Consider the following 54861-nt stretch of genomic DNA (forward strand, 5'->3'; position numbering starts at 1 on the left):
TGGTCAGAACCATCGTGCCAACCGGCAGCCCTGCCACCGCCTGGTCAGAGATTCTTTCCTCGATGCTGATCATGGTTTCAAAGGTCATGAATCGCCCCATCCCTCACCGCATTCGGGTCGTTGTTCCGCAGCTTTGTGGCAGGATTATGCCGCTCGGGGGTGAAATTGCAGGCAGAGCCCGGGGCGTGGCGGCTTTGCAGCACAGTTGCGCTCCGGGCGAAGCGCTTTTCCTCTCGCATCCCTTCTGGCTCTTTGTTAGAAGGGCGCGGATTTTCCGGGGATTTGCGGAAGGCCGGTCTGTAAACGCACAGATCAGGCCCCCGTTTTGCTTCCTGTCGGAACATGAGATGTGCGGGTGTGGCGGAATTGGTAGACGCACTGGATTTAGGTTCCAGCGCCGCAAGGCGTGGGGGTTCAAGTCCCTCCACCCGCACCATTTGAGGATTGGGAAGGACTAGAGATGCAGGTCACCGAGACCCTGAAAGACGGCCTGAAGCGCGGCTATACCATCACGGTGACCGCTGCCGAGCTGGACGCTCAAGTGCATGAAAAGCTGCTCGAAGCGCAGCCGGAAGTGGAAATCAAAGGCTTCCGCAAAGGCAAAGTGCCGCTGGCGATCCTGAAAAAGCAGTTCGGCGAGCGCATCCTGGGCGAAGCCATGCAGAGCGCCGTGGATGAGGCGATGAAATCGCATCTGGAAAGCTCGGGCGATCGTCCGGCTCTGCAGCCGGAAGTGAAGATGCAGGGCGGCGAAAGCTGGACCCCGGGTCAGGATGTTGTGGTTGAGGTTTCCTACGAAGCCCTGCCGGAAATCGCCGAGCTTGACGCGTCGAAAATCGTGCTGGACCGTCTGACCGTCAAGGCAGCCGAGGCTGATGTCGAAGAGGCTCTGAAGAACCTGGCAGAGAATGCCAAGAACTTCGAAGACCGCAAAAAAGGCACCAAAGCCAAAGACGGCGATCAGGTTGTGATCGATTTCGAAGGTTTCGTTGATGGCGAAGCTTTCGAGGGCGGCAAAGGCGAGGGCTACCCGCTGGTGCTCGGCTCGAACAGCTTCATCCCGGGCTTCGAGGCCCAGCTCGTCGGCGCGAAAGCCGGTGACGAGGTTGAGGTGAACGTGAGCTTCCCGGAAGCCTATGGCGCGGCACATCTGGCTGGCAAAGCGGCTGTGTTCAAATGCACCGTGCATGAAGTCAAAGCGCCGGTGGCGGCTGAGATCAATGACGAGCTGGCCAAGAAATTCGGCGCCGAGGATCTGGCTGGCCTGAAGTCGCAGATCGCTGAGCGTCTGGAAGCTGAATATAAAGGCGCTTCGCGCGCTGTGCTGAAGCGCTCGCTGCTCGACCAGCTCGATGGCCTCGTGTCCTTCGAACTGCCCTCGAAACTGGTTGAGGCGGAAGCCAGCCAGATCGCGCATCAGCTGTGGCACGAAGAAAACCCGGATGTGCATGATCACAACCATGGTTCGATCGAAGCCACCGAAGAGCATAACAAACTGGCAGAGCGCCGTGTGCGCCTCGGCCTGCTGCTCGCCGAAGTTGGCCGCAAAGCTGAAGTCACCGTGACCGATGCCGAGATGACCCAGGCTGTGATCCAGACCGCCCGTCAGTACCCGGGCCAGGAACGCGCTTACTTTGAATTCGTTCAGAAGAACCCGCAGATCCAGCAGCAGCTGCGCGCGCCGATCTTCGAAGACAAAGTGGTCGATCACATCGTCGGCCTCGGCAAAGTGACCGAGAAAGAAGTGTCGAAAGAAGAGCTGCAGAAAGCCGTGGAAGCGCTCGACGAGCTCTGATCGTCAGATCAGCTGATAAAAGGGCCGCGCGGGGGAAACCCGGCGCGGCTTTTTCTTTTGCCACAGCAGGGGAGAGCGCCGGATGCGCAGACAATATCATTTCCGCCGGATCGGCGGCGATCTCTGTGCCTGGGATATGCACCGGCTGATCCGGCTCTCGCGCGGAATCGCTCCGGAGGAGCTGGCGCTTGAGGCTTTTGCCGAGCTGGATCAGAACTGGTGGTATGGCGAGACGGCTGAGCCGCCGACACCCCGGGCGCTGGCGGGCCATATGGCGCTGGTGCAGCAGGCTGATCTGCGCTTTCCGGTGCTGATCGCGGCGGATGGCGGGCTGATTGACGGTATGCATCGCCTGGTCCGGGCGCTGCTGGAGGGCAGAGCCGGGTGCAGGCCATCCGTCTGCCCGCTTTGCCCGAGCCCGATTATATCAATATTCCGCCCGAGGCGCTGCCCTATCCGGATGAGGAGATCTGATCGGGGCGAGAGGGCCTCGGGCCGCGAGCGGGCGGGGCAGTGCAGCGGGCGCGGTGCGGGGGACCGTGCTGCAGGGGGGCGCATAAAAAAAACCGCGCCCCGGAGGGCGCGGTTTCCAGACATTCCCTTTGGGGGAAGATCACTCGTCCGAAGCAGCAGCGCCGACTTCGTCGAAGAGTTCAGCGATCTCGAACTCAGCCTGGGCTTCTGCCTCGGCTGCGAGTTCCTGGATCGACTTACCGGCAGCCTGCAGCTCGGCTTCTTCAGCCGAACGGGCCACGTTCACCGAAACCACGGTGATCACTTCCGGGTGCAGCACGACGTTGACCGGGTGGATACCCAGATCTTTGATCGGCTTGTCCTGGGTGATCTGGTCGCGGCCAACGGTGAAGCCGGCAGCGGTTGCTGCTTCGGCGACGTCGCGGCCGGTGACCGAACCGTAGAGCGCGCCCGATTCGGAAGCCGAACGGATCACGACGAAGACCTGACCGTTCAGCTTTTCAGCAACGGCTTCAGCCTCTTTTTTGGTTTCAAGGTTCACGGCTTCAAGCTGAGCTTTACGCGCCTCGAACGACTTGATGTTGGCTTCCGAAGCGCGGAGCGCTTTGCCCTGGGGCAGCAGGAAGTTGCGGGCATAGCCCGGCTTGACGTTGACGACTTCGCCCATCTGGCCGAGCTTCGCCACGCGCTGGAGCAGGATCACTTGCATGTTAAGTAACTCCTCACTTCACAGCGTAGGGGAGCAGAGCGAGGAAGCGGGCGCGCTTGATCGCACGGGCCAGTTCACGCTGCTTCTTCGCCGAGACGGCAGTGATGCGCGACGGAACGATCTTGCCGCGCTCAGAGATATAGCGCTGCAGCAGACGGGTGTCTTTATAGTCGATCGCCGGTGCATTGTCGCCCGAGAAGGGGCAAACCTTGCGGCGGCGGAAAAATGGTTTATTCGCCATGGTTTATGGACCTTTCTTCAGGCGTTGATCAACGACGCTCGCGACGCTCATAGCCACCACGGTCGCCGCCTTCGCGGTCCCCACGGCCTTCGCGCTCGTCACGCTTCTGCATCTGAACCGACGGACCCTCAGCGTGCTTCTCAACCTTGATGGTGAGAACGCGCATCACGTCGTCATGAAGACGCATCAGGCGTTCCATTTCCTGCACTGCAGCCGCCGGAGCATCCGACTTCAGCAGAGCGAAATGGCCCTTGCGGTTTTTGTTGATCTTATAGGCCATCGTTTTGACGCCCCAGTACTCGTGCTCAACGACTTTACCGCCGTTGTCCGCGAGGACGGTGGAGAAATGCTCGATAAGACCTTCGGCCTGCGCGTTGGAAAGATCCTGGCGCGAGATGAAGACATGCTCGTAAAGCGGCATGAGACTTCCTTGCTGTCAGAGGCGGCTTCAAAGAACGGGCCTGATCCTTTTCCGGGCCCGTCCACGAGAGGCGATGCCGGTTCATGGTAATCGGAAAGGATGCGGCCTTATACAGGGAAACGGCGGTGATGCAAGGCAAGGCCGGGGCCGCAGCGCGCTTAATTTACTGCCGCAAAAGCGCCATTCCGGCGCGGCGCACCGGGTGGATCCCGGGGGTCAAAGGCTTCGGGACAAAGACGGCGGAGCAAAGACGGCGGGGCGAGGCCGGGAACCGGCGGAACTATGCCATTTCCGGAACCATAACGACAAGATGAGTGTTCATTCCTGCAGGGTATGTGTTCGGTCATGTCGGGTTGTGCCCGGCTGTGTTCCCAGGCAGCATTGCCCCATCTTAGTACAGGAGACTGGTATGAACCGTCCGCTTTCGCTTGTTACCGCAGCTTTCGCGCTGCTGGCTGCTCCGGCTTTTGCCGAGCCCGTGACCTATAAATTTGACGCTGGCCACAGCGAGGCTCAGTTCAGCTATAACCACCTTGGCTTCTCGACCAACCACGGCATTTTCTCGGAAATGGACGGCACCATCGTGTTCGACGCCGAAAATCCGGCGGCCTCCTCGGTTGAGGTGAGCTTCCCGGTATCGTCGCTGCTGACCGGCGCCAAGGGCCGCACCGAGCATTTCCTGACCGCCGATTTCTTCAATGCCGCGACCAATCCGACCGTCACCTTCAAATCGACCGCGATTGAGGTGACCGGCGAGAAGACCGCGAAAATCACCGGCGATCTGACGCTGAACGGCGTGACCAAATCGGTTGTGCTCGACACCACGCTGAACCAGGCGGGTGAGCATCCGATGGAAAAGAAAGAATGGCTGGGCCTGAGCGCCACCACCACCCTGGTGCGCACCGAGTTCAACCTCGGCCAGTTCGCGCCCTTCGTCTCGGATGAGGTTGCGGTGGTGCTCAATGTTGAGGCTGGCAAAGCCGACTGATCGCTGAGAGGTCAGTTTTACCCATTCTGAAGGCCGCCGGAGCGATCCGGCGGCCTTTTTGCTGTCCGCTGCGCGGGGGGCTTTGGGGGGCTGCATAGGGTCAGATCCAGGCTGGCCCGGCAGGGCCTGCGACGGCGCTATTGCCCGGTTCCTCAGCACGCCGGATCCTCAGCAGGGCTGGGGCTGGCTGCAGGGCGCGCAGCTGCGGTGCAGGGGCGGGGCCCTGTCATGGCCGGTCAGCCCTGCCTTGGCAGAAGTTTACAGGCCTGTTCCGGCGCAGAGGGTGGAGCAGGACCCTCTCTCACTGAACAGGCTCAGCTTAGCCCCGGGGCGAAAGCTGAAGCCGGGGCAAAAAGAAACGCGCGCCCCCGGGGGGAGAGGCGCGCGCGTGGCTCTGCGGGCAGAGCAGAAACAGGGCCGGGGCCGGGCGGCTTAGTCTTTGCGCTTCGCCGTCAGCCCGGTGGTGACGATGACGCTGAAGCCGACGCTGGCCTCATCCTGATAGCTTTCCCCCATGCCGAAATCGCGGCGGTCGAGCACAGCCTCGCCCTTCATCACCGCGGTATCGCCGCTGATTTCTAGGGTGAAGGGCAGCGAGACCGGCTTTTCCGTGCCGCGCAGCTGCAGCACACCTTCGGCAATATAGCCCTCGTCCGCAGCTTTGATCGGGGCGGTGAAAATGGCCACGGGGAAGCTGGCGGTATTGAAGAAATCCGCGCCTTTGGCCTGATCACTGACCGAGCCGAGCACCAGGGTTGCGGTATTGATCTCTACCGTCACCCGCCCATATTCGCCCGAAGCATCGGCGGTTTCATTGAACAGGATCTCGGCACTCCAGTCCGGGAAGCTGCCCTGAACCGCGGCGCCCATCTGCTGGACGGTAAAGCCGAGCGTGCCGCTCTCTACCTGCCAGTTCGCCGCGCTCTCGCTTGCGGCGCTGCCGGTCGTGGCGGCGGGGGGCGCAGGCTGAGCCTCAGCGCCAGCCTCAGATCCGGCCTCAGCCAGGGCGGAAGGGGCGGCTTCGGGCTGCTGCGCCAACTGCCAGGCATAGCCGATCACCAGCAGATAGACGGCAAGGGCTGCCAGCTTCGCAAGCTGGCTGCTGTGGCCGGGGGCAGGGGTGCCGGCTTTCACGCCCGAGACCATCCGCGCCAGCGTCGCATCGCGGTCGATGAGCGCATGTTTCAGCGCCCCCGCGATATGCAGAAACAGCGCGGCTGCCAGCACCCAGATCGCGGTGACATGCACCCCGGCAGCGACAGCCTCAACCAGCGGCGATTTCGGCACCAGCGGCAGGTCATCGCCAAAGGGCCACAGGATCGGGGCAAAGCCCGAAGTGGCGGCATGGCCGATCCAGCCCGACAGCGGCACGATGATCAGCGCCAGGTAGAGCGCATAATGCACGGCTTCGGCGGCAAAGGTCTCAAGCCGGCGCTCAGGGTGCAGCGGCGCGGGATGTTTCTGGCTCAGCGCCCAGAGAATACGGGCGAGGGCGACAAAGAACGTGGCAATGCCGAGGGTCTTATGGATCGAGAACATCTGCGCCTTGAAGGCCAGTTCCTCAGAATTCGCATAGGGCAGATTTTCGGCATAGAGGCCGAGCGGAAAGACGGTCAGAATCAGCAGCGCCGTCAGCCAGTGAAAGGCGCGGGCAAGGCTGCCATAGCTGGCTTCAGTGTTTACAGCTTGCATGAAATACTCCGGAACTGGTTGTGACAGACACGATAGCAGGCTTACCGCGCCGCGTAATCAGCGCGCGAGAGCACAGTCTCTGTGCAGGTAACATTGCGGTAAAGCCCGCCGCAGGCTATGGCGGAACCCGGATAAAGGAGAAAAACCATGGCACGCGCATTCGTATTTCCTGGCCAGGGCGCACAGGCGATCGGCATGGGCCGCGACCTGGCAGAGGCCTGGCCGGTTGCCAGAGCGGTCTTCGATGAGGTCGATGAGGCGCTTGGGGAAAAGCTGTCCTCGCTGATCTGGGAAGGCGATATTGCCGAGCTGACGCTGACGCAGAATGCCCAGCCGGCCCTGATGGCGACCTCGATCGCTGCGGCACGGGTGCTGGAGGCCGAGGGCTTCCCGCTGCTGGGCACCGCTGATTTCGTTGCCGGGCACAGCCTTGGCGAATATTCGGCGCTCTGCGCGGCGGGCAGCCTCAGCCTGTCAGATACCGCGCGGCTGCTGCGTCTGCGTGGCCAGGCCATGCAGGAAGCGGTGCCGGTTGGCGTCGGCGCCATGGCGGCGCTGCTGGGGCTTGATTTCGAGACTGCCACCGCTGTGGCGGCCGAGGCAGCCCAGGGCGAGGTCTGTCAGGCCGCAAATGACAATGATCCGGGCCAGGTGGTGGTTTCGGGCCATAAAGCCGCGGTCGAGCGCGCGGTTGAGATCGCCAAGGCAAAGGGCGCGAAACGCGCGCTGATGCTGCCGGTCAGCGCGCCCTTCCATTGCGTGCTGATGCAGCCTGCTGCGGCACGGATGGCCGAGGCGCTGGCGGCGGTGGTGATCTCGGATCCGGTGGTGCCGGTGGTGGTCAATGTCCGTGCCGAAGCGGTGACCGAATCCCGGCTGATCGCCGATCTGCTGGTGGCCCAGGTCACCGGCTCGGTGCGCTGGCGGGAATCGGTGCAGTGGATGGAGCGGGCCGGGGTCAGCGAATACTGGGAGATCGGCTCGGGTAAGGCTTTGTCGGGCATGATCCGGCGGATCCAGAAAGAGGCTTTGTGCAAAGCCGTCGGTACGCCGGCGGATGTGGCGGCGCTGAAGGGCTGAATCGCTGAAGGGCTGAAGGGCTGAGATGCCGGGGCGGCAGCCGCAGCTGCGCCCAGGGGCGCGCGCTCAGCCCGCCACGCGGCCCGGCGCAATCTTAAGAAGGGGAAGGCAGCTTCCGCTTCCGAATATGGAGTATTGATATGTTTGACCTGACGGGAAAGACGGCACTGGTCACCGGCGCCTCGGGCGGGCTGGGGGCAGAAATTGCCCGGGCTTTGCATAAAGCGGGCGCAGTGGTCGGGCTTTCGGGCACCCGCACCGCGCCGCTGGAAGAGCTGGCGGCTGAGCTGGGCGAGCGGGCCCATGTGCTGCCCTGCAACCTTTCCGAGCCGGAAGAGGTGGAGGGGCTGATCAAACGCGCGACCGAGGCCATGGGCTCGGTTTCGATCCTGGTGAATAATGCCGGTATCACCCGTGACGGCCTTGTCATGCGGATGTCGGATGAGGACTGGGCCAGCGTCATTGACGTTAACCTGACCGCCTCGTTCCGCCTCTGCCGCGCCGCGGTGCGGGGCATGATGAAGGCCCGCGCGGGCCGGATTATCAATATTGCTTCAGTGGTTGGCCATACCGGCAATCCGGGCCAGGTGAATTATGCTGCCTCGAAGGCCGGGCTGGTCGGCCTGTCGAAATCGCTGGCCGCGGAAGTGGCAAGCCGGGGAATCACCGTCAACTGCGTCTCGCCGGGCTTTATTGAGACCGCGATGACCGACAAGCTGAACGAGGCCCAGAAAGAGGGCCTGCTGAAAGTGGTGCCGATGGGGCGGATGGGGCTGCCGGGCGATATCGCGGCTGCGGTGCTCTATCTGGCGTCAGATGAGGCCGGTTACGTGACCGGAGCCACCTTGCATGTGAACGGTGGAATGGCCATGCTCTGAGCGCTGCGGCACCTGGCCGCGCCCGGATCCGGGCCAGCCCAGGCGCAACAGCCCGCCTGCGAGGGCGGAAAGCATTTGCCACAGGGCGCGGCTGTGTTATAGCCCCCGCCAGAATCCCGGGGGCATGCCCCGGTGCTGCCGCTGCGGGGATCAACCCCGCAGAGGATAACCAGGCCGGGGGCATAAGACCCCGCGAACGGAGTAGAGGACGTAACATGAGCGACATCGCAGATCGCGTGAAGAAGATCGTTGTCGAACATCTCGGCGTTGAAGAGGACAAGGTCACTGAGACCGCCTCGTTCATCGACGATCTCGGCGCTGACTCGCTCGACACGGTCGAGCTGGTGATGGCTTTCGAGGAAGAGTTCGGCATTGAGATCCCGGATGACGCCGCTGAAACCATCCAGACCTTCGGCGACGCGGTTGCTTTCATCTCGAAAGCCGCCTGAGCTTCGTCCTTACGACGATAGCAGATAAAGGCTCTCCCGCTTGCGGGAGAGCCTTTTTCTTTGCCCGCAGCCGGGCGGGGCGCAGGGCGCGGGCCTGGGCCGGGGCGCCCCCGGCGGCCTGAAAAGCACCGCTTTGCCGGGCGATCTGGTGCCCGTCGCGCGGTGGCTCAGTTGCGGCGATTGCGGGGCGCGTGTATCAGGCCTTAAGAAGAAGAGCCTTTCTTGCAAGGAGTGCAGCATGCGCCGTGTCGTCGTAACGGGTCTGGGGATGGTCACGCCGCTGGCCTGCGGAGTTGAGGAGACCTGGAGCCGGCTGCTGGCCGGGGAATCCGGAGCCGGCCCGATCACGCGCTTTGACGCCAAAGATGTGGTGACCAAATATGCCTGCGAAATCCCTTACGGGGATGGCAGCAACGGCACCTTCAACCCCGATGACTGGATGGAGCCGAAAGAGCGCCGCAAGGTCGATGATTTCATCCTTTATGGCATGGCTGCCTCGGTGCAGGCCGTGCGCGATTCTGGCTGGATGCCGGAGAGCGAAGAAGACCGTCTGCGCACCGGCGTGATGCTGGGCTCGGGCATCGGCGGGCTGACCTCGATTGCCGAGACTGCGGTGCTGATCAAAGAAAAAGGCCCCAAACGTGTTTCGCCTTTCTTCATCCCCGGCGCGCTGATCAATCTGATCTCGGGTCAGGTCTCGATCCGTTTCGGCTTTAAGGGCCCGAACCATGCGGTGGTGACCGCCTGCTCGACCGGCGCGCATGCGATTGGCGATGCGGCGCGGCTGATCGCCTTTGGCGATGCCGATGTCATGGTTGCCGGTGGCGCCGAAAGCCCGATCTCGGAAATCGGCATCGCGGGCTTTAACGCCTGCAAGGCTTTGTCGACCAAACGCGCTGACGAGCCGCAGAAGGCCTCGCGCCCCTACGATTCGGATCGTGACGGTTTCGTCATGGGCGAGGGGGCCGGCGTGGTGGTGCTGGAAGAATATGAACATGCCAAAGCCCGCGGCGCGAAAATCTATGCCGAAGTGCTGGGCTATGGCCTTTCGGGCGATGCCTATCACATCACCGCCCCTTCCGAGGATGGCGATGGCGGTTTCCGCTCAATGTCGGCGGCGCTGCAGCGCGCCGGTGTCACCCCCGGTCAGGTCGATTACATCAATGCTCATGGCACCTCGACCATGGCCGACACGATTGAGCTGGGCGCGGTTGAGCGGCTGATGGGCGATGCGGCGGCAAAAGCCACTATGTCCTCGACCAAGAGCTCGATCGGTCACCTGCTCGGCGCAGCCGGTGCGGTTGAGGCGATTTTCTGCGTGCTGGCGATCCGCGACCAGATTGCCCCGCCGACGATCAATCTCGACAATCCGGTGATCCAGCCAAAGCTGGATCTGGCGCCGAATAAAGCGGTGAAGCGTAAGATTGATATCGCTTTGTCGAACAGCTTTGGCTTTGGCGGCACCAATGCCAGCCTCGTGCTCGGTAAGGTTTCCTGATCCATGTGGAAATCGGTCGCCTCTAATGCTCTGACCCTGTTCATTGTCCTTCTGGCTGCTGCGGCAGGTCTGGTGGCCTGGGGGCGGTCAGAATTCAATGGTCCGGGTCCGCTGACTGAGGCGGTCTGCATTCAGGTTGAGCGGGGCGCCTCGGTCGCCTCGGTCAGCCGCAATCTTGAGGCAAGGGGCGCGGTCTCGGATGCGCGGATCTTCCGCATCGGCGCTGATTACGCCGGTAAGGCGCGCGATCTGAAATTTGGCTCTTATATGATCCCGGCCGGCGCCTCGATGGATGAGGTGCTGACCGCGCTGACCCAGGGCGGGGCCTCGACCTGTGGCCAGGAGATCCAGCTGCTGATCGGTGTCGCCGCCGCCCAGGCGATTGTGCGCGAGATGGATCCGGCCAGCAACCGCTTCATCGAAGTGGCGAAATTCGCCCCGGGTGAGGCTGCGCCTGCCGAATATACCGAGGCGATGGCCAATCCCGATATGCGCTACCGGGTGACCCTGGTGGAGGGCGCGACCTCCTGGGCGGTGGCCGATGCTTTGCGCAAGGCTGATTTCCTCTCGGGCGAGCTGCGCGAGGTGGCGCCTGAGGGCTCGCTCGCGCCGCAGAGCTATGATGTCGAGAAGGGTTCGGACCGGGCGGCGCTGATCGGGCGTATGGCATCGGTTCAGGAGCAGATTATGGCCGAGCTCTGGCCGGGCCGGGCGGCGGATCTGCCCTATGACACGCCGGAACAGGCGATGATCATGGCCTCGATCATCGAGAAAGAGACCAGCGTGCCGGAAGAGCGCGGCCTTGTGGCCTCGGTCTTTGTCAACCGGCTGCGTCAGGGCATGCGGCTGCAGACCGACCCGACGGTGATCTATGGCATCACCAAAGGTGAGGGCGTACTGGGCCGGGGCCTGCGCGCCAGTGAGCTGCGCCGCTCGACCCCCTATAATACCTATGTGATCGACGGCCTGCCGCCGGGGCCGATTGCCAATCCGGGCCGGGCCTCGATTGCGGCAGCGCTGAATCCTGATACCGCAGATTATGTGTTCTTCGTCGCCGACGGCACCGGCGGCCATGCTTTTGCGCGCACCCTCGCCGAGCATAATGAGAATGTCGCACGCTGGCGGGCGATTGAGAAAGAGCAGGGCGCGAGCGGCAGCACCGGCACCCAGACCGGGCAGTAATCCCCCGGGGGGCGCTGGCCTGAAGGCGCTGAAAACATTGAAAAGAAACCCTCCCCCGCCGTGATGGCGCGGGAGGGTTTTTTCATTTCCGGCCCGGTTCAGCCCCTGGCCCATGCGCAGAATGTTTAATAAAGCGTTAAAGCGGCGTTTTTGTAACTATCTGATATTATTGAATTTTTATTGACGACCGCCCTGAAATCCGACAATCTTGGCCGGTGCTGAAAGGAAAGTGACAGCGCGCTGAGGCCAGGGGCCGGGTCTGTCGCTTTCTCAGCCAGAGCTTGCAGAACGCGACAGCGGGAGGGCGGGCAGGCGCATGACAGTGAGCTTCAGAGCCCCCGATGCCGAAGCCGCCCGCGAGGCGGGCGAGGCGCTGGAACTGACCGGGGAATTATACCGCATCGCAGTGGAAGAGCTGAACGAGGCTTTCGCGGAAATCCGCGCCGGCCGGTTTGCCGGGGCGAAAGAGGCAAAGCGCGCGGTGCGCGATCTGGCCGATCTGTCCAAAGCGCTTCTGGAGGAGCGACGCAATGTCGAGAGATTACGCAGGCAGATTGCCGGAGAGCTTACCACAGGCCTCAGCGGGGGCGGGGCCCTTGATCTCGGAGCTGCGCGCGATGAAATCGGGCGCCGCCTGGCTCGCCTGCGCGCCGCAGCCGGAGATTGAGGCTTTCCTCGCCGGGCTGAGTGAGAATGCCCTGCTGGCTTTGCCCTGGATCTTTGACTTCTGGGCCCTGCCGCATCAGCTGCCGCCCGAGGGGGCCTGGAAGACCTGGGTGGTGATGGGCGGGCGCGGTGCCGGCAAGACCCGCGCCGGGGCTGAATGGGTGCGCCATATGGTCGAGGGCGGTACGCCGGAGGCCCCGGGCCAGGCACGCCGCCTCGCGCTGGTGGCCGAAACCCTGGAACAGGCGCGCGAGGTGATGGTGCTGGGCGAAAGCGGCATCCTCGCCTGCTCGCCCCCCGACCGCCGCCCGAAATGGAATGCAACGCGCAATTGCCTCGAATGGCAGAACGGCGCGGTGGCGCAGCTGTTTTCGGCCCATGATCCCGAAAGGCTGCGCGGGCCGCAGTTTGACGCGGCCTGGGCCGATGAGCTGGCGAAATGGCCCAAAGCCGCCCAGACTTGGGAGCAGCTGCAGTTTGGCCTGCGCCTTGGCAGCCATCCGCAGCAGATGGTGACGACGACACCGCGCAATCTGGCGGTGCTGAAGGCGATCCTCGCCAATCCCTCTACCGTGATCACCCATGCCCCGACCGAGGCCAACCGGGCCTGGCTGGCGGCAAGTTTCCTCGAAGAGATCGGGGCGCGCTATGGCGGCACCACCACCGGGCGCCAGGAGATGGAGGGCCTGCTGATCGAGGAGGAAGAGGGCGCGCTCTGGAGCCGGGCGATGATCGAGGCGGCAGGGGCGCTGGCAGATATCCGGCCCGGGCGGGTGGTGGTGGCGGTGGATCCGCCGGTCACGGCGCATAAGCGCTCGGATGAATGCGGCATTGTGGTGGTGGGGCTCGACCGGCGCGGCGGGGCGAAAGACTGGCGCGCGCTGGTTCTGGCCGACCGCTCGCTGCGCGGTGCCTCGCCCGATGGCTGGGCCAGGGCGGCCCTCGCCGCGATGAGCGAATTTGGCGCCGACCGGCTGGTGGTCGAGGTCAATCAGGGCGGCGATCTGGTCGCCTCGGTGGTGCGCCAGATCGATCCGGTGGTGCCGATCCGCGAGGTCCGGGCGATGCGCGGCAAGATGCTGCGCGCCGAACCGGTGGCCGCGCTTTATGAACAGGGAAGGGTCGGCCATGTCCGCGGCCTCGCCGCGCTTGAGGCGCAGATGCTGCAGATGACCCGGGCCGGCTGGCAGGGCCAGGGCAGCCCCGACCGGCTCGATGCTCTGGTCTGGGCGATGACAGAGCTGATGGCCGGCCCGGGCGGGCAGCCGGGGCTGCGCAGCCTCTGAGCGCCGGAAGTTTCGCAAAGAGTTCAATCTGGGGGACGGGCAGTGTTTGGCTTTCGCAAGGCAAAAGACAAGGTCGTGCCCGATCTGGCGCGCAAGGCCAGCGCCACCGGCCGGGTGATTGCTCTGGCCAGCGGCGGGCGGGGCGCGGTGGCGCCGGGCGCGCGCGATCTCTCCGCGCTGAGCCGGGCGGGCTTTCAGGGCAATCCGGTCGGTTTTCGCGCCGTGCGGCTGGTGGCCGAGGCGGCGGCGGCTTTGCCGGTGCTCTGCCAGGATTGCGATCACCGCTATGAGGCGCATCCGGTGCTGGCGCTGTTGCAGCGCCCCAATGCCGCCCAGGGCCAGGCCGAATTCCTTGAGGCGATCTATGGCCATCTTTTGCTCAGCGGCAATGCCTGGATTGAGGCGGTGGCGGGCGAGGGTACGGGGGCGCAGACCGGCGCGCTGCCGGGCGATCTGTCGGCTGCGCTGCCGGGCGAGCTGCATGTTTTGCGCCCCGACCGCATGACGCTGATCCCCGGACCGGATGGCTGGCCTCTGGCCTGGGATTACGCGGTGGGGGGCCGGGTGCACCGCTTTGACATGACGGCTGCGCCGCAGCCGCTCTGCCATCTGCGCAGCTTTCACCCCCAGGATGACCATTACGGCCTTGCGCCTTTGCAGGCGGCCGCCGTGGCGGTTGAGGTGCATAATGCCGCCTCCTCCTGGTCGCGGGCCCTGCTCGACAATGCGGCGCGGCCTTCGGGGGCGATCATCTATAGCGGCGGCGAGGCGGGCGGCGTGCTCAGCCCCGATCAGTATGAGCGGCTGGTCGCCGAGATGGAGGCGCATCATCAGGGCGCGCGCAATGCCGGGCGGCCGATGCTGCTCGAAGGCGGGCTCGACTGGAAACCGATGGGTTTCAGCCCCAGCGATATGGAATTTCATGAGACCAAACTGGCCGCGGCGCGCGAGATTGCCCTGGCCTTTGGCGTGCCGCCGATGCTGATCGGCATTCCGGGCGATGCCACCTATGCCAATTATCAGGAGGCGAACCGGGCCTTTTACCGCCTGACCGTGCTGCCGCTGGCGGCGCGGGTGCTGGCGGGCCTTGCGCATTGGCTGGGCGAGCATAGCGGCCGGCCCGTCAGCCTGCGCCCCGATCCCGATCAGGTGCCCGCCCTCGCGGCCGAGCGCGATCAGCACTGGGCGAGGATCGGCGCGGCGGGCTTTCTCAGCGATGCCGAGAAGCGCCTGCTCCTCGGCCTGCCGCCGCTTGCCGGGGCATCATGAGCGCGCGGCGCGAGGGGGCGGGATCGCGCTTTCTCTATGACAGTTTCGACGCCGCCCAGGCCCGGATCGAGGCCAATGAGCGGGTGATGCAGGAGCGCTGGGCGGCGCTGGAATTCCGCCTCGGCCAGATTGATGCGGTGCTCGAACGGCTCGAGCGGCGGATCTGGCTCGGGGTCTGTGGCCTCACCGCCTTTCTGCTGGCCCAGGGGGCCGAGGCGCTGATTGGCGCGGCTTTGCGGTAACGGGGGAAAAGATGCTGGAGCATAAATTCTGCCAGACAGAGGCCGGACCAGGGCTGGTCCTGCGCGAGGGCTGCCGGCTTGAGGGCTATGCCTCGCTGTTCGGGCTTTGCGATCAGGGCGGCGATGTGGTCGGGCCGGGGGCCTATAGCGCCTCGCTGGGCCGGATCGCAAAGCGGGGCGGCAAGGTGCGGATGCTCTGGCAGCATGATCCGACCCGGCCGATCGGCCTCTGGGAAGAGGTGCGCGAGGACGGGCGCGGCCTCTGGGTCAGCGGGCGGCTGCTGACCGGAGTGGCCCAGGCCCACGAGGCGGCGGTGCTGCTCGAGGCGGGGGCGATTGACGGCTTGTCGATCGGCTATCGCACCATCGCGGCCGAGCGCGATGCAAAGGGGCGGCGGGTGCTGCGCGAGATCGACCTCTGGGAGGTGTCGCTGGTGACCTTCCCGATGCTGAGCGAGGCCCGCGCCGTGACCAAGGCCGAGGCGGAAGTGGCCGAGCTGGCTGCGCTGGCGGGATTTTTTGAGGCGGCGCGCCAGGCCCTGAGCACGGTCTGAGCAGGGGGGCAGCAGGGCGTGATCGGAGCTGAGACACGGGCTCGGCCGTGACGCCCGCATCAGGGCTGCCAGGCCCGCCAGGAGAGGCGCGCTGAAGGAGGGATCAGGATGGATGAGCTTGTTATGCAAAGGCCGGAGCCAGGCTCTGGCGCGGCGGCTGGCCTCGGCGATGTCCGGGGTGCAGTGGCTGGTTTTCTTAAAGAATTCAGCAGTTTTCACAGTGAAGTTAAACAATCGCTGCAACAGCAGGAAAAGCGAGTGACCATGCTTCAGAGAAAAATCAGCCATGCTGGCCGCCCGGTTCTGTCGCCCGCCAGCGAAGAGGCAGCGCCCCTGCAGAAGGCCTTTGATGCCTATCTGCGCAGCGGCGATGATGAGGGCTACCGCGGCCTTGTCCCCGAGGGCAAGGCCATGTCCACGGCGGTGGCGGCGGATGGCGGCTATCTGGTTTCGCCCCGGACCGCCGATCAGATCCGCTCGATGCTGGTCTCGACCTCCAGCCTGCGCGCGGTGGCCAATGTGGTCCAGGTCGAGGCCAGCTCCTTCGATGTGCTGATCGACCGCTCGGATATCGGTTCGGGCTGGGCCAGCGAAAGCACGGCCACGGGCGAGACCGCCACCCCGGCGATTGAGCGCATCCAGATCCGGCTGCATGAGCTTTCGGCCATGCCCAAGGCCAGCCAGCGCCTGCTCGATGACAGTGCCTTTGATGTCGAGAGCTGGCTCGCGGCCAGGATCGCGGCGCGCTTCATCCGGGCCGAGGCGGCGGCCTTTATCTCGGGCGATGGCCTGGATAAGCCGAAGGGCATTTTGCTGCCCGCCAAGGTCGCCAATGCCTCCTGGAGCTGGGGTAATCTCGGCTATGTGGCGACCGGCGCCTCGGCTGATTTCGCCATCAGCAATCCGGCCGATTGCATCATTAACCTCGTCTATGCGCTCGGGGCGGATTACCGCGCCAATGCCGGTTTCGTGATGAATTCGAAAACCGCAGGCGCGGTGCGCAAGATGAAGGATGCCGATGGGCGGTTTCTCTGGTCGGACGGGCTGGCGGCAGGGGAACCGGCGCGGCTGATGGGCTATAACGTGCTGATCTGCGAGGATATGCCGGATGTGGCTGCCAATGCCTATCCGCTGGCCTTTGGCGATTTCAGCGCCGGCTATACCATCGCCGAGCGCCCCGATCTGCGCATTCTGCGCGATCCTTTTTCGGCCAAGCCGCATGTGCTGTTCTATGCCAGCAAGCGCGTCGGCGGCGATATCACCGATTATGCGGCGATCAAATTGCTGAAAATCGCCACCAGCTGAGGTTTTCGGCTGAGGTTTTCGGCACTGGCCCGCCGGATCTGGCGGGCCAGTGCAGCGTGATCAGCAGCGGAGGGCCGGGGATGCGACTGACCGAAGAGACCACATTGCCCGCCGGGGCACTGCCGCTGGCGGGGCTGAAACAGCATCTGCAGCTGGGCAGCAGTTTTGCGCTGGCCCCGGATCAGGATGCTTTGCTGGACAGCCATCTGCGCGCCGCGCTGGCGGTGATCGAGGGCCGCATTGCCAAGGCCTTGCTCACGCGCAATTTTCTTCTGGTGCTGGAGGGCTGGCGCGATGCCGATGCCCAGGCCCTGCCTTTGGCCCCGGTCAGCGCGGTGCTCTCGGTGCAGCTGATCGATGCCGGGGGCGCGGTGACGCTGCTTGATCCGGCGCGCTACCGGCTGATCCGCGATCAGCACCGGCCGCGCCTCGCCGGGACCGGGGCGGCTCTGCCCGAACCCGGGACCGGCGGGCGGGTTGAACTGCGCTTTCAGGCCGGATTTGGCGAAAGCTGGGCGGATGTTCCGGCCGATCTGGCCCAGGCGGTGCTGCTGCTCGCGGCCGAATTTTACGAATATCGCCATGATGGCGGCGTGCAGATGGCGGCTTTGCCCGCAAGGGTGCTGGCGCTGATCGAGGGCTGGCGGCAGCTGCGTGTGCTTGGCGGCGGGCGGCGCGGATGAGGGCGCCGCATCTGAACCGGGCGCTGCTGCTCGAACAGGAAAGCCTCGAGGCCGACGGGGCCGGGGGTTTTCACCGCAGCTGGCTGGCTCTGGGCCAGCTCTGGGCCGCGGTCCGGGCCGGGGCCGGGCGCGAAAGCCCGGGCGAAGAGCTCAGCCTTGCCACCATTCCCTGGGCGATCACCCTGCGCGGCGCGCCCCCCGGCTCGGCGCTGCGGCCCCGGCCCGGACAAAGGTTTCGCGAGGGCCTGCGGATTTTCACCATTCTGACCGTGGCCGAGCGCGATGCCGGGGGGCGCTGGCTGATCTGTTCCTGCCGTGAGGAGGGCGCGCGATGAGCTATGCTGCCTCGGCCGCGGTCCAGGCGGCGCTTTATGCGCGGCTGATCTCGGCCCCGGGCCTCGGGGATGTGGCGATTTACGACGCTTTGCCCGAGGCCCCGCCCGGCACTTTCGTGCTGATCGGGCCCGAGGAAGTCCGCGACGCCTCGGACCAGAGCGGCGCCGGGGCCGAGCACCGGCTGATCTTCAGCGTGATTTCGGATGCCAGCGGCTTTCTGGCCTCAAAGCAGATCGCGGTGGCGATTGCCGATGCCCTGGCCGATCCGCCTTACCCCAGCCTGAACCGGGGCCGTATCGTCAGCCTCAGCTTTGAGCGGGCGCGGGCGCGGCGGCTGGATCAGGGGGCGGTGCGGCGCATTGATCTGACCTTCCGGCTGCGGGTGGAGCTGTGATCCGCCGCGCCGCAATTTTCAGCTAAGGAGAGGGTGATGGCGGTTCAGGCCGGAAAAGACCTGCTGATCAGAATTGACCAGACCGGGGACGGACAGTTTGAGACCATTGCCGGGCTGCGCGCGACCCGGGCCAGTTTCAATGCCGAAACGGTCGAGGTGACCAGCCTTGAGAGCGCGGGGGGCTGGCGCGAGCTGCTGGCGGGCGCAGGGGTGAAATCAGCGATGATCTCGGGCTCGGGTGTGTTTCGCGATGCAGCGACAGATGAGCGGGCACGCCAGATCTTTTTTGACGGGGAAATCCCTGCCTTTCAGGTGGTTATCCCGGATTTCGGTGTGATCCAGGGGCCGTTTCAGATCACCGCGCTCGACTATTCCGGCAGCTATAATGGCGAGGCCAGCTATGAGCTGACGCTGGCCTCGGCCGGGGCGCTGAGCTTTACGGCTTTGTGATGGTTAATCCGCTGGCGGGAGAGGTCGAGATCCGCCTCGACGGGGTGGCGCATTGCGCCAGGCTGACGCTCGGCGCGCTGGCCGAGATGGAGGCGCTGCCCGGATCGCCCGGCCTGATCGCGCTGATCTCCCGCCTTGAGGCGGGTGAGTTTTCGGGGCGCGATCTGCTGGCTTTGCTGGTCGCAGGCCTGCGCGGTGGTGGCTGGCAGGGCGGCAGCCCCGATCTGCTGACGGTCCGCATCGGCTATGGCGGCGATGAGGGGCCGCTGGCGGCGGCGCGGGCGGCGGCGGATTTGCTGACGCGCGCCTTCGCGCTGCCGGAACCATGAACAGCCGGTTCGACTGGCCCGGGCTGATGCGCGCCGGGATCGGCGGGCTGAAGCTTGAACCGGGCCGGTTCTGGGCGCTGACCCCGGTTGAGCTGCGGCTGATGCTGGGGCTGGAGCCGGGACCGCCGCCGCTGAGCCGGGCGCGGCTGGCCGAGCTGGATGCCGCTTTGGCAAAGGCAAAGGAGCAAAAAGATGAGCGCGACTGCAGAGACAGAGCTTGCCGGGATCGGGGAGCAGATCACCAGCCTGGCGCCGCTGCTGGCCAGCTTTGACGCTGAACTGGCCCGGCTGCGCGAAAACACCAGCTTCACCAGCCGCGAGATGACCGGCCTTGCCAGCGGCTTTTCCGCCGCTTTGCGGCGCAGTTTCGACGGGCTGCTCTTTGACGGGCTGAAGCTGGATCAGGCGCTGAAAGGCCTGACCGCCCGGGTGATCGACAATCTCTATGCCATGGCGATGCGCCCGGTCCATAAAGCTGCCGGAGGCGCGCTTGCCGCAGGCATCGGCGGGCTGATGTCGGGGCTGATGCCCTTTGCCGCTGGCGCGCCGTTCTCGCAGGGGCGGGTGATGCCCTTTGCCAGGGGCGGCATCGTCACCGCCCCGACCCGCTTTGCCATGCGCGGCGCGGATGGCCGGCTTGGCGTGGCCACGACCGGCCAGGCACGGCCGGTCAGCCTGGTGATGAATATCACCACGCCGGATGCCGAAAGCTTCCGGCGTTCCGAAAGCCAGATTGCGGCGCAGATCGGCCGGGCGCTGATGCGCGGCCAGCGAAACCGGTGAGGCAGAACCATGTTCCATGAGGTGAGATTTCCCGCCAGCCTCAGCTTTGGCTCGGTCGGTGGGCCCGAGCGGCGCACTGAAATTGTCAGCCTGGCCAATGGCTTTGAAGAGCGCAACAGCCCCTGGGCCCATGCGCGTCGCCATTATGATGCGGGCGTCGGGCTGCGCTCGCTTGATGATCTCGAAGCGCTGATCGCGTTTTTTGAGGCCCGGCGCGGCCAGCTGCATGGCTTTCGCTGGAAAGACTGGAGCGATTACCGCTCCTGCCGCGCCTCGGGCAGCCCAGGCGCCTTTGATCAGGAGCTGGGGATCGGCGACGGCCAGCGCCGGAGCTTTGATCTGTGCAAACTCTACCGCTCGGGCGAGGAAAGCTACAGCCGCCCGGTGGTCAAGCCGGTGGCGGGCACGGTGCTGGTGGGGCTGGGCGGGGATCCGCAGACCGAAACCGTCGATTACAGCCTGGAGCTGAGCCGCGGCAGGCTGCATTTTGACACCGCGCCGCCTCGCGGCGCGCGGGTCACGGCGGGGTTTGAATTTGACGTTCCGGTCAGGTTCGACACCGACCGCATCGCGCTCTCGGTCGCCAGTTTTCAGGCCGGCGAAATGCCCGGCGTGCCGGTGGTGGAGATCCGGCTGTGAGCGGGCCGGACAGCACCAGCTTTTGCCGGATCTGGCAGATCACCCGGCGCGACGGGCTGCGGCTTGGCTTTACCGATCATGATTGCGATCTGGAGTTTAACGCTCTGATCTGCCGCGCCGGCAGCGGGCTGACCGCCTCGGCTCTGGTTCAGGTAGCCGGTCTGGCAGTCGATAATGCCGAGGCTCTGGGGGCTTTGTCGGATACGGCGATCCGCGCCGGTGATCTGACGGCGGGCCGGTTTGACGGGGCAGAGATCATGCTCTGGCTGGCGGACTGGCAGGATCTGAGCCGCAACAGGCTGCTGTTTCATGGCACTCTGGGTGAGATCAGCCAGCATGGCCTTGCCTTTCGCGCCGAGCTGCGCGGGCTGAGCGAGGCTTTGTCGCAGCCCCAGGGCCATGCCTATAGCCGCGGCTGTTCGGCGGTCCTCGGGGATGCGCGCTGCCGTTTCGATCTGCGCCAGCCGGGCTATCTGCAGGAGCTGCCGGTGCTGGCGGTCAGCGGCGCCGGGCGGCTGTTGCATCTCGCTCCGGCGGAAAGCTTTGAGCCAGGCTGGTTCGCCGAGGGCCGGCTCGAGGTGCTCTCAGGCGCGGCAGCGGGGCTGGATGCGATGATCCGCAGCGACCGGCTGCTGGCTGAGGGGCGCGAGATCGGGCTCTGGCAGTCGCTGCGGGCCGGGCTTCTCCCCGGCGACCAGGTGCGGCTTGGCCCCGGCTGTGACCGGCGCGCGGTGACCTGTCGCCAGAAGTTCAGCAATCTGAAGAACTTTCGCGGCTTTCCTCATCTGCCATCGGAAGACTGGCTGACCTCCTGGCCACGTCAGGGCCAGGAGAATACCGGCGGCAGCCTGTTTTTGACCCCTGGCGCCGGAGCGGGGCTGTGAGTGCGGCTGTGAGCGGAGCCGCGGCGGCGGCGGCGCTGGCCGAGGCGCGGCTCTGGCTCGGCACGCCTTATCGCCATCAGGCGCGCTGTCGCGGCGCGGGCTGTGACTGCCTTGGGCTGATCCTCGGGATCTGGCGCGCGCTTTATGGCAGCCTTCCGACCGAGCCGCCGCCCTATAGCCCCGACTGGGCCGAGGCGGGTCAGGGCGAGGCGCTGCTGCAGGCGGCGCAGCTCTGGCTGGTGCCAAAGCCCCTGGCGGCGCTGGTGCCGGGCGATGTGCTGCTGTTTCGCATCCGCGATTCTGGCCCGGCGCGCCATCTCGGGCTTTGTTCGGCTGTGCAGCCCGCGCCCGGCTTTATCCATGCCTATAGCGGCCATGCGGTCACCGAGAGCCCGCTGTCCCTGCCCTGGCGGCGGCGGATTGCCGGTTGTTTTGCCTTTCCCCCGATCCGAGCAGGGAGTGAGTGATCCATGGCGACGCTGGTTCTTTCGGCGGCCGGTGCGGCCATTGGTGCGGGCTTTGGCGGCACGGTGCTGGGCCTTTCGGGCGCGGTGATCGGCCGGGCCATCGGTGCCACTCTGGGGCGGGCGATTGACCAGCGCGTGCTTGGCGGCGGCTCGGAGGCGGTGGAGGTTGGCCGGATCGACCGGCTGCGCCTGAGCGGCAGCGGCGAGGGGGCGGCGATTGCCCGGCTCTGGGGCCGGATGCGGATCGGCGGCCATGTGATCTGGGCCTCGCAGTTTGAGGAGCACAGCTCCAGCCATCGCGGCGGCAAGGGGGGCGGCCCGAAGGTCACCGAATTCTCCTACACCGTCAGCCTCGCCATTGGCCTGTGCGAGGGCGAGATCCAGGGGCTTGGCCGGATCTGGGCCGATGGCATGGAGATCGCGCCGCAGGATCTGAGCCTGCGGCTTTATCCCGGCAGCGAGGATCAGCTGCCCGATCCGAAGATCGAGGCGGTCGAGGGCGCGGGATCGGTGCCCGGCTTTCGCGGCCTTGCCTATGTGGTGATCGAGGATCTCGATGTCAGCGCCTGGGGCAACCGGGTGCCGCAGTTCAGCTTTGAGGTGATCCGCAAGGTCCAGGGGCCGGGCGTGGCACCAGGCAGCGCTTTGCAGGATCTGGTGCAGGCGGTGGCGCTGATCCCGGGCACCGGCGAATATGCCCTGGCGCTCAGCCCGGTGCATTTCAGCCAGGGCGAGGGGCAGAACCGGGCGGTGAACAGCCATTCCCCCTCGGGCGGGACAGATTTTCGCACCAGTCTTGACCAGCTGCAGCGTGAGCTTCCGGCCTGTGCCTCGGTCTCGCTGGTGGTGGCCTGGTTCGGCAGTGATCTGCGCTGCGGCAGTTGCGAGATCCGGCCCCGGGTCGAACAGAAAGAGCAAGACGGGGTCGGTATGCCCTGGCGCGCGGGCGGGATTGACCGCGCGGCGGCCGGGCTGCTGGCCCGGCGCGAGGGTCGGGTGATCTATGGCGGCACCCCGGCCGATGCTGCGGTGATCGAGGCGATCCGCGCCCTGCGCGCCGGCGGCCAGGAGGTGATGTTCTATCCTTTCATCCTGATGGAACAGCTGGCAGGCAATGGCCGGCCCGATCCCTGGAGCGGGGCCGCGGATCAGCCGGTCCTGCCCTGGCGCGGCCGCATCACTTCGGCGCTCGCGCCAGGGGGGAGAGAGCGCAATGATGCGGTTGCAGATGAAATTGCCGCATTTTTCGGCGAGGCTCAGCCCAGAGACTTCAGCCTGCAGGGCGAGGAGATCCATTACACCGGCCCCGCAGAATGGCGCTATCGCCGCTTCATCCTGCATTACGCATGGCTGTGCCGGGCGGCGGGGGGTGTGGATGCCTTTTGCCTCGGCTCGGAAATGCCGGGGCTGACGCGGCTGCGCGATGCCAGCGGCGCATTCCCGGCGGTCATGGCGCTGATCCGGCTGGCGGGCGAGCTGCGCGCCATCCTCGGGCCGGAGGTGAAACTCTCCTATGCTGCCGACTGGACCGAATATGGCGCGCAGCAGCTTGGCCAGGATCTGTGCTTCCCGCTCGACCCGCTCTGGGCCGATCCTGAGATCGGCTTTATCGGCATCGACAATTACATGCCGCTTTCCGACTGGCGCGAGGGCGAGGATCACCTCGATGCCGCCTGGGGCGATATCAGCAACCTCGCCTATCTGCAGGCCAATGTGGCGGGGGGCGAATATTACGACTGGTATTACGACAGCCCCGAGGGCGAGGCGGCGCAGATCCGGCGGCCGATCCGCGATGAGGCCCATGGCGAGCCCTGGGTCTACCGGGTGAAAGATCTGCGCGGCTGGTGGGAAAATGCGCATCACCCGCGCGAAGCGGGCATACGCGAGGAAGGGGCGACGGCCTGGCTGCCCGGCTCAAAGGCGATCCGTTTCACCGAATATGGCTGCGCCGCGATTGATAAAGGCGCTAATCAGCCCAATCGCTTTCTGGACCTGTGGTCCTCGGAATCGGGGCTGCCGCGCGCCTCAACCGGGGCGCGTGATGATCTGATGCAGATGCAATATCTGCGCGCCATGGCGGGCTACTGGGGCGATCCGGCGCATAATCCGCTCTCAGCGCATTATCCGGGGCGGATGATTGATATGGCGCGCGCCCATGTCTGGGCCTGGGATGCCCGGCCCTTTCCGGTGTTTCCGGCCCGCCAGGATCTGTGGAGCGATGGCGGCGCCTATGCGCGCGGCCACTGGCTGAACGGCCGGGCCAGTAATCAGCCGCTGTCGGCGCTGCTGGCGGCGATCTGCGGCGAAAACGGGCTGACAGAGATTGACACCGCCGGGGCCGAAGCGGTGGTGCGCGGCTATATGCTGGCCGATGTCGAAAGCGGGCGTGCCTCGCTGCAGCCGCTGCTCCAGGCCTTCGGCGTCGATCTGGCCGAGCGCGGCGGCAGGCTTGTCTGTCGCCGCCGCCGTCCCGGCATTGATCACCGGCTGGAGCCCGGGGATTACGCGGTTGATGATCTGGCGGGGCTGGCCGGGATCCGCCGCGCCCCTGAGCCGGAAAGCGGCACGGTGATCCGCCTCTCTTATATCGAGGCCGATGGCAGCTATGAGGTGCGGATGAGCGAGGCGCGCCAGCCCGATGAAAGCCGGCGTATGGTCGAGGCCACCGGCTTTTCGCTGGTGCTGACCGGGGGCGAGGCGAGGGGCATTGCCGCGCGCTGGCTGGCCGAGAGCCGGATCGGCCGCGACAGCCTGCGCCTCAGCCTGGCCCCCTCGCGGCCAGATCCGTCGCGGCCGGAGCCGGGGCCGGGCGACCGCATCGCCACCCCCGATGGTGCGCAATGGCGGATCGAGCGGGTCGAGCAGGGCGATAGCCGCCGGATTGAGGCGGTGCGGATCGAGGGCGGGGTCTATGCCGCCGCCGCTGGTCCCGAGGAGCTGCCGGTGCCACCCGCGCCCTATCTGGCGCCGGTGCCGGTCTGGCCGCTGTTTCTCGATCTGCCGATGCTCAGCGGCAGCGAGCTGCCGCATCAGCCGCTGATCGCGGTCGCGGCCCGGCCCTGGCCGGGGCCGGTTGGCCTGTGGTCGGGCAGCCCCGGGGCGGGGTTTGAGCTGAACCGGCTGATCACGCGCCCGGCGGTGATCGGGGTGACTGAGACCGCGCTGGCGGCGGCGCGGCCGGGGATCTGGGACCGCGGCCCGGCGCTGCGCATCCGCCTCAGCCGTGGCGCTCTGCAGGCGCGAGATCCGCTCGATGTGCTCAATGGCGCCAATGTCATGGCGATCGGCGATGGCTCAGCGGCGCATTGGGAGGTGTTTCAGTTCGCCCGGGCCGGGCTGGTCGGGCCGGATCGCTGGGAGCTGAGCCTGCGGCTGCGCGGTCAGGCCGGCAGTGATGGCATCATGCCGCCCAACTGGCCGTCGGGCAGCCGGGTGGTGCTGCTCGACGGCGCGCCGGTGCCGGTGGATCTGCCGCTTTCGGCCCGGGGCCTCGCACGCGATTACCGCATCGGCCAGCTGGCGCGGGGCTATGCGGCGCCCTCGGCGGTGGCGATCAGCAGCGCTTTTGACGCTATCGGCCTGCGGCCCTATCCGGTGGCCCATCTGCGCGCCCGGGGCCGGGCTGGCGGAGAGATCCGCTTCAGCTGGATCCGGCGTGGCCGGATTGATGCCGACAGCTGGCAGCAAAGCGAGATCGCGCTGGGCGAGGAAAGTGAGGCCTATCTGCTGCGCATCGAAAGCGGCGCTATGGTGCTGCAAAGCTATACCACCCAGTTGCCCGAGTTCCTGTACAGCCCGGGGCAACAGGCGGCGGATGGCGCGGCTGCGGGCTGTTTTCTGGCGGTGGCGCAGCTGTCCTTGCGGTTTGGGCCAGGGCCTTTTCGCCGGATTGCCCTGCCGGGCTGAGGCCAGAACGCGCGAAAAAGCCGGGCCGGGCGGCCTGGAGAAACGGATGCGGATTGCTGTTTGGCTTTTCCTGGAGGATAATTACCCCGAACTGCACCACTATTGCGCCACTTTGTTCCGGATCGGGGCCGGGCGGTTCGCCCGGCAAACCGACCCCGCCTCCGCGGCCGCCGCACCAGGAAGGAGCCTCTCATGGCTGAGACCATGCATCGCATTACCCCGCTCGATCCGGTCTGGACGCGGATCTGCAGCGAGGCGGTTGAGGCGGTGCGCGCCGAGCCTTTGCTGGGCGCGCTGATCCATTCCGGCCTGCTCCACCATGCCACGTTTGAGCGCGCGCTGGCCTTCCGCTTTTCGCTGAAACTGGCCAGTGGCGAGATGAGCGAACAGATCCTGCGCGAGATCGCCGATGAGGCCTATTCGACCTCGCCCGAGCTGGGGGCGGCGGCCCGCGCCGATCTGATGGCGGTCTATGAGCGTGACCCGGCCTGCCACCGTTATCTGCAGCCGATCCTGTTCTTTAAGGGCTATCAGGCGGTGCAGGCCTACCGCATCGGTCACTGGCTCTGGCAGAAGGGCCGGGTCGATCTGGCCTATTTCGTGCAGATGCGGGTCTCCGAGGCTTTTGGCGTGGATATTCACCCCGCCGCCCGGATCGGGCGCGGCATTATGATCGACCATGCCCATTCGATCGTGATCGGCGAGACGGCGGTGGTCGGCGATAATGTGTCGATGCTGCATTCCGTCACCCTCGGCGGCACCGGCAAAGAGGATGGCGACCGCCATCCGAAAATCGGCAATGGCGTGCTGATCGGGGCCGGGGCCAAGGTGCTGGGCAATATCAGGGTCGGGAATTGCTCCCGTATCGCGGCGGGCTCGGTTGTGCTTGAAGAGGTGCCAGCCGAGACCACTGTGGCCGGGGTTCCGGCCCGGGTGGTGGGCAAGGCAGGCTGCCCGCAGCCGGCCCTGAGCATGGATCAGCATATTAAAGCCGAGTGAACCGGGCGTGACGCAGAAAACAGGGTTGCAGCTGAAAGCGCTGGCACGGGCTGCGGGGGCAGGCCTCGCCGGCCGCGCGATCAGCCTTTTCGCCAGGATTGTCACCGCGCCCCGCGCGATCTGGGCCGGAATAGAGCCGGTGCCGCGGCAGCGGGTCTATTTTGCCAATCACACTTCGAATGCCGATTTCGTGCTGCTCTGGACCGTGTTGCCGGGCAATCTGCGCCGCCAGACCCGGCCGGTGGCAGCGCTGGATTACTGGCTGAAATCGCCTTTGCGCCGCTTTCTGATCCAGGATGTGTTCAATGCCGTGCTGATCGACCGCCGGCCCGAGCACCGGGTCGAGGATCCGGTTGATCTGATGGAGGCGGCTTTGCGCACGGGCTCATCGCTGATCCTTTTCCCCGAAGGGGTGCGCAATATGGGCGATGAGGTTCTGCTGCCGTTCAGATCCGGCCTCTACCATCTGGCAAAGCGCCAGCCCGGGGTGGATCTGGTGCCGGTCTGGATCTCGAATCTGAACCGGGTGATGCCCAAGGGCGAGGTGGTGCCGCTGCCGCTGATCTGCAGCTTAAGTTTCGGCCCGGCGCTGCATCTGGGGGCGGATGAGCCGAAAGCGGCTTTCCTTGAGCGCGCCCGTGCGGCGCTGCTGGCACAGCGCGAGGCGGCGCAGTCATGAGTGAATCCCCGCATCTGATCTGGCTGCTGAGCGGCGTCGCGCTGATCCTGCTGATCGCCACCCTGACCGGGGCTTTGCTGCGCGCGCGGATCGCGCCAGATGGCAGCAATCCGGTGATCGAGAATCTGAATGCGCGGATCGCGGCCTGGTGGGGCATGGTGATCCTGCTGTCGCTGGCCTTTCTCGCCGGGCGGGTGGGGGTGGTGATCCTGTTCGCGGTCCTGTCCTTCTCGGCTCTGCGCGAATTTCTGACCCTGACCGCCAAGGCCCGGGCCGATCACTGGTCTCTGGCGGCGGCGTTTTTCCTGGTGCTGCCGGTGCAATACTGGCTGGTTGGCATCGACTGGTACGGGCTCTATGCGATTTTCATCCCGGTCTATGCCTTCCTGCTGATGCCGGTGGTCTCGGCTTTGCGCGGTGAGACGAAGGGCTTTCTGACCCGGGTGGCCGAGACGCAATGGGCGCTGATGATCTCGGTCTATTGCGTCAGCCATGTGCCGGCGCTGCTGTCTTTGCAGATCCCCGGCTATGAGGGGCGCTCGGTCATTCTGATTGCCTGGCTGATCTTTACCGTGCAGCTCTCGGATGTGATGCAATATGTCTGGGGCAAGCTGCTGGGGCGGCATAAAGTGGCGCCGCAGCTCTCGCCCTCCAAGACCTGGGAGGGGCTGATCGGCGGCGTGCTGACCGCAACCCTGGCCGGAACAGCGCTGTGGTGGATGACGCCGTTTTCCATGGCCGGGGCCTTTGGCATGGCGCTTCTGGTGACATTGATGGGGTTTTTCGGTGGCCTCGTGATGTCGGCGATCAAGCGCGATAAGGGCGTCAAGGACTGGGGCCATCTGATCGCCGGACATGGCGGCTTTCTCGACCGGCTGGATTCGGTGGTCTTCGCCGCCCCGGTCTTCTTCCATATGACCCGCTGGTACTGGACCTGAGATGAGTGATCTGATCCCCGACCCAAATGGACCGCGCCCTGAACCGGCTGGCTCTGAGCCTGAAAGCCGCAACCGCCGCCCGATCCGGCTGCGCGACAATGCGCTGATCCGCCGCCTCGCGCGCCGTCTCGCAGCCGGAGAGGTGACGCCGAATGAGATCTCGATGGCCTCAATGGGCTGTGCCGCGATTGCGCTGCTGGTGTTCTGGGCTGCCGGGCTTTCCGGGCCGCTGGTTCAGACGGCGGGGCTGGTGCTGGCGGCTTTGCTGATCCAGGCCCGGCTGCTGTGCAATCTGCTCGACGGCATGGTGGCGGTTGAGGGCGGCAAGGGCTCGGCCTCGGGGGCGTTCTGGAATGAGGCGCCGGACCGGATCGCCGATCTTCTGTTCTTCTGGGGGGCAGGGCTTTTCGCCGGTCTGCCCGCGCTTGGGCTGGGGATTGGCGCGCTGGCGATCTGCAGCGCCTGGCTGCGCGAACTGGGCCGGGCCGAGGGCTTCCCCCCCGATTTCTCGGGGCCGATGGCCAAGCCGCAGCGGATGGCGGCGCTGACCCTTGCCGCTTTGGCGGCGGCTGTGCTGCCGCTGGCCTATAGCGGGGCGCAGATCATGGGCTTTGCGCTCTGGCTGATCCTTGCCGGGCTGATCGCTACGCTGATCCGCCGCTCGATGAAACTCCTCGCCCGGCTTGAGGCGCGCGGCCCTTAATTTCATCTGTCTGGAACTATCCCAGGGGGTCCGGGGGCCTGAAAGCCCCCGGCTTTTTCATGAGGGCCAGCCTTACGCCAGCATGGTCACCGGATTTTCCAGCGCCTCGACAATCGCCTTCATCAGCTGCGCGCCAAGCGCGCCATCGATCACCCGGTGATCGACCGAGAGGGTCATCGACATCACGGTCGCCACGCCAAGGCTGCCATCCTCCTGCACGACCGGCTTTTTCAGCCCGGCACCAACGGCGAGGATCGCGCCATGCGGCGGGTTGATCACCGCATCGAAATTCTCAATCCCGAACATGCCGAGATTGGAGATTGCGAAGCTGCCGCCCTGATATTCATGGGGGGCGAGCTTTTTCGATTTCGCCCGATGCGCCAGATCTTTCATCTCGGCCGACAAAGCCGAGAGCGATTTCTTATCGGCATCGCGCAAAACCGGGGTGAAAAGCCCGCCCTCAACCGCGACGGCCACCGCCACATCCGAGGGTTTGAGCTTCAGGATCCGGTCACCAGCCCAGACCGCATTGGCATCGGCCACCTGCTGGAGCGCAATGGCGCAGGCCTTGATGACAAAGTCATTGACCGAAAGCTTGACGCCGCGCCCGGTCAGGGCGTGGTTCAGATCGGCGCGGAAGGCCATCAGCGCGTCGAGTTTCACCTCGCGGCGCAGATAGAAATGCGGGATGGTCTGTTTGGCCTCGCTCAGCCGCGCGGCGATGGTGCGGCGCATACCGTCGAGCGCGACCTCCTCGAAAGCGCGGTCCTGGTACATTTTCAGCACCGTCTCGGGCGAGAGGCCAGCCGGGGCTGCGGCTTTGGCCGGAGCCGCCGCCGCTGCGGGCATCGAACCCGCCGCGGCAGCTGCTGCCGCGGGCGCCGGGGCCGGGGCCGCGCCAGGCTGTGCCGCCTCAACATCGGCCTTGACGATGCGGCCATGCGGGCCAGAGCCCTGGACCAGGGTCAGGTCCAGCCCCTTATCCTTTGCGATGCGCCGCGCCAGTGGCGAGGCGAAGACACGCGCGCCCTGAGCCGCAGGCGCGGCAGCCGGGGCGGCGGCTTGGGCTTTGACGGGGTCCGCCTTCGGGGCTTCCGCCTTGGCGGCCTCTGGCTCTGCGGCTGCCGGAGCGGCCTCGGCGGCCGAAGCATCCTCGCCCTCTTCCAGCAGCACGGCGATCGGGGCGTTCACTTTGACGCCCGCCGTGCCCTCAGCGATCAGGATTTTTCCGATCACGCCCTCATCCACCGCCTCAAATTCCATCGTCGCCTTATCGGTTTCGATTTCAGCGATGATCTGGCCGGATTTGACGTTGTCACCCTCTTTCACCAGCCATTTCGCCAGGCTGCCCTCTTCCATGGTCGGGGACAAAGCGGGCATCAGGATCTGAATTGCCATATCTCTTTTCCCTCCCTCAGCGGTAGCAGACGGTTTTCACCGCCTCGACGATTTCAGCCGGGGTGATCAGCGCCAGCTTCTCAAGGTTTGCCGCATAGGGCATCGGCACATCCTTACCGGTGCAGGTGATCACCGGCGCGTCGAGATGATCGAAGGCGCGCTGCATGATGGTCGAGGCGAGGTGATCGCCGATCGAGCCTACCGGGAAGCCCTCTTCCACGGTGACGCAGCGGTTGGTTTTTGCGACCGAGGCCAGGATGGTGTCGTAATCAATCGGGCGCAGGGTGCGCAGATTGATTACCTCGGCCTCGATGCCCTGTTTCGCCAGCTCTTCCGCTGCCGCGAGCGCATGGGAAACGCCGATGCCGAAGGAGACCATGGTCACATCCGAACCGGCGCGCACCACCGAGGCCTTGCCGAAGGGAATAGTGAAATCATCCCCGACCGGCACTTCAAACGAGCGGCCATACATGATCTCATTTTCGAGGAAGATCACCGGGTTATTGTCGCGGATCGCGGTTTTCAGCAGGCCCTTGGCATCGGCTGCCGACCAGGGCATCGCCACTTTCAGACCCGGGATCGCGGCATACCAGGCGGCGTAATCCTGGCTGTGCTGCGCGCCGACACGGGCGGCGGCGCCATTCGGGCCACGAAACACCATCGGCGAGCCCATCTGACCGCCCGACATGTAAAGCGTCTTGGCGGCCGAGTTGATGATATGGTCAATCGCCTGCATGGCGAAGTTGAAGGTCATAAACTCGACAATCGGGCGCAGGCCGCCCCAGGAGGCGCCGACCGCGATCCCGGCAAAGCCATGTTCGGTGATCGGGGTGTCGACCACGCGTTTGGCGCCGAACTCATCCAGCAGGCCCTGGCTGATCTTATAGGCGCCCTGATATTCGCCGACCTCTTCGCCCATCAGGAAGACATTCGGATCGGCGCGCATTTCTTCGGCCATGGCCTCGCGCAGAGCTTCGCGCACGGTCATGGTTTTGGTCTGCACCCCTGCGGGCAGATCGCTATGCGGCCAGGATTGCGGCACCTCTGCCGGGGCGGCAGGCGCAGGCGCGGCCGGTTTCACCGCCGAGGCCGGAACGCCGGGCGCAGCCTCGGGCGAGGGGGCAGGGCTGTCTGCCGCTTTGGGCGCAGCGGCTGCCGGCGCGTCGGACAGGCTCTCGCCATCCTCAACCAGCACTGCAATCGGGGTGTTTACCTTTACCCCGGCGGTGCCCTCGGCGATCAGCAGTCTGCCGACCTTGCCCTCATCGACGGCCTCAAACTCCATCGTTGCCTTATCGGTCTCAATCTCGGCGATGATCTGGCCCGATTTGACCTCATCGCCTTCTTTTACCAGCCATTTGGCGAGCGTGCCTTCCTCCATCGTCGGAGAAAGCGCCGGCATCAGAATTTCTACGGCCATCTTTCTTCCCCCTCAGACGGTAATATCGGTCCAGAGATCCTCGACAGGAGGCTCCGGGCTGTCTTTTGCAAATTCGGCCGATTCATTGACGAGGGCCTTGATATCACGGTCGATGGCCTTGAGATCCTCTTCCGAGGCGAGGCCACCCTGCAGCAGCAGGTCGCGCACATGTTCAATGCAGTCTTTCTCGGTCTTGATCTTCTCGACCTCTTCGCGGGTGCGGTATTTCGCCGGATCCGACATCGAATGGCCGCGGTAGCGATAGGTCATCATCTCAAGAATATAGGGGCCCTTGCCGGCGCGGCAGTGCGCCACGGCCTTTTCGCCCGCCGCTTTGACCGCCAGCACATCCATGCCGTCGACCTGTTCGCCCGGGATGCCATAGGCCACGCCGCGCTCAAACAAAGTGGTGGATTTGGTCGAGCGCCGCATCGAGGTGCCCATGGCATACTGATTGTTTTCAATGACGAAAATACAGGGCAGCGACCAGAGTTCAGCCATATTATAGGTCTCATAGACCTGGCCCTGGTTGGCCGCGCCATCGCCGAAATAGGTGAAGGTCACATTGTCATTGCCGAGATATTTATCGGCGAAGGAAAGACCTGCGCCCAGCGGCACCTGGGCGCCGACAATGCCATGGCCGCCGTAGAAATGTTTCTCTTTCGAGAACATATGCATCGAGCCGCCCTTGCCTTTGGAATAGCCGCCGATGCGGCCGGTCAGCTCGGCCATAACGCCCCTGGCATCCATCCCACAGGCCAGCATATGGCCGTGATCGCGGTAAGAGGTCAGGCGTTTGTCGCCCTCTTTCGCTGCCGCCTCGAGGCCGACAACCACTGCTTCCTGGCCGATATAGAGATGGCAGAAGCCGCCGATCAGGCCCATGCCGTAGAGCTGGCCGGCTTTTTCCTCAAAGCGGCGGATCAGCAGCATTTCGCGGTAGAATTTCAGCAGCTCTTCTTTCGAGACATTCGGTCTCGCATCTGGCTTGCGTGCCACAGGCCCCTCCCAGGATCGGTGAATGTGGATTGTTTAACGTTAAACTATCGAGAGACTATCGATTTTTGCAGGGCTTGGCAAGAATTCTGCACCAAAGAGGTGCTGGCCTGCAAGCTCTCGCCTGGCTGCAGCTGCAGCATAGGGAAGGGGGCGCCGATCGAGGAAAGGCTGCGATCCTGAAAACGCTGCGGCCCCGGCGGGCGCACTGTTTCAGCGCTGGCCCGCAACGGTATCGGCTTTCGCATGTCGGGCGCGTTAAACCCGGCCTGCCGGGCGGCTTTGCGGGGTGAAGGGCCTCTCAAACAGTGTTGAGCAATGCGCGAAAACAGGCAGCGTCTGCATGGACCAGGCTGGATGCACGGGCATCGCTATGCGTTGCCAGATAGCGCCCGACCAGTTCATAGCCGAGGGAATAGCCCAGCCATGCCGGGAACTCCTGTGATCCGAAAAACCATTCAGCATGATTATAATCGGCGCTTTGCCAATCTGCCTGAGCTTTGAGGAAGTAGGGACGCAAGGTGCTGGCTGGTAGTTGCTCCCAGGGTTCGCGCTCGCCGCCATAGGCTTCCTGTGCGAAATGCCCGGCCAACCCCTCCGAAACAAGCGCCTCACCCAGTGTTTTGCCATAGCCTGGACCGTCCCAGCGCGAGGAGTGATGCAGCTCATGTGCCAGCATTCGTTCCAAAGACTGTGAAGGGTTCGCCCGCAGGGCAGGGTTTTCGGGATCTGCGGTCACGTAGATCAGCCCCCTTTCGGGAGCATATCCCAGATGCCCCTTCTCCTGAATGACCGCTTTCCCGGCTCGCAGGATCACATCCGTATCGCGCAGCGGCAAATGCCTTGCAGATACCGAAAACGCATCCTCCAGCCGCTCTGAAATCCATTCCGCTATGCTGGTAAGCTGATGGCGGGCATTGATGATGTGTAAGGTCATCTGAGGCATGTTGCTTATTATCACATCTGATTGCAGATGTCCGCAGAGGGATCTGTGTGACGAATCCGGCGGCCTGAGCCCGCCAGTCGTGCCGGGTCAGTCGTGCTGGATCACACGCCTGCCGGGACCACTATGCGGGGGAAGCAGGCCAGTCAGGGAAAAACCCGTTCCAGCGCTCCCGAGGCGATCAGGCTATCGGTCGTAACAATCGACAGATTAGCAATCTGCGTTTCCCAGCAGCTGTCAAAAGATGTCTCATATTCGCAATATCGATGCGCTGCGAGAAGCTGTCGAAGCTCAGGCTCAAGGTCCTGCGGTCCGTTCAGCAGAACGCCCAGACGGGCGGGGGAACCCAGAACAATGCCAGCGTTCAGGGCCGCTTCATATGCCAGTTCGGCACCATAAAATGCCCCATTCCCGAATAAAAACTGATTATCCTGCGGGGCACCGTAGGCGATGAGCAGGGCAAATTTCGCCATCGGACCAGCGGTCATCACATCGGTTTCAGGATTGTAATCCGGGTCAAGCTGGCCTGGACGATAGGCGGCATAATCATCGCCTGACAGGCCATCGACAAATGCATAGAGCATTTCCTCTGTGACGCCGTTGTCGTGATCGACAAAAACCACGCGAGGGCCACCGCTGCTTGGCCGTAAAATCCCCACCGTGGCCCACCGAAGGCTGAAAGTGCGCTTCACTGCCTCGTCGGCTTCGTTGATGCCATTTCGGAAAATCAGGTCTCCGGGTCGCCAGTCCCATGCCGCTTCGGTCATGACCGCTGAATAGTCAGGCTGGCCAGGCTCTGGTCCTGCCATGGTATCCTCATCTTGCGCCCATGCTGGCACATTGAGAACGAAAGTCGCAGAAGCAGCCAGGATCGTGTGTTTCATGTTCTTCTCTGCCAATCATGATACTTGCCTGTGGAACTTTAGGCCGGGCGCCGAATGCCCGCAAAGGGCTCATATCCTCAGCGTTTCCCTGACAAAACGGGGATGGCAGCAGCAGCCGGAGGCCCCGCCTGGCTCTGGCTGGGGTCCGCCTCAGCTGTTGCTCTCGGGTCAGACCTGCTCTGCCGCCTCTGGCCGGTCCGGGGGCGAAAAAGCGCGGCAATTCTGTTATACTATGGCTGCAGCCCGGGAGTGACCGGGGATGGGGAGAGAAAAATGCCGCGTTTTCTGGCCGTTTACACATTGCAGCCCGCGGATCGCGACCGGTTCCGGGCTCTGCCACAGGAAGAGCAGGCCGCGCTCGAGGCGAGGGGCGTCGCGGAATGGGGCGCCTGGGAGGCGCGATATGCGGACCGGATCCTCGATCCCGGCGGCATGTCGGGCAAGACCACCCGCGTCACCCGCGAGGGGATCGGCCCGGGCGAAAACCTCTGGTGTGGCTATCTGGTGGTCGAGGCCGGGGACGCGCGCGCTGCGGCCGAAATGTTTGTCGGCCATCCGCATCTGACGACCTTTCCCGGGGATGGCGTCGATATCATGCCGCTGTTGACCTGAGGCGGGAAGGGCAGGGCCGAAGCGGCTCAGCGGATCACGATCTCATCAAAGCGCATATAGCCCAGCACATCGCGGGCGCGCTCATCGAGCAGATCACTGTCGAGGTAATTGTCGGAAAGGCGGTGCGTCAGGTTCTGCATTGCCGCCAGCTCGGCAGCCAGCCGGTCGCGCTCCCCGCGCAGAACCTCGGCTTCAGCGTTGATTTCGACGCGCCGAAACACGCCGAAATCACCTTGTACCGCTGCAAAGATGAAATAGAGACCCAGAGTGAAGGCGATGGCGAAATAGATCAGCCCGCCAATATTGCCCGTTCTCTGAACCCTGACCATCTGCAAACACTGCCTCATTCGCCCCTCTTAACCGGGGGCATGGCCGAATCATTACATGAAACGAATCAGAAGGGAATCCCATATCTGCAGGGATTCCCTTAATTTTAAGGCTATGGGCCAGGGGCAGGGTTTTGCCCCCTCGCGCCCTGATCAGCCGGCGACCGAAGCGGCATGGATCGAATCGACTGCCGCTTGCAGCGTGGCGTCAAACTCGGCTTCCGACTGTTTCGCATTCAGCCCTTCGGAAAGCGCGCGAGAGAACGAGGCGATCATGCCGCGGTTCTGTGCCAGTTTCGCATTGGCCTCATCGCGCGAATAGCCGCCCGACAATGCCACCAGTTTCAGCACTTTCGGATGATCAGCCAGATCGGCATAGAAGTTTGCCACGCTCGGCAGCGAGAGTTTCAGCATCACCTGCTGGCCCTCGGGCAGGGCGTCAAGCTGAGCAAGGATCTCGCGGCGCAGGATCGCCTCGGCTTCGGCCTTGTCCTGGATGGTGATGGTCACCTCCGGCTCGACGATCGGCATCAGGCCTTTGGCGATGATCTGTTTTGCCACCTCAAACTGCTGCGCCACCACTTCGGTGATCGCCGCATCATGGGCCGCCGAGACGACCGAGCGCATTTTGGTGCCATAGATGCCAGCGGCCACCGCCTTGTCGAGCAGGGCGTCCAGCTCGGGCATCGGCTTCATCTTCTGGCAGCCGTTCACCTCATCGGCGAGGCCCTTGTCGATCTTCAGGAAGGGCACGACGCGGCGCTTGTCCCAGAGATAGGTCGCGGTCGGGATACCGTCGATGGCGCGGTCCATGGTCTGCTCAAACAGGATGGCACCGACCACTTTATCGCCCGCGAAAGCCGGCGATTTGATGATGCGCGAACGCATGGCATGGACGAGGTCAAACATGCCGGCCTCATCGCTCCAGGCATCGGCCTCGACGCCGTAAAGCTTCAGCGCTTTCGGGGTCGAGCCGCCCGACTGATCGAGCGCGGCAATAAAGCCATTGCCTCTGGCGATCTGCGCCGTCATTTCTGCCTTGCTCATCGCAATGATCCTTCCGGAAAATAAACTGTCAGCGGCCGCATAGCGCTTTCGCCCCGGCCGCTGCAATGCTGTTAGCGCCACCGCCTGCAGAGCAGGCAGGGTTCAGGCCATAAGCGCTGCCACACCCGGCAGTTCCTTGCCTTCCATCCATTCGAGGAAAGCACCGCCTGCCGTGGAAATAAAGGTGAAATCCCCGGCAGCCCCGGCCTGATTCAGTGCCGCCACCGTATCGCCGCCGCCTGCGACCGAGATCAGCGAACCGGCTGCGGTCAGACGCGCGGCCTCTTTCGCGGCAGCCACCGTCGCGGCATCAAAAGGTGTCAGCTCAAAGGCGCCGAGCGGGCCGTTCCAGATCAGCGTCGCGCAATGCGCCATCACCGATTTCAGCCTTGCCACGGTCTCGGGGCCGGCATCGAGGATCATCGCATCCTCAGGGCAGGCCGAGGCCGAGACGATCTGGCTCGGCGCATTGGCCTTAAACTCGCGCGCCACCACCACATCGACCGGCAGATGGATCTGGCAGCCTGCGGCTTCGGCTTTTTTCAGGATCTCGCGTGCGGTTTCGGCCATATCGCGCTCGGCGAGGGATTTGCCGACCTCTATGCCCTGGGCGACGAGGAAAGTATTGGCCATGCCGCCGCCGATGGCGAGGTGATCGACTTTGGCGACCAGATTGCCCAGGAGGTCGAGCTTGGTCGAGACTTTGGCGCCCCCGACCACCGCGATCACCGGGCGGGCGGGCGTGCCAAGCGCCGCGTCGAGCGCTTTCAGCTCGGCCTCCATCAGTCGGCCTGCGGCATGGGGCAAAGCGCGGGCCAGGGCTTCGGTTGAGGCATGGGCGCGATGCGCTGCCGAGAAGGCATCATTGACGAAGACATCGCCAAGCGCGGCGAATTCTGCCGCAAGGCCGGGGTCATTCTTTTCCTCGCCGGCATGGAAACGGGTGTTTTCCAGCAGCACCACATCACCGGGGCCCGCCGCGGCAATCGCGGCTTTGGCCTGCGCACCGATGCTTTCGGCCGGGAAGATCACCCTGCGGCCCAGCGAGGCCTCCAGCGCGCCGGCGACCTGGCCGAGGCTCATTTCGGGCACCACCTTGCCTTTGGGGCGGTCGAAATGCGCCAGCAGCACCACTTTGCCGCCGCGGGCGATAATATCCTCGACCGTGGGGCGGATCTTATCGATGCGGGTGGTGTCGCTGACCTGACCATTATCCATTGGCACATTGATATCCACGCGGGTCAGGACCGTCTTGCCGGCAAGAGCGATGTCATCGAGCGTTTTCCAGGCCATATCGGATTCCTTCGTGGTTTCTGCGGTGGTTTTGCTGTGGTTTCTGCCGCCGTTAGCGCTAGCACTTACCGCTTTTCCGGGTTTTCGCGCAATTCTTTCGGCGACATTTGCGCCCTCGTCAACCGATCACGCCATTAGCCCTTCCCCTTACAGTGACTCCCGGCTACCTTCCGCGCCATTCAAAAGCCTGCAAGGGAAGCACAAATGGCCGAGATCAAGGATCCTGAGAACACCATCATCCTCACGCTGAAAGACGGCGAAGTGGTGATCGAGCTTCTCCCGGATGTCGCCCCCAAACATGCCGAGCGTATGAAGCAGCTCGCACGCGACAAGGCCTATGACAATGTCGCCTTCCATCGCGTGATCGAGGGTTTCATGGCCCAGACCGGCGATGTTGAACATGCCAATATGGAAAAAGACTATAACCCGCGCCGCTCGGGCACGGGCGGGTCGCAATATGATGATCTGCCGGCAGAATTCTCGAAACTGCCGCATGACCGTGGTTCGATCGGCGCCGCACGCTCGGCCAATCCGAACTCGGCCAACAGCCAGTTCTTCATCAACTTCAAGGACAACCATTTCCTCAATGGCCAGTATACCGTTTACGGCCGGGTCATATCGGGCATGGAATTTGTCGATAAAATCACCCGTGGCGAGCCGCCGGTCTCGCCGGACCGCATGATCACTGTCCGGGTGGCTGCAGATGTTGCGTAAAATCGCAGCCCTCACCCTCGCTATGGCCGCTCCGGCCATGGCGCAGGTCGGGGATGGGCCGGGCCCGAATCTGGTGATCGAGATCGCCGGCGAGGCCAATGGCCGTGTCGTCATCGACCTCGCCGCGGAAACCGCGCCGAAACATGTGGCGCAGATCGTCGCCCTGGCGAAAGAGGGGGCCTATGATGGCGTCGTCTTCCACCGGGTGATCGAGGGCTTTATGGCCCAGACCGGCGATGTGCAGTTCGGCAAGCCCGACAGCCTGAAAGCCACGATCGAGGCCATGCCGAAAGGTCAGGCCGAGGGCACGGTGCTGCATGACGGGATGGAAATTCCGCTGCAATATATCGGCCCCGGCATGGGCGGCTCGCATCTGCCCGATATCGAGGCAGAATTCGGTCCGACGCCCTTTGATCCGGGCGTGGTCGGCATGGCGCGCAGCCAGGATCCGAACTCGGCCAACAGCCAGTTCTTCATCATGTTCGCCCCGGGCTACTCGCTGAATGGCCAGTATACTGTGGTCGGTCGCGTGATCGAGGGCATGGATGTGGTCAATAAGATCAAGCGCGGCGCCCCGGAGGCCAATGGTGCGGTGGCAGAAACCCCCGATGTGATGGTGAAAGTCACGGTCGAGGGCGAGGCGGCAGCAGCTCCGGCTGAGGCTGAGGCCCCGGCGCAATAAGCGCTGGACGCAGGTCTGAGAACAGAAAAAGGGGCCCTTTGCGGGCCCCTTTTTAAATTTTGCGATCTCTGGTCCCGGCCCGCCTCAGCGGCGGGCGCGGGAGGGGGGTCAGCCCAGAACCACCAGGGCGTGGCGCTTCTTGCCTGCGGTCAGCTTGACCGGCTGCGCCAGATCGGCGGCGCTCAGGCGCAGACCGGCATCGCTCAGCACCTCGTCATTCATCTTCGCGCCGCCCTCCTGGAACAGGCGCTTGGCATCTTTGCTAGATGCTGCCAGTCCTGTCTGCACGAACAATTTGAGAACAGGTATTCCTTCGTTCACGTCATCTAAGCTAACGACGAAAGATGGCAAAGAAAGGCCAATGATTTCGTGCAGCATGTCGAGGGTTAGTGGCCCATTTCCCCTAGCGGTCTTAACTTTTTCAATGATGTCTGGATCGATTATGCTGACGCCGCTGAACGCTTCGCGCGCCGTGGCCTCGGCGGCTTTCGCCGCCTCTTCGCCATGCAGCAAAGCGGTTGCCAGATTGGCGAGGATCACCTTGGCCTCATTGATCTCGCTGCCCTGCAGGGCGGCCAGACGGTCGCATTCCTCAACCGGCAGTTCGGTGAAGATCTTCAGGAAGCGGCCGACATCGGCATCGGTGGTATTGCGCCAGAACTGCCAGAACTCATAGGGCGAGAGCATCTGGTCATTCAGCCAGACCGCGCCATTGGCGCTCTTGCCCATTTTGCGGCCGTCCGAAGTGGTCAAGAGCGGCGTGGTCAGGCCCCAGATCTGCTGGTCAATCACCCGGCGCGTCAGATCGACGCCATTGACGATATTGCCCCACTGATCCGAGCCGCCCATCTGCAAAACACAGCCATAGCGGCGGTTCAGCTCGAGGAAGTCATAGGCCTGCAGGATCATATAGTTGAATTCGAGGAACGACAGCGACTGCTCGCGGTCGAGACGCGATTTCACGCTCTCAAACGACAGCATGCGATTGACCGAGAAATGGCGGCCAATATCGCGCAGGAATTCGAGATAATTAAGATTATCCAGCCATTCCGCATTATTGAGCATGATAGCATCGGTCGGGCCGTCGCCATAGCTGAGGTATTTCGCGAAGACCCGGCCCATGCCGGCAATATTCTCATCGATCTTTTCCGGGGTCAGCAGCGGGCGCTCATCCGAGCGGAACGAGGGGTCGCCCACTTTGGTGGTGCCGCCGCCCATCAGGGTGATCGGTTTATGGCCGGTCTTCTGCAGCCAGCGCAGAACCATGATATTCATCAGATGGCCGACATGCAGCGAGGCGGCAGTGGCATCATAGCCGATATAGGCGGGGACGACGCCCTTGATCAGAGCCTCGTCAAGCGCCTGATAATCCGTGCAGTCGGCGACAAAGCCGCGCTCGAACATCACGCGCAGGAATTCGGATTTCGGATGGTAAACCATGGTGTGCCCCGCGCTCTCGTGCAAATAGTGGAGGCGGTATAGCGGGGCGGGGGTAAAAGGGAAAGATGCGCAAAGACGCATGGAAAAAAGGCCCGGTCTGGGCGCTTGGCACCATGTCGGGCACCTCGCTCGATGGGGTGGATGCGGCGATGATCCGTACCGATGGCCATCAGGTGCTGGAATTTGGCCCCTCGGCCTTCCGCCCCTATAGTGCCGCAGAGCAGGCGGTGCTGCGGCGCGCGCTCGGGCGCTGGCCGGGCGAGGCGGGGGTGGCTGAGGCCGCCGAAGTGGTCGAGACCGCCCATGCCGAGCTGCTGGCCCGTTTTGAGGGCGCCGATCTGATCGGCTTTCACGGCCAGACCCTGGCGCATGAGCCGGGCGGGCGCGGCACGCATCAGGCCGGGAGTGGCGCTTTGCTGGCCGAATTCACCCGGCTGCCGGTGGTCTGGGATTTTCGCAGCTCGGATGTGGCGCTTGGCGGCCAGGGTGCGCCGCTCGCGCCCTATTACCATTTTGCTCTGGCAAAACAGATGGGCGCGGCCGAGCCGCTGGCCTTCCTCAACCTTGGCGGCGTCGGCAATCTGACCTGGATTGACCCGGGCCTGCCCGGGCCTGAGAGCGAGGGCGCGCTGCTGGCCTTTGACACTGGCCCGGCCAATGCGCCGATCAATGATCTGATCCAGGCCCGGCTCGGCCTCAGCCATGATGAAGGCGGTAAGATCGCGGCAAAGGGGCGGGTGAAACGGGCTTTGCTCGAGGCCTTCCTGAAACACAGCTATTTTCTGAAAATGCCGCCGAAATCGCTCGACCGTGATGCTTTCACGGGCCTGGTTCAGGCGGTGAAAAAGCTCGACACCCCGGCGGCGGCGGCAACGCTCACGGCGGCAGCCGTATCGGCCGTGGCAAAGGGGGCAGAGCATTTCCCCAGACCGGTCTCGCAACTGCTGGTCTGCGGCGGCGGGCGGCATAATCCGGTGCTGATGAAGGGCCTCGCCCGGCAATTGCGCTGCGCGGTGCAGCCGGTCGAGGCGGCGGGCTTTGACGGCGATATGCTCGAGGCCCAGGCCTTTGCCTATCTGGCGGTGCGGGTGGCCATGGGCCTGCCGACCTCCGGGCCTTCGACCACCGGGGTGGCGGCCAATGTCGGCGGCGGCCAGGTCAGCCGCCCGGCGGGATAAGGCCTGGCTCCGGTCTGGTTCAGACCTTTTCCGGCGACCCGGGATGCTGATTGTGGCAGACTGGGGGCTGTCGGACCGGCAGGGCTGAGCCAGGGGAGGGCGCCGCTGTGGAGATCGCAAAAAACACCATCTGCATCTGGTATGATAAAGACGCCGAGGCGGCGGCGCGCTTTTATGCCGGGGTGATACCGGATTCCAGCCTCGGCAAGCTGTATCACGCGCCAGTCGATTACCCCGGCGGCAAAAAGGGCGATGTGCTGACCGTCGGCTTTACCATCGCTGGTATCCCCTGTTTCGGGATAAACGGCGGCCCTGCCTTTCCGCAGACCGAGGCTTTCTCGTTTCAGATCGCCACCGAGGATCAGGCCGAAACCGACCGGCTCTGGCATGCCATTGTCTCAAATGGCGGCCAGGAAAGCGAATGCGGCTGGTGTAAGGATCGCTGGGGCGTCAGCTGGCAGTTTACGCCACGCACTCTGACCGAGGCGCTGGCCGCGGGGGGCGAGGAGGCGGCGCGTGCCATTGCCGCGATGATGACGATGCGCAAAATCGATGTGGCGGCGATTGACGCGGCGCGGCGCGGCGAAGGCCCCGGCTGATCCGGGCAGAGCCTGGAGCAGAGAAACCAGGGCAGGGGGGGCGGTGCTTCGGTCCTGGCTGAAGCGCTCTGGCGCGGCGGCCGGGGCCATCCGGCCTGCACCGACCGGACCCCTCAGGCTGAGATGAAAACAGGCGCCCGAAGGCGCCTGTCTTAGCTGAGAATAAAGGACCGGCTCAGAGCAGGGCTTTGGCTTTTTCAGCCGCAGCCTCGGCGGTGATGCCGAATTCTTTATAGAGACGCTCATAGGGGGCCGAAGCGCCGAAGGAGGACATGCCGACGAAATCGGCTTTGGTGTCACGGCCACGCTCACCCAGCAGGAAACGATCCCAGGGCAGACGCACCCCGGCTTCAATCGCCACGCGCACCGGGCCGGCCGGCAGCACTTTTTTGCGGTAGGCTTCGTCCTGCTCGGCAAACAGCTCCATCGAGGGAACCGAGACCACGCGGGTGCCGATGCCCTGCGACTGCAGCAGCTCGCGTGCCGCCATGGCGATTTCCACTTCCGAGCCCGAAGCCATCAGGATCACCTGACGCTTGCCCTCGGCCTCGGCCAGAATATAGGCGCCTTTGGCGGTCATATTCTGCGCGGTATAGGTCTTGCGCACCGCGACCAGGTTCTGCCGCGACAAAGCCATGACCGAAGGCGTTGCCTTACGGGTGAAAGCGATCTCCCAGGCCTCGGCCACTTCGGTCAGATCGGCCGGACGGAACACCAGGGTGTTCGGCGTCGCGCGCGAGATCGCCAGATGTTCAACCGGCTGGTGGGTCGGGCCATCCTCGCCCAGACCGATCGAATCATGGGTCATGACATAGACCACCGGCAGACCCATCAGCGCCGAAAGACGCATCGAGGGGCGCGCGTAATCGGTGAAGGCCATGAAGGTGCCCGAATAGGGACGGAAGCCGCCATGCAGAGCCATGCCGTTCATCGCCGCGGCCATGCCGTGCTCACGGATGCCCCAGTACATGTAACGGCCCTTGCGGCTGTCGATGTCAAAGGCGCCCAGATCCGCGGTTTTGGTATTGTTCGAGCCGGTCAGGTCAGCCGAGCCGCCGAAGGTCTCGGACAGGATCGGGTTGATCACATTCAGCACTTTTTCCGAAGCCGAGCGGGTGGCCAGTTTCGGCTGATCGGCTGCGGCCTGCTTTTTCAGCGTGCGGATGGCGGCAGCCAGCTTGGCAGGGGCTTCCAGCGCGAAGCTGCGCTCGAACTCGGCTTTCTTGCCGGCGGGCAGAGCGGCGAAACGGGTTTCCCATTCGGCACGCGCAGCCGCGCCCGGCTTGCCGAGGCTTTCCCACCAGGTTTTGATCTCGGCCGGGATCTCAAAGGCGGCATAGGGCCAGCCATAGCCTTCTTTGGCGGCAGCCATCTGCGCCTTATCGGTCAGCGCGCCATGGCCCTTGGAAGTGTCCTGGGCGGCATGGCCGAGGGCGATATGGGTTTTGCAGTCGATCAGCGCCGGACGCGGCGACTTTTTCGCCTCGGTGATGGCGCGGTCGATATCTTCCGGATCATGGCCGTCGCAATGGAACACATCCCAGCCCGAAGCGGCAAAGCGGGCGCGCTGGTCGGTCACATCCGAGAGCGAGACCTTACCGTCGATGGTGATGTCGTTATTGTCCCAGAGCACGATCAGGCGCGACAGTTTCTGACGGCCGGCAATGCCGATGGCTTCCTGGCTGACGCCTTCCATCAGGCAGCCGTCGCCTGCGATCACATAGGTGAAGTGATCCTGGACTTTGGCCCCATAACGGGCGCGCAGGTTCTCTTCGGCCATGGCAAAGCCAACAGCGTTCGAAATGCCCTGGCCGAGCGGGCCGGTGGTGGTCTCGACGCCCGAGACATGGCCATATTCCGGGTGACCGGCGGTGATGGCGCCCCACTGGCGGAAGTTTTTGATCTGCTCGAGGGTGACATCCTCATAGCCGGTCAGATGCAGCAGCGCATAGATCAGCATCGAGCCGTGACCGGCCGAGAGGATGAAACGGTCGCGATCCGGCCAGCGCGGGGCTTTGGGATCGAATTTCAGGTGCTTTGAGAACAGCACGGTCGCTACATCGGCCATGCCCATCGGCATGCCGGAGTGACCGGAATTGGCGGCGGCAACCGCATCAAGCGCCAGAGTACGGATCGCGCTGGAGCGCATCCAGTGATCGGGGTGGCGGGCACGGAGCGTTGCAATATCCACGGGAGCCGGTTCCTTGTGCAATGATAGCGGAAACAGGACTGCCTCTAGTCGGCACCGGACCCAAGATCAAGCCGCGTGCCGGTGTTTTGCCGCTGCCCCGGCAGGAAATGGAGCTTGTCACCGGCGGAAACGGCCTGGCACCGGCTCGCGCAAATGACAGGAAACTTGTCAGCGGGGCTTTCGCCTGCGAATCGCGCGGGTTATCCTTTGGCAAAAGGTGCTGCTAAGTACCTGATAACACGGGAAGGGCAGGGCGCGAATGCGCCGCCCCGATTTGAGCGTGAAGGAGTGCGAGGGGCAGATATGCAGGAAATCGTCGAATACGAACGTCGGATCACTGCCGCGCTGAAGCGAATTGAGGCAGGGATAGAGACGGTTTCCGTTGCAAATGCAGCCCGTGCCCGTGCTGAGGCCGAGGTGAGAACCGAGGCCGAGGCCCGGATCGCGGCGGAAAGCCGCGCCAGAACCGCTGAGGCCGAGGCCGAGGCCGCACGGGGCGAGGCTGCCGCTGCACAGGGGCAGGCCGCACAGGCAAAGGGCGAGGCTGCCGCCGCCCGGGCTGAAGCCGATTCTGCCCGGGGCGAGGCCGAGGCCGCTGTTGCCGCCGCCGCAGCGGCCGCTGCCGCAGTAGTGCCCGCACCGGAGCCGGAGCCCGAACCCACCCGTAACGAGCCGATCCTCGCCAAGATGCGCGAGCGCCTGCAGGAGGCGCGCGAGCGTGAGGCGGTGATGCGGGCCGAATTTGAGAAAAAGCTCGCCGAAACCACCGCCCAGCTCGACAGCCAGGGCCTGGAGGCGGCCCGGCTGCGCCGCGTCGTTGGCACGCTGACCGCCGAGCTGGGGCGTCTGCGCGAAGCCGCAGCGGCGGGGCTGAGCGATCCGACGCTGATCAACCGCGCCATGCTGGCCGAGCTTGACGCCCTGCGCGCGGCGCGTCTTGCTGAAACGGCCGAGCTTGAAGAAATTTCCGCCGCCCTCGACACCCATCTGCAGGAGGTCGCAAATGCCTGATATCGAAGTTCTGATCGGTGGCCGTCCCTTCCTCGTCTCCTGTCAGCCGGGCGAAGAGCATTTCCTGCGCTCGGCTGCGGCCATGCTCGATCAGGAGGCGCAGCCGCTGGTTGCCTCAATGGGGCGTCTGCCCGAGGTGAAAATGCTGCTGATGGCGGGTCTGATGCTGGCCGACCGCACCGCCGCCCATGAGGATGAGCTGCGCCGTCTGCGCGAGCAGCTGGCGGAAATTGAGGCACGTCCGGCCCCGGCGCCACAGAAGATCGAGGTGCCGGTGGTGCCGCCCCAGGTGCCCGAGACCCTCGCGGCAATTGCCGCCAGGGCGGAATCGCTGGCGATGTCTTTTGACGAAAAACGGCTGGATGGTAAAAATGAATAAGGCTTTCGCGCGCCGGGCTGTGGCCTGCCTCACTTGGTCTTTGCTGCCGATGGCAGCGCTGGCCGAAGCGAGCAGCAGCGAGGAGACCGGGGCTATGCCGGTCGCCACCGTTCCCGACTATATGTCGATGTATTATTCCTGCGACCGTGAAGTTCCGGTTCAGGTCACCTATGTGAATGCCGCCGAGGGCAGCCTTGCGGTGCTGATGCTGGAGAACCGTCAGGTGGTGCTGGAGAATGAGGTTTCGGCCTCGGGCGCGCGCTATGGCACGGGCGATGACAGCGGCAGCTATGTCTGGTGGAGCAAGGGTGACAGCGCGTTTCTGATGTGGCGCAAGCAGGGTGAGGAAACCACCATCCTCGACAATTGCCATGCGGCCGCCGGCTGAGCAAAGCCAGCCCGCAAACAGAAAAAGCCCCGGATGCAAAGCTGCATCCGGGGCTTTTTTATCGCGTCAGAGCCGGAACGTCAGAGCCGGATCAGCCGTTGGCTTCGCGGATCTTGTCAGCGGCTTCCTTGTTGAAGGCGATGCCATTCTCGCTCAGCAGGGTGTCAAGCTCACCCGAGAGGGTCATTTCGGTGACGATATCGCAGCCACCGACGAATTCGCCTTTGACATAGAGCTGCGGGATGGTCGGCCAGTCGGAGAAATCCTTGATCCCCTGACGGATCTCGGCATCGGCCAGCACGTTCACATCGGTATATTCGATGCCCATATAGTTCAGCACCCCTGCGACGCGGCTGGAAAAGCCACATTGCGGCATGGTTTTGGTGCCCTTCATGAACAGCACCACATCGTTCTTTTCAACGGTTTCGCGGATCTGATCCTGCGCGCTCATCTCTTTATCCTTTCAGCCCGCCAGCGCCGGCCCGGTGGTTCACAAGGCCTCTGCGGCCCCGGCAGTGTTACAAGGTTTTCCCACAGCGGCCGCAGCCCGGCGGGAGGGCGATTAATCCGGCGCTTTCGTGGTCAGCGCAAGGGCATGCAGCTCACCATGCGCCCCATCCATTTTGCCCTGCAGGCTGGCATAGACGGCGCGCTGTTGCTGCACCCGGTTTTTACCGCGGAAGCTTTCGTCGATCACCTCCGCCGACCAGTGATTGCCGTCACCGGCGAGGTCGGTGATGGTGATTTTGGCCTCGGGGAAAGCTTCCCGGATCAGGGCCTCAATGTCCTTGCCTTCCATTGGCATCGGGATGCTCCTTCAATCGTCTGCCTCAAGATGTATGCCCTGGCCTCTCGCACCGCAAGAGAGGAGGCGGGGCGGCAGGGCAAGCAAAAGGGGCAGGCCCTGCGACCCGCCCCTTTGCAGTCTGTATTCTGAGCGGATCAGAGGCCGACAGTGGCGGCGAAAGACCCGCGGTAGAGCGCCGAAAGCTCGGCCAGGCTGGCCTCATCGCCGCCGAGGCTGACGGTGCTGCCACCGAAGCGGCCGATGCGGATCACCTCAACGCCCGCGGTGATCGCCGCCGCTTCGATCTCAGCCGCCGCAGTCTCGCGCACGGCGAGCAGATAGCGGGCCTGGTCTTCCCCAAAGAGCGCACCGGTCTCGCCCGGGATCAGGCTGATGCCAAGACCGGCGCGTTCGGCCATTTCAAAGGCCGCGAGCGCCAGGCCGCCATCGCCGAGATCCGAGGCCGCAAGCACGCTGCGACGCCAGGCGCGGACGAAATCGCCGTTCTTCTTCTCGGCTTCCAGATCGACATTGGGCGCATCGCCGCCCTCGATGCCAAAGGCCTCGGCGAGCAGGGCCGACTGGCCGAGATGGCCAAAGCTCTCACCGATCAGCAAAGCGATATCGCCCTCGGCGGGTTTGCCGGCGATCACATCATCGAGCGAGGCGAGGATCCCCACCGCGCCGATGGTCGGGGTCGGCAGAATGCCCGAGCCGTCGGTCTCATTGTAAAGCGAGACGTTGCCCGAGACGATCGGCATATCGAGCGCGATGCAGGCTTCGCCGATGCCTTTGATCGCGCCGACGAACTGGCCCATGATCTCGGGCTTTTCGGGATTGCCGAAGTTCATATTATCGGTGGTGGCCAGCGGCAGCGCACCCATGGCAGTCAGGTTGCGGTAAGCTTCCGCCACCGCCTGTTTGCCGCCCTCAAACGGATTGGCCTTCACATAGCGCGGCGTCACGTCCGAGGTGAAGGCGAGGCCCTTATCGGTGCCATGCACGCGGATCACACCGGCGGGCAGACCGGGGGTGACGACGGTATCGGCGCCGACCTGGCTGTCATATTGCTCAAACACCCAGCCCTTATGGGCATAGTTCGGCGAGGAGAGCAGCGCTTTCAGCCCGGCAATCGCGCCAATCGCGGGCACTTCACCCAGGGGGGCTGGCTTCGGGGTCTCGACCCAGGGGCGGTTATATTCGGGGGCCGAGGAAGACAGTTTCGAGAGCTGAATATCCGCCTTCACCTCATCACCATGCAGGATCAGGAAGCGGTCTTCCGGGATGGTCTCGCCGACGATGGCGAAATCAAGATCCCATTTGACGAAGATGGCGCGGGCCACATCCTCGAGCTCGGGGTTGAGCACCATGAGCATACGCTCCTGGCTTTCCGAGAGCATCATCTCATAGGCGGTCATGCCGGTTTCACGCTGCGGCACGTCATTGAGCTGCAGTTTGATGCCGAGGCCACCCTTATCGCCCATCTCAACAGCCGAGCAGGTCAGACCCGCCGCGCCCATATCCTGGATCGAGATCACCGCGCCGGTCTGCATCAGCTCAAGGCAGGCTTCGAGCAGACGCTTTTCGGTGAAGGGGTCGCCAACCTGAACGGTGGGACGCTTCTCCTCGATCGTGTCATCGAACTCGGCCGAGGCCATGGTCGCGCCGCCGACGCCGTCACGGCCGGTTTTCGCGCCAAGATAGACCACTGGCATGCCGACGCCCGAAGCCGCCGAATAGAAGATCTTATCGGCATCGGCGAGACCGGCGGCGAAAGCATTGACGAGGCAGTTGCCGTTATAGCTTTTGTGGAAGCGCACTTCGCCACCCACGGTCGGCACGCCAAAGGCATTGCCGTAAGAGCCGACGCCCTCAACCACGCCCTTGACCAGATGCGCGGTTTTCGGATGCGAGGGCAGGCCGAAGGACAAAGCGTTCATCGCCGCCACCGGGCGTGCGCCCATGGTGAAGACGTCGCGCAGAATGCCGCCCACGCCGGTCGCCGCGCCCTGGTGCGGTTCGATATAGGAAGGGTGGTTATGGCTTTCCATCTTGAAGATGACCGCCTGGCCATCACCGATATCGACCACACCGGCATTCTCACCCGGGCCACAGATCACCTGGGGGCCGGTGGTCGGCAGGGTGCGCAGCCAGACCTTCGAGGATTTATACGAGCAATGCTCGTTCCACATCGCCGAGAAGATGCCGAGTTCGGTGAAGGAAGGCTCACGGCCAAGAATTTCCAGCAGGCGCTCATATTCATCGGGCTTGATCCCGTGCGAGGCCACCAGGTCGGGGGTGATTGCGGGTTCGCGCAAGGCTTCGCTCATGGATCTGGCTCCGTTCAGCGGCAGTTGGGGAAGTTGCCAGCCTCTTAGAGTACCCGGACCGATCAGGGAAGGGCCGGAAGGGCTGGCGGCAGTGAATTCAGCCCGATCTGCTGCCCGCCAGGCGAAAAGCCGGATGCGCTGCGGCCCGGGAGGCCGGGGCCGGGGCCGGGAGGGGGTGGTGTAAAGCCCCCGGGCGCGCCGCAATGCAGCGCAGGACTATAGCGCCAGGCAAAAAAAAAAGGCCGAGCAAAGCTCGGCCTAAGTCCAACAGGGAGGTGAGGACGATCAGGTTGCCCCGATCAGTGCCTCGATGCCTCATTTATGGGCTGTCTGCGGATTGCGCAAGTGCAGCAATGTCGCAGGGGGACAATGCTGCTATGCGAAGCCCGCATGGCTTCATCACTCGTGTGTTTGCGGTAACAGTTTTTTCAATCAGGGGTTGTTCTGTCGCCCTGAAAACCCGGATCAGGCCTGGAAGGTGGGGCGAGCCGCCCCTCCCGCAGAGGGAGGGGCAGGGGCTGTGTCAGGCCGGGGCAGGATAGCAGGCCGAGGTGGGGTGTCACGGCCAGGCGGGTGCCCGGGCTGCGCCTGGCGCGGGCGTCTCAGCTGTTCTGGCTGTGATTATGGCTGCGGCGGAAGCTGGTGATCTCTTCGGTGACGAAATCGCGGAAGGCGGCGACCCGTTTCGAATGCCGCAGTTCTTCGGGATAGGCGAGGAAGACCGGCACCTCGCCCGATTCGACATCATCGAGCACCCGCACCAGCTGCGGATATTCCTCGGTGGTGTAATCGGGCAGCACGCCGATGCCGAGATGATTGATCACCGCCTGCTGCACGCCGAAATAATTGTTCACATGCAGGGTCGAGGGGATGTCATATGCCATGATCTCCTGGACCATCCTTGCGCCCGAGGCGACCTGCGGCGTGCCGGGATGCTGGCAGATCAGCCGGTGCCGGCTCATATCGGCCATGGTCTGCGGCGTGCCATTGCGCGCCAGATATTCCGGCGTGGCATAGAGGCGCATGCGGATATTCATCAGGCGGCGGCGGATCAGATCGGCCTGGCTCGGCTCTTTCATCCGGATCGCCACATCGGCCTCACGCATCGGCAGATCGAGCACCCGCTCCTCGAGCATCAGATCGATCTTCAGCGCCGGGAATTTCTCGTAAAGCCGGGCGAGGCGCGGCGCGAGCCAGAGCGTGCCAAAGCCCATGGTGGTGGTGACGCGCAGTTCACCAAACACCTCATCCTCGCTGTCGCGGATCCGGGCCGAGGCGGCTTCGAGGCGCTTGGCCATGGCCTGGGTGGCCTCAAACAGCAATTCCCCCTGTTCGGTCAGGATCAGGCCGCGGGCATGGCGGTGGAACAAAGTGGTGTCGAGGCTTTCCTCCAGCGCGCGGATCTGCCGGCTGACGGCGGATTGCGACAGATGCAGCACCTCTCCCGCATGGGTCAGACTACCGCGGTCGGCAACCGCATGAAATATCCGCAGCTTATCCCAGTCCATCATCGCAATACACACCTCTGTCATCCGGCTGCAGCCTATCACAAGCCATGCGCCAGAGGAAAACCTGATCCTGCATTTTTGCTGTGCCAGCGTCGAATTGACGCTTTTTTGCGCCGCTCGGGTCACAGGATCCGCTTTCTCGGGGCAAAGCTTGCGCCTATGCTGCGCTGAGTTGCAGCGGCTGTCGGTTAAAATCAGGCAGATGGCAGGCATTGCAGGCGGATCAGCGCAGGAAGGCGGCCCGGCTCTGGCGGCGGGCACCGGGTGAAAGAGGGCAGGTATGGCAGTAGGTGTATTCGATTCGGGCCTTGGCGGTCTGACAGTGCTGGATGCGGTGTCAAAAGCGCTGCCCGAAGTGCCCTTTGTCTATTTCGGTGACAATGCCCATGCGCCCTATGGCGTGCGCACCCCCGATGACATTTACAATCTGACCTGCGCTGCCACTGAAAGGCTCTGGGCCGAGGGCTGTGATCTGGTGATTCTGGCCTGCAATACCGCCTCGGCCGCGGCTCTGCGCCGGATGCAGGAGAGCTGGCTGCCCGCCGATAAGCGCGTGCTGGGGGTTTTCGTGCCGCTGATCGAGGCAATGACCGAGCGCAACTGGGGCGATAACTCGCCGCCGCGCGAAGTGGCGGTGAAACATGTGGCTTTGTTCGCCACCCCGGCCACGGTCTCCTCGCGCGCCTTTCAGCGCGAACTGGCCTTCCGCGCCATCGGCGTTGATGTCGAGGCCCAGCCCTGCGGCGGCCTTGTGGATGCGATTGAACAGGGTGATGAAATGCTGGCCGAGGCGCTGGTCAAAAGCCATGTCGAGGCGCTGAAGCGGCGGATGCCAAAGCCTGAGGCGGCGATCCTTGGCTGCACCCATTATCCGCTGCTCGAGCCGGTGTTCCAAAAGGCGCTGGGTGCCGGGGTGAAGGTCTATAGCCAGGCCAATCTGGTCGCGGCCAGCCTGAGTGATTACCTGAAGCGCCGCCCGGAAATGCTGGGCCCGGGGCGTGAGAGCAAATTCCTGACCACCGGCGATCCCGAGGCGGTCTCGACCCATGCGACCCAGTTCCTGCGCCGCAAAATTGAGTTTGTCGCCGCCTGAGCCATCGGGCCAGAACGAAAAAGGGGCCCGTTCGGGCCCCTTTTTTACTGCTGTGGTCAGGAAGAGAGGGGGCACTGCCCCGGCTGGCGGGGCCAGCCTGCCTCGGGATATTTTTCGACAGATGAAATCAGCCGAGCGGGGCGAGCAGGGTCTTCAGCGCCGCCGAAGGGTTTTCTGCCTGCCAGATTTCCTCGCCAATGCCGAAGAAATCGGTGACCGGGCCGAAACGACCGATCAGCTCAGCGGTCAGCCCGCCCTCGGCAATCACCGGCACTTCGATCATTTCCGACCACCATTCGAACAGGTCGAAATCAGCGCTGGTGCCATCGCCCAGCCCGGTTTCGCCCACCGGCGTAAAGGCCACGTAATCGGCCCCGGCCTCGGCGGCATTCAGCCCCTCATGGCGGGTGACGCCACAGCCGGCGCCGATGATCGCATCCGGGCCCAGCTCTTTGCGCGCCGCGCGCACCGAGCGCGCGCCATCGGCCAGATGCACCCCGTCGAGCCCGTGGCGCTGCGCCAGCAGCAGATGGCTGTCGATCACCACCGCCACATCGCGCTGATGCGCGATCTCGCGGCACAGATCGGCGGCAATACCGAGGCTTTCGCTGTCTTTGGTGGCGAGCGAGATGCGCAGGCAGGCGATCTCATGCTCATCGAGCACCCGGGCCAGCTGATCGGCAAACAGATCGGTGCGGAAGGTGGGCGGGGTGATCAGATTGATTTGCGGGCGGTCTTCAGCAGACATTCTCGGGCTCCGGCAACGGTCGGGGGCAATAGGATCGCCGGGGATTAGCAGGGTTTTGGGGTTTTGGCTACCAGGCGGCTGAGCCCCCCCTGCGCCTCTTTCTGCGGCCCCCTCTGCCTGGGGGGCTGCGGCCTTTGCTCTTTGCTGCTCCGGGCCGGGCGCGACATCTGCTTTGCTTGTAGGCCGGGGCCGGGCAGGGTAGTCACGCGCAGCTTTTGCGCAGAAGAGAGGGCCACCGATGGCTGAGGCAGAGAGTATAACCCCGGTGGTGGTGCTGGTGCGGCCGCAGATGGGCGAGAATATCGGTGCCGCGGCGCGTGCCATGCTGAATTTCAGCCTCGACCGGCTGCGCATCGTTGATCCGCGCGATGGCTGGCCGAACCCGAAAGCCAATGCCATGGCCTCGGGCGCGGGGCGGGTGCTCGATCAGGCCGGGATCTTCCCCGATCTGGCCTCGGCGGTGGCGGATTGCGATTATGTCTTTGCCACCACCGCGCGCTCACGCGAGCTGGTCAAAGAGGTGGTGACGCCGGAACGCGCCATGGCCTCGGCGCGCGAAATGGCGGCGCAGGGCAGGAAAGTGGCCATCCTGTTCGGGCCGGAACGCGCCGGGCTGGAAAATGCCGATATCGTCCATGCCAATGCCATTGTCACCGTACCGGTGAACCCCGAATTCTTTTCGCTGAATATGGGCCAGGCGGTGCTGCTTCTGGCCTATGAATGGGGCCGTCAGGGCAGTGAGGTGCCGGCAAGTGTGATGGGCCTTGCCCGTACCGAACTGGCCAGCCGCGAAGAGATCACCCGGCTGGGCGATCATTATGAAGAGCGGCTGGAGGAGGCGGGCTTCTTCTTTCCCGAGACCAGGGCCGAGGGTATGCGGCTGAGCCTGCGCAATATGTGGGGCCGTCTGGGCCTGACCCGCGCCGAGGTGCAGAGCCTGCATGGTATGCTGCGCCAGATCCTGTTTCGCAAAAATCAGGGCTGAGGAGCGAAGCCCCGCCAGGGCCTCACGCTGTGGCCTTTACGGAGCCTAGCGGATCGGCGAGATTGCGCAAAAGTGCATAACAGTGAGGCAGGCTTATGATTACGCGCAGAGTTTTTTCGCTGACCGCCGCCGGAGCCCTGCTTGCGGGCTGCGTGGGCGGCGGCACGCGGGGCGGCGCAGGTCTGTCCGGATCGCGTGAGACCGCCGCGCCACGCGCGGTGGCTAATCCGGGCTGGGACGCCTGGGTTGAGGGCTATAAGGCCCGCGCCACCGGGCGGGGCATTTCTTCGGCTACGGTGAACAGCGCCTTCCGCTCGGCCGGCTTCCTGCCCGATGTGATCGAGAAAGACCGCAATCAGACCGAGTTCAGACGCTCGCTCGAGGATTACCTCTCGATCGCGGCCTCAGATGAGCGGATCTCGCTCGGGCGGCAGATGATGGCGCGCTATGGCGGGGTGCTGGCGCAGATCGAGGCCCGCTACGGGGTCGAGGGTCATGTGGTTGCCGCCTTCTGGGGGCTGGAAAGCTTCTTCGGCACCAGGCGCGGCAATGTGCCGGTGGTCTCGGCGCTCTCAACCCTGGCCTATGACGGGCGGCGCGGCGCTTTCTTTGAAGGCCAGCTCGACGGTGCTCTGCGCATCCTGCAATCGGGCGATACCACGCCCGAGCGGATGATCGGCTCCTGGGCGGGGGCGATGGGCCATACTCAGTTCATCCCGACCTCCTATCTGCAATATGCGGTGGATTTCACAGGCGACGGGCGGCGCGATATCTGGTCGGATGATCCGACCGATGCTCTCGCCTCGACCGCGAATTATGTGAAGCGCACCGGCTGGCAGACCGGCCTGCCCTGGGGGATGGAGGTGGCGCTGCCTTCCGATTTCAACCCGGGCCTGCTCGGGCGCGGCAAGGGGAAATCGGCGGCGGAATGGTCGGCGCTCGGTGTCTCGCGCGCGGGCGGCGGCGGCGCGCTGGCCTCCGGTTCGATCA

59 protein-coding genes and 1 tRNA gene (2 of these 60 running past the window's edge) are annotated in these 54861 nt (G+C 64.3%); 40 read left to right on the forward strand and 20 right to left on the reverse strand.

The window, feature by feature from the left end:
• Window positions 1–88, reverse strand: the beginning of a protein-coding gene (locus H0485_RS08280) for a Hint domain-containing protein (protein ID WP_226934900.1). Its footprint begins 389 nt before the window's first position; only the first 88 of its 477 coding nucleotides appear in the window; its start codon is at window positions 86–88; the stop codon falls past the left edge of the window.
• Window positions 89–351: 263 nt separating this feature from the next.
• Here H0485_RS08280 and H0485_RS08285 point away from each other — a divergent pair.
• Together H0485_RS08285 and tig are read left to right on the forward strand one after the other, a co-directional pair.
• Window positions 352–436 (forward strand) — tRNA-Leu (locus H0485_RS08285).
• Between the two features lie 24 nt (window positions 437–460).
• On the forward strand, window positions 461–1795 hold the full coding sequence (gene tig / locus H0485_RS08290) for a trigger factor (RefSeq protein WP_226934901.1): 1335 nt from the start codon (window positions 461–463) through the stop codon (window positions 1793–1795).
• A 613-nt stretch (window positions 1796–2408) separates the two neighbouring features.
• Here tig and rplI read toward each other — a convergent pair.
• The 3 genes from rplI to rpsF are packed head-to-tail and all read right to left on the reverse strand — an operon-like array spanning window position 2409 to window position 3640.
• The gene (rplI, locus tag H0485_RS08295) at window positions 2409–2978 is read right to left on the reverse strand and encodes a 50S ribosomal protein L9 (RefSeq protein WP_226934902.1); all 570 of its coding nucleotides are present in this window, start codon (window positions 2976–2978) and stop codon (window positions 2409–2411) included.
• 13 nt (window positions 2979–2991) lie between these two features.
• Complete coding sequence (gene rpsR / locus H0485_RS08300; protein ID WP_011747229.1) at window positions 2992–3219, reverse strand: 30S ribosomal protein S18; 228 nt, start codon at window positions 3217–3219, stop codon at window positions 2992–2994.
• Between the two features lie 28 nt (window positions 3220–3247).
• Complete coding sequence (gene rpsF / locus H0485_RS08305; protein ID WP_226934903.1) at window positions 3248–3640, reverse strand: 30S ribosomal protein S6; 393 nt, start codon at window positions 3638–3640, stop codon at window positions 3248–3250.
• Window positions 3641–4049: 409 nt separating this feature from the next.
• Between rpsF and H0485_RS08310 the strand changes: the two genes are divergently transcribed.
• Window positions 4050–4628 (forward strand): YceI family protein, encoded by a 579-nt coding sequence (locus H0485_RS08310; protein ID WP_226934904.1) that lies wholly within the window; start codon window positions 4050–4052, stop codon window positions 4626–4628.
• 432 nt (window positions 4629–5060) lie between these two features.
• Here H0485_RS08310 and H0485_RS08315 read toward each other — a convergent pair whose 3' ends face one another.
• Window positions 5061–6320, reverse strand: coding sequence for a cytochrome b/b6 domain-containing protein (locus H0485_RS08315; protein ID WP_226934905.1), 1260 nt, complete (start codon window positions 6318–6320; stop codon window positions 5061–5063).
• 147 nt (window positions 6321–6467) lie between these two features.
• Here H0485_RS08315 and fabD point away from each other — a divergent pair, with 147 nt between their 5' ends.
• The 26 genes from fabD to H0485_RS08445 all read left to right on the forward strand — a co-directional run bounded on the left by fabD (window position 6468) and on the right by H0485_RS08445 (window position 28919).
• Entirely contained in the window at window positions 6468–7400 is a 933-nt protein-coding gene (gene fabD / locus H0485_RS08320) for an ACP S-malonyltransferase (protein ID WP_226934906.1), read from the forward strand.
• A gap of 140 nt (window positions 7401–7540) precedes the next feature.
• Window positions 7541–8278: a 3-oxoacyl-[acyl-carrier-protein] reductase gene (gene fabG, locus H0485_RS08325; RefSeq protein WP_226934907.1), complete on the forward strand. Its 738-nt coding sequence runs from the start codon at window positions 7541–7543 to the stop codon at window positions 8276–8278.
• Window positions 8279–8493: 215 nt separating this feature from the next.
• The gene (locus H0485_RS08330; protein WP_226934908.1) at window positions 8494–8727 is read left to right on the forward strand and encodes an acyl carrier protein; all 234 of its coding nucleotides are present in this window, start codon (window positions 8494–8496) and stop codon (window positions 8725–8727) included.
• A gap of 238 nt (window positions 8728–8965) precedes the next feature.
• Window positions 8966–10225: a beta-ketoacyl-ACP synthase II gene (gene fabF, locus H0485_RS08335; RefSeq protein WP_226934909.1), complete on the forward strand. Its 1260-nt coding sequence runs from the start codon at window positions 8966–8968 to the stop codon at window positions 10223–10225.
• A gap of 3 nt (window positions 10226–10228) precedes the next feature.
• Window positions 10229–11407, forward strand: coding sequence for an endolytic transglycosylase MltG (mltG, locus tag H0485_RS08340; RefSeq protein ID WP_226934910.1), 1179 nt, complete (start codon window positions 10229–10231; stop codon window positions 11405–11407).
• A gap of 322 nt (window positions 11408–11729) precedes the next feature.
• Entirely contained in the window at window positions 11730–12074 is a 345-nt protein-coding gene (locus tag H0485_RS08345; RefSeq protein WP_226934911.1) for a hypothetical protein, read from the forward strand.
• Window positions 12025–13359, forward strand: a complete 1335-nt coding sequence (locus tag H0485_RS08350; RefSeq protein ID WP_226934912.1) for a DNA-packaging protein — start codon at window positions 12025–12027, stop codon at window positions 13357–13359. The genes H0485_RS08345 and H0485_RS08350 overlap by 50 nt, the downstream gene beginning before the upstream one ends.
• A 42-nt stretch (window positions 13360–13401) precedes the next feature.
• Window positions 13402–14628, forward strand: a complete 1227-nt coding sequence (locus tag H0485_RS08355) for a phage portal protein (RefSeq protein WP_226934913.1) — start codon at window positions 13402–13404, stop codon at window positions 14626–14628.
• Window positions 14625–14870: a GTA head formation protein, RCAP_rcc01685 family gene (locus tag H0485_RS08360; protein ID WP_226934914.1), complete on the forward strand. Its 246-nt coding sequence runs from the start codon at window positions 14625–14627 to the stop codon at window positions 14868–14870. The genes H0485_RS08355 and H0485_RS08360 overlap by 4 nt, the downstream gene beginning before the upstream one ends.
• An 11-nt stretch (window positions 14871–14881) precedes the next feature.
• Entirely contained in the window at window positions 14882–15424 is a 543-nt protein-coding gene (locus tag H0485_RS08365) for an HK97 family phage prohead protease (RefSeq protein ID WP_226934915.1), read from the forward strand.
• A gap of 123 nt (window positions 15425–15547) precedes the next feature.
• Window positions 15548–16729 carry a phage major capsid protein gene (locus H0485_RS08370; RefSeq protein WP_226935002.1) on the forward strand — a complete coding sequence of 394 codons (1182 nt, stop codon included), beginning with the start codon at window positions 15548–15550 and terminating at the stop codon, window positions 16727–16729.
• 80 nt (window positions 16730–16809) lie between these two features.
• A complete protein-coding gene (locus H0485_RS08375; protein WP_226934916.1) occupies window positions 16810–17412 on the forward strand; it encodes a head-tail connector protein in 603 nt (200 codons plus the stop codon).
• Window positions 17409–17747, forward strand: a complete 339-nt coding sequence (locus H0485_RS08380; protein WP_226934917.1) for a head-tail adaptor protein — start codon at window positions 17409–17411, stop codon at window positions 17745–17747. Before H0485_RS08375 ends, H0485_RS08380 begins: the two co-directional genes overlap by 4 nt.
• Window positions 17744–18142 (forward strand): DUF3168 domain-containing protein, encoded by a 399-nt coding sequence (locus H0485_RS08385; RefSeq protein WP_226934918.1) that lies wholly within the window; start codon window positions 17744–17746, stop codon window positions 18140–18142. The genes H0485_RS08380 and H0485_RS08385 overlap by 4 nt, the downstream gene beginning before the upstream one ends.
• Before the next feature lie 36 nt (window positions 18143–18178).
• Window positions 18179–18592, forward strand: a complete 414-nt coding sequence (locus tag H0485_RS08390) for a phage major tail protein, TP901-1 family (protein WP_226934919.1) — start codon at window positions 18179–18181, stop codon at window positions 18590–18592.
• Window positions 18592–18921 carry a GTA-gp10 family protein gene (locus H0485_RS08395; RefSeq protein WP_226934920.1) on the forward strand — a complete coding sequence of 110 codons (330 nt, stop codon included), beginning with the start codon at window positions 18592–18594 and terminating at the stop codon, window positions 18919–18921. Before H0485_RS08390 ends, H0485_RS08395 begins: the two co-directional genes overlap by 1 nt.
• A complete protein-coding gene (locus tag H0485_RS08400; protein ID WP_226934921.1) occupies window positions 18918–19193 on the forward strand; it encodes a phage tail assembly chaperone in 276 nt (91 codons plus the stop codon). The genes H0485_RS08395 and H0485_RS08400 overlap by 4 nt, the downstream gene beginning before the upstream one ends.
• On the forward strand, window positions 19114–19704 hold the full coding sequence (locus tag H0485_RS08405; protein WP_226934922.1) for a phage tail tape measure protein: 591 nt from the start codon (window positions 19114–19116) through the stop codon (window positions 19702–19704). Before H0485_RS08400 ends, H0485_RS08405 begins: the two co-directional genes overlap by 80 nt.
• Window positions 19705–19713: 9 nt before the next feature.
• On the forward strand, window positions 19714–20343 hold the full coding sequence (locus H0485_RS08410; protein ID WP_226934923.1) for a DUF2460 domain-containing protein: 630 nt from the start codon (window positions 19714–19716) through the stop codon (window positions 20341–20343).
• Window positions 20340–21227, forward strand: coding sequence for a phage/gene transfer agent baseplate hub protein (locus tag H0485_RS08415; RefSeq protein WP_226934924.1), 888 nt, complete (start codon window positions 20340–20342; stop codon window positions 21225–21227). The genes H0485_RS08410 and H0485_RS08415 overlap by 4 nt, the downstream gene beginning before the upstream one ends.
• Window positions 21224–21694 (forward strand): C40 family peptidase, encoded by a 471-nt coding sequence (locus H0485_RS08420; protein WP_226934925.1) that lies wholly within the window; start codon window positions 21224–21226, stop codon window positions 21692–21694. Before H0485_RS08415 ends, H0485_RS08420 begins: the two co-directional genes overlap by 4 nt.
• Window positions 21695–21697: 3 nt before the next feature.
• Window positions 21698–25600, forward strand: a complete 3903-nt coding sequence (locus H0485_RS08425) for a baseplate multidomain protein megatron (RefSeq protein ID WP_226934926.1) — start codon at window positions 21698–21700, stop codon at window positions 25598–25600.
• A 192-nt stretch (window positions 25601–25792) separates the two neighbouring features.
• A complete protein-coding gene (cysE, locus tag H0485_RS08430; RefSeq protein WP_226934927.1) occupies window positions 25793–26599 on the forward strand; it encodes a serine O-acetyltransferase in 807 nt (268 codons plus the stop codon).
• A gap of 7 nt (window positions 26600–26606) precedes the next feature.
• Entirely contained in the window at window positions 26607–27278 is a 672-nt protein-coding gene (locus H0485_RS08435) for a lysophospholipid acyltransferase family protein (protein ID WP_226934928.1), read from the forward strand.
• Window positions 27275–28216 (forward strand): phosphatidate cytidylyltransferase, encoded by a 942-nt coding sequence (locus tag H0485_RS08440; RefSeq protein ID WP_226934929.1) that lies wholly within the window; start codon window positions 27275–27277, stop codon window positions 28214–28216. The genes H0485_RS08435 and H0485_RS08440 overlap by 4 nt, the downstream gene beginning before the upstream one ends.
• Before the next feature lies 1 nt (window position 28217).
• The gene (locus H0485_RS08445; protein ID WP_226934930.1) at window positions 28218–28919 is read left to right on the forward strand and encodes a CDP-alcohol phosphatidyltransferase family protein; all 702 of its coding nucleotides are present in this window, start codon (window positions 28218–28220) and stop codon (window positions 28917–28919) included.
• A gap of 72 nt (window positions 28920–28991) precedes the next feature.
• On the opposite strand, the gene H0485_RS08450 is transcribed toward H0485_RS08445, so the two are convergent.
• The 5 genes from H0485_RS08450 to H0485_RS08470 form a co-directional block, all read right to left on the reverse strand.
• Window positions 28992–30317 (reverse strand): pyruvate dehydrogenase complex dihydrolipoamide acetyltransferase, encoded by a 1326-nt coding sequence (locus H0485_RS08450; protein WP_226934931.1) that lies wholly within the window; start codon window positions 30315–30317, stop codon window positions 28992–28994.
• Between the two features lie 16 nt (window positions 30318–30333).
• On the reverse strand, window positions 30334–31737 hold the full coding sequence (locus tag H0485_RS08455; RefSeq protein ID WP_226934932.1) for a pyruvate dehydrogenase complex E1 component subunit beta: 1404 nt from the start codon (window positions 31735–31737) through the stop codon (window positions 30334–30336).
• Between the two features lie 12 nt (window positions 31738–31749).
• Window positions 31750–32736 carry a pyruvate dehydrogenase (acetyl-transferring) E1 component subunit alpha gene (gene pdhA, locus H0485_RS08460; protein WP_226934933.1) on the reverse strand — a complete coding sequence of 329 codons (987 nt, stop codon included), beginning with the start codon at window positions 32734–32736 and terminating at the stop codon, window positions 31750–31752.
• Window positions 32737–33034: 298 nt separating this feature from the next.
• Window positions 33035–33670, reverse strand: coding sequence for a DUF2268 domain-containing putative Zn-dependent protease (locus H0485_RS08465; RefSeq protein ID WP_226934934.1), 636 nt, complete (start codon window positions 33668–33670; stop codon window positions 33035–33037).
• 152 nt (window positions 33671–33822) lie between these two features.
• Complete coding sequence (locus H0485_RS08470; RefSeq protein ID WP_226934935.1) at window positions 33823–34560, reverse strand: peptidoglycan peptidase; 738 nt, start codon at window positions 34558–34560, stop codon at window positions 33823–33825.
• 273 nt (window positions 34561–34833) lie between these two features.
• Between H0485_RS08470 and H0485_RS08475 the strand changes: the two genes are divergently transcribed.
• The gene (locus tag H0485_RS08475) at window positions 34834–35172 is read left to right on the forward strand and encodes a hypothetical protein (protein WP_226934936.1); all 339 of its coding nucleotides are present in this window, start codon (window positions 34834–34836) and stop codon (window positions 35170–35172) included.
• A 26-nt stretch (window positions 35173–35198) separates the two neighbouring features.
• Here H0485_RS08475 and H0485_RS08480 read toward each other — a convergent pair whose 3' ends face one another.
• The 3 genes from H0485_RS08480 to H0485_RS08490 all read right to left on the reverse strand — a co-directional run bounded on the left by H0485_RS08480 (window position 35199) and on the right by H0485_RS08490 (window position 37838).
• Window positions 35199–35501 (reverse strand): FtsB family cell division protein, encoded by a 303-nt coding sequence (locus tag H0485_RS08480; protein WP_226934937.1) that lies wholly within the window; start codon window positions 35499–35501, stop codon window positions 35199–35201.
• A 150-nt stretch (window positions 35502–35651) separates the two neighbouring features.
• On the reverse strand, window positions 35652–36545 hold the full coding sequence (locus H0485_RS08485) for a fructose bisphosphate aldolase (protein ID WP_226934938.1): 894 nt from the start codon (window positions 36543–36545) through the stop codon (window positions 35652–35654).
• A 102-nt stretch (window positions 36546–36647) separates the two neighbouring features.
• Entirely contained in the window at window positions 36648–37838 is a 1191-nt protein-coding gene (locus H0485_RS08490) for a phosphoglycerate kinase (RefSeq protein WP_226934939.1), read from the reverse strand.
• A 204-nt stretch (window positions 37839–38042) separates the two neighbouring features.
• Here H0485_RS08490 and H0485_RS08495 point away from each other — a divergent pair, with 204 nt between their 5' ends.
• Window positions 38043–38552, forward strand: coding sequence for a peptidylprolyl isomerase (locus H0485_RS08495; protein WP_226934940.1), 510 nt, complete (start codon window positions 38043–38045; stop codon window positions 38550–38552).
• Complete coding sequence (locus tag H0485_RS08500) at window positions 38542–39234, forward strand: peptidylprolyl isomerase (protein WP_435531488.1); 693 nt, start codon at window positions 38542–38544, stop codon at window positions 39232–39234. The genes H0485_RS08495 and H0485_RS08500 overlap by 11 nt, the downstream gene beginning before the upstream one ends.
• Window positions 39235–39342: 108 nt before the next feature.
• Here H0485_RS08500 and tyrS read toward each other — a convergent pair whose 3' ends face one another.
• Complete coding sequence (gene tyrS / locus H0485_RS08505) at window positions 39343–40674, reverse strand: tyrosine--tRNA ligase (RefSeq protein ID WP_226934941.1); 1332 nt, start codon at window positions 40672–40674, stop codon at window positions 39343–39345.
• 65 nt (window positions 40675–40739) lie between these two features.
• Between tyrS and H0485_RS08510 the strand changes: the two genes are divergently transcribed.
• The gene (locus tag H0485_RS08510; RefSeq protein WP_226934942.1) at window positions 40740–41852 is read left to right on the forward strand and encodes an anhydro-N-acetylmuramic acid kinase; all 1113 of its coding nucleotides are present in this window, start codon (window positions 40740–40742) and stop codon (window positions 41850–41852) included.
• Between the two features lie 107 nt (window positions 41853–41959).
• On the forward strand, window positions 41960–42451 hold the full coding sequence (locus H0485_RS08515) for a VOC family protein (protein WP_226934943.1): 492 nt from the start codon (window positions 41960–41962) through the stop codon (window positions 42449–42451).
• A 175-nt stretch (window positions 42452–42626) separates the two neighbouring features.
• Here the strand turns inward: H0485_RS08515 and tkt are convergent, their stop codons facing one another.
• Entirely contained in the window at window positions 42627–44642 is a 2016-nt protein-coding gene (gene tkt, locus H0485_RS08520) for a transketolase (protein ID WP_226934944.1), read from the reverse strand.
• Between the two features lie 303 nt (window positions 44643–44945).
• Between tkt and H0485_RS08525 the strand changes: the two genes are divergently transcribed.
• Genes H0485_RS08525 through H0485_RS08535 form a run of 3 tightly spaced genes read left to right on the forward strand, consistent with a single transcriptional unit; the run spans window position 44946 to window position 46420 of the window.
• A complete protein-coding gene (locus H0485_RS08525) occupies window positions 44946–45653 on the forward strand; it encodes a hypothetical protein (protein ID WP_226934945.1) in 708 nt (235 codons plus the stop codon).
• Window positions 45646–46032 (forward strand): cell division protein ZapA, encoded by a 387-nt coding sequence (locus H0485_RS08530; RefSeq protein WP_226934946.1) that lies wholly within the window; start codon window positions 45646–45648, stop codon window positions 46030–46032. The genes H0485_RS08525 and H0485_RS08530 overlap by 8 nt, the downstream gene beginning before the upstream one ends.
• Window positions 46025–46420: an MliC family protein gene (locus H0485_RS08535; RefSeq protein ID WP_226934947.1), complete on the forward strand. Its 396-nt coding sequence runs from the start codon at window positions 46025–46027 to the stop codon at window positions 46418–46420. Before H0485_RS08530 ends, H0485_RS08535 begins: the two co-directional genes overlap by 8 nt.
• Window positions 46421–46511: 91 nt before the next feature.
• On the opposite strand, the gene grxD is transcribed toward H0485_RS08535, so the two are convergent.
• The 4 genes from grxD to H0485_RS08555 form a co-directional block, all read right to left on the reverse strand.
• Window positions 46512–46871, reverse strand: a complete 360-nt coding sequence (gene grxD, locus H0485_RS08540; protein WP_226934948.1) for a Grx4 family monothiol glutaredoxin — start codon at window positions 46869–46871, stop codon at window positions 46512–46514.
• Between the two features lie 111 nt (window positions 46872–46982).
• Window positions 46983–47225 (reverse strand): BolA/IbaG family iron-sulfur metabolism protein, encoded by a 243-nt coding sequence (locus H0485_RS08545; protein WP_226934949.1) that lies wholly within the window; start codon window positions 47223–47225, stop codon window positions 46983–46985.
• A gap of 137 nt (window positions 47226–47362) precedes the next feature.
• On the reverse strand, window positions 47363–49525 hold the full coding sequence (gene purL, locus H0485_RS08550) for a phosphoribosylformylglycinamidine synthase subunit PurL (RefSeq protein ID WP_226935004.1): 2163 nt from the start codon (window positions 49523–49525) through the stop codon (window positions 47363–47365).
• Window positions 49526–50139: 614 nt separating this feature from the next.
• Complete coding sequence (locus H0485_RS08555) at window positions 50140–51045, reverse strand: LysR family transcriptional regulator (protein WP_226935005.1); 906 nt, start codon at window positions 51043–51045, stop codon at window positions 50140–50142.
• Window positions 51046–51325: 280 nt separating this feature from the next.
• On the opposite strand from H0485_RS08555, the gene murI reads away from it, so the two are divergent.
• The gene (murI, locus tag H0485_RS08560; RefSeq protein WP_226934950.1) at window positions 51326–52138 is read left to right on the forward strand and encodes a glutamate racemase; all 813 of its coding nucleotides are present in this window, start codon (window positions 51326–51328) and stop codon (window positions 52136–52138) included.
• A gap of 127 nt (window positions 52139–52265) precedes the next feature.
• Here the strand turns inward: murI and H0485_RS08565 are convergent, their stop codons facing one another.
• The gene (locus H0485_RS08565; RefSeq protein ID WP_226934951.1) at window positions 52266–52886 is read right to left on the reverse strand and encodes a thiamine phosphate synthase; all 621 of its coding nucleotides are present in this window, start codon (window positions 52884–52886) and stop codon (window positions 52266–52268) included.
• A 238-nt stretch (window positions 52887–53124) separates the two neighbouring features.
• On the opposite strand from H0485_RS08565, the gene H0485_RS08570 reads away from it, so the two are divergent.
• Window positions 53125–53871, forward strand: a complete 747-nt coding sequence (locus H0485_RS08570) for an RNA methyltransferase (RefSeq protein ID WP_226934952.1) — start codon at window positions 53125–53127, stop codon at window positions 53869–53871.
• A gap of 95 nt (window positions 53872–53966) precedes the next feature.
• Window positions 53967–54861, forward strand: the 5' portion of a protein-coding gene (locus H0485_RS08575; RefSeq protein WP_226934953.1) for a lytic murein transglycosylase. It continues 347 nt past the right edge of the window; the window shows 895 of its 1242 coding nt (coding positions 1–895); it begins with the start codon at window positions 53967–53969; its stop codon lies off the right edge, out of view.

Source organism: Pseudogemmobacter faecipullorum (assembly GCF_020539525.1).
Lineage (GTDB): Bacteria > Pseudomonadota > Alphaproteobacteria > Rhodobacterales > Rhodobacteraceae > Pseudogemmobacter > Pseudogemmobacter faecipullorum.

Excerpts from the sequence above, each read along its gene's own strand:
- tig (WP_226934901.1), top strand. The coding sequence starts at position 461 with ATGCAGGTCACCGAGACCCTGAAAGACGGCCTGAAGCGCGGCTATACC.
- rplI (WP_226934902.1), bottom strand. The coding sequence starts at position 2,978 with ATGCAAGTGATCCTGCTCCAGCGCGTGGCGAAGCTCGGCCAGATGGGC.
- rpsR (WP_011747229.1), bottom strand. The coding sequence starts at position 3,219 with ATGGCGAATAAACCATTTTTCCGCCGCCGCAAGGTTTGCCCCTTCTCG.
- rpsF (WP_226934903.1), bottom strand. The coding sequence starts at position 3,640 with ATGCCGCTTTACGAGCATGTCTTCATCTCGCGCCAGGATCTTTCCAAC.
- H0485_RS08310 (WP_226934904.1), top strand. The coding sequence starts at position 4,050 with ATGAACCGTCCGCTTTCGCTTGTTACCGCAGCTTTCGCGCTGCTGGCT.
- H0485_RS08315 (WP_226934905.1), bottom strand. The coding sequence starts at position 6,320 with ATGCAAGCTGTAAACACTGAAGCCAGCTATGGCAGCCTTGCCCGCGCC.
- fabD (WP_226934906.1), top strand. The coding sequence starts at position 6,468 with ATGGCACGCGCATTCGTATTTCCTGGCCAGGGCGCACAGGCGATCGGC.
- fabG (WP_226934907.1), top strand. The coding sequence starts at position 7,541 with ATGTTTGACCTGACGGGAAAGACGGCACTGGTCACCGGCGCCTCGGGC.
- H0485_RS08330 (WP_226934908.1), top strand. The coding sequence starts at position 8,494 with ATGAGCGACATCGCAGATCGCGTGAAGAAGATCGTTGTCGAACATCTC.
- fabF (WP_226934909.1), top strand. The coding sequence starts at position 8,966 with ATGCGCCGTGTCGTCGTAACGGGTCTGGGGATGGTCACGCCGCTGGCC.
- mltG (WP_226934910.1), top strand. The coding sequence starts at position 10,229 with ATGTGGAAATCGGTCGCCTCTAATGCTCTGACCCTGTTCATTGTCCTT.
- H0485_RS08350 (WP_226934912.1), top strand. The coding sequence starts at position 12,025 with ATGAAATCGGGCGCCGCCTGGCTCGCCTGCGCGCCGCAGCCGGAGATT.
- H0485_RS08360 (WP_226934914.1), top strand. The coding sequence starts at position 14,625 with ATGAGCGCGCGGCGCGAGGGGGCGGGATCGCGCTTTCTCTATGACAGT.
- H0485_RS08365 (WP_226934915.1), top strand. The coding sequence starts at position 14,882 with ATGCTGGAGCATAAATTCTGCCAGACAGAGGCCGGACCAGGGCTGGTC.
- H0485_RS08370 (WP_226935002.1), top strand. The coding sequence starts at position 15,548 with ATGCAAAGGCCGGAGCCAGGCTCTGGCGCGGCGGCTGGCCTCGGCGAT.
- H0485_RS08375 (WP_226934916.1), top strand. The coding sequence starts at position 16,810 with ATGCGACTGACCGAAGAGACCACATTGCCCGCCGGGGCACTGCCGCTG.
- H0485_RS08380 (WP_226934917.1), top strand. The coding sequence starts at position 17,409 with ATGAGGGCGCCGCATCTGAACCGGGCGCTGCTGCTCGAACAGGAAAGC.
- H0485_RS08385 (WP_226934918.1), top strand. The coding sequence starts at position 17,744 with ATGAGCTATGCTGCCTCGGCCGCGGTCCAGGCGGCGCTTTATGCGCGG.
- H0485_RS08390 (WP_226934919.1), top strand. The coding sequence starts at position 18,179 with ATGGCGGTTCAGGCCGGAAAAGACCTGCTGATCAGAATTGACCAGACC.
- H0485_RS08395 (WP_226934920.1), top strand. The coding sequence starts at position 18,592 with ATGGTTAATCCGCTGGCGGGAGAGGTCGAGATCCGCCTCGACGGGGTG.
- H0485_RS08400 (WP_226934921.1), top strand. The coding sequence starts at position 18,918 with ATGAACAGCCGGTTCGACTGGCCCGGGCTGATGCGCGCCGGGATCGGC.
- H0485_RS08405 (WP_226934922.1), top strand. The coding sequence starts at position 19,114 with ATGAGCGCGACTGCAGAGACAGAGCTTGCCGGGATCGGGGAGCAGATC.
- H0485_RS08410 (WP_226934923.1), top strand. The coding sequence starts at position 19,714 with ATGTTCCATGAGGTGAGATTTCCCGCCAGCCTCAGCTTTGGCTCGGTC.
- H0485_RS08425 (WP_226934926.1), top strand. The coding sequence starts at position 21,698 with ATGGCGACGCTGGTTCTTTCGGCGGCCGGTGCGGCCATTGGTGCGGGC.
- cysE (WP_226934927.1), top strand. The coding sequence starts at position 25,793 with ATGGCTGAGACCATGCATCGCATTACCCCGCTCGATCCGGTCTGGACG.
- H0485_RS08440 (WP_226934929.1), top strand. The coding sequence starts at position 27,275 with ATGAGTGAATCCCCGCATCTGATCTGGCTGCTGAGCGGCGTCGCGCTG.
- H0485_RS08445 (WP_226934930.1), top strand. The coding sequence starts at position 28,218 with ATGAGTGATCTGATCCCCGACCCAAATGGACCGCGCCCTGAACCGGCT.
- H0485_RS08450 (WP_226934931.1), bottom strand. The coding sequence starts at position 30,317 with ATGGCAATTCAGATCCTGATGCCCGCTTTGTCCCCGACCATGGAAGAG.
- H0485_RS08455 (WP_226934932.1), bottom strand. The coding sequence starts at position 31,737 with ATGGCCGTAGAAATTCTGATGCCGGCGCTTTCTCCGACGATGGAGGAA.
- H0485_RS08465 (WP_226934934.1), bottom strand. The coding sequence starts at position 33,670 with ATGACCTTACACATCATCAATGCCCGCCATCAGCTTACCAGCATAGCG.
- H0485_RS08470 (WP_226934935.1), bottom strand. The coding sequence starts at position 34,560 with ATGAAACACACGATCCTGGCTGCTTCTGCGACTTTCGTTCTCAATGTG.
- H0485_RS08475 (WP_226934936.1), top strand. The coding sequence starts at position 34,834 with ATGCCGCGTTTTCTGGCCGTTTACACATTGCAGCCCGCGGATCGCGAC.
- H0485_RS08480 (WP_226934937.1), bottom strand. The coding sequence starts at position 35,501 with ATGGTCAGGGTTCAGAGAACGGGCAATATTGGCGGGCTGATCTATTTC.
- H0485_RS08485 (WP_226934938.1), bottom strand. The coding sequence starts at position 36,545 with ATGAGCAAGGCAGAAATGACGGCGCAGATCGCCAGAGGCAATGGCTTT.
- H0485_RS08490 (WP_226934939.1), bottom strand. The coding sequence starts at position 37,838 with ATGGCCTGGAAAACGCTCGATGACATCGCTCTTGCCGGCAAGACGGTC.
- H0485_RS08495 (WP_226934940.1), top strand. The coding sequence starts at position 38,043 with ATGGCCGAGATCAAGGATCCTGAGAACACCATCATCCTCACGCTGAAA.
- H0485_RS08500 (WP_435531488.1), top strand. The coding sequence starts at position 38,542 with ATGTTGCGTAAAATCGCAGCCCTCACCCTCGCTATGGCCGCTCCGGCC.
- tyrS (WP_226934941.1), bottom strand. The coding sequence starts at position 40,674 with ATGGTTTACCATCCGAAATCCGAATTCCTGCGCGTGATGTTCGAGCGC.
- H0485_RS08510 (WP_226934942.1), top strand. The coding sequence starts at position 40,740 with ATGCGCAAAGACGCATGGAAAAAAGGCCCGGTCTGGGCGCTTGGCACC.
- H0485_RS08525 (WP_226934945.1), top strand. The coding sequence starts at position 44,946 with ATGCAGGAAATCGTCGAATACGAACGTCGGATCACTGCCGCGCTGAAG.
- H0485_RS08530 (WP_226934946.1), top strand. The coding sequence starts at position 45,646 with ATGCCTGATATCGAAGTTCTGATCGGTGGCCGTCCCTTCCTCGTCTCC.
- H0485_RS08535 (WP_226934947.1), top strand. The coding sequence starts at position 46,025 with ATGAATAAGGCTTTCGCGCGCCGGGCTGTGGCCTGCCTCACTTGGTCT.
- grxD (WP_226934948.1), bottom strand. The coding sequence starts at position 46,871 with ATGAGCGCGCAGGATCAGATCCGCGAAACCGTTGAAAAGAACGATGTG.
- H0485_RS08545 (WP_226934949.1), bottom strand. The coding sequence starts at position 47,225 with ATGCCAATGGAAGGCAAGGACATTGAGGCCCTGATCCGGGAAGCTTTC.
- H0485_RS08555 (WP_226935005.1), bottom strand. The coding sequence starts at position 51,045 with ATGGACTGGGATAAGCTGCGGATATTTCATGCGGTTGCCGACCGCGGT.
- murI (WP_226934950.1), top strand. The coding sequence starts at position 51,326 with ATGGCAGTAGGTGTATTCGATTCGGGCCTTGGCGGTCTGACAGTGCTG.
- H0485_RS08565 (WP_226934951.1), bottom strand. The coding sequence starts at position 52,886 with ATGTCTGCTGAAGACCGCCCGCAAATCAATCTGATCACCCCGCCCACC.
- H0485_RS08570 (WP_226934952.1), top strand. The coding sequence starts at position 53,125 with ATGGCTGAGGCAGAGAGTATAACCCCGGTGGTGGTGCTGGTGCGGCCG.